The following is a 57671-nucleotide window of genomic DNA, read 5'->3' as shown; positions in this document are numbered from 1 at the left end:
ACAGAGGGTTCACACCTAAGTTATACCTTGAAGCACGTGCTATCGCTGGTGATGAATCTTTTAAAGACCCCACACAAGATAAGTATGTATTTGGTGATTATCGTGAAATTGTTGATTCGAATGAAGAGCTACGTAGAATGTACCAAAAAATTTTAGCATCATTACAAGATAAAGTACCTCAAGGGTGGTTTGATGCTTTAAAGGACAAAGTAAAAGATCAAGGTCTAGACATTCAAGATGCTATCAACAAGTCAAAACAAGCTCAACAGGAAAGTAAAACGGCTAAAGACTTAGCAGAAGCAACTCAAGATTACATGGAGAAAAATCTTGTAGATATTATAGAAAGTGTTAAACCACCTACTACTGATCTCAAAGCAAATAAAACACTCTGGCGTGATATTAGTAATGGTAAGCCTGGTATTTTAAAAATATGGACAGGTACAGCATGGGAATCAGTTGTTCCAGATACGGCTCCATTACAACAAAGTATTAAAGATGTTAAGAAAGATATTGAAACAGCTAAAACGGAATTAAATCAAAAGGTTCTAAGTGTGGAAGGTAAAGCGCAAGAAATAGCTGGACAAATAGCCGGTGTTCAAAAGCAGGTTAATGACAAAGTTGATCAAACGTGGATTAATAATCAATTAAAAGATAAGGCTGATAAATCCGGTGTTTATACGAAAGATGAAATTAAAGATGGTTTTATAGGAAAACAAATCTATGAAACGGATAAGAATGGTAACGTTAAGAAGTTCCAAGATATTAATACATCTATTAGTCAAACAAATGAAGCTCTTAAACAAAAAGCAGAGAAGTCGGAGATAACGAAAATTAATGATGGTTTGTCCCAGCTTGAAAGTAAAACGAATGAGATTATATCAACGGCAGATGGAACGAAGCAGACAATTTCTAATCTGAAAACTCAAGTTGATAATATTCAAGTTGGTGGGCGAAATCTATTACTAGAAACAGCTACTAAATCACATTCAGTGAAGACTGGAGAAAACAAGCAGCATACCTACTTTGATTTAGCAAAGGATGCAGCTACTTTAATGCAGGATAAGAATCTTGCTATGAGTTTCCTGTTTACAGGCAAAGTTACTGCATGGGGAACAACGAATAAATGGGCTGGTTTCGAAGTAAAGATTACTTTCACAGACAATACATTTTATTATCCGAGTTGTCGCGTAGAAAATCGCCTAACACTAGGTAAACAGTATAACCAGGAAAGATTCACAGCGAGTGCTGTAGTAATGGATAAGCCAATTAAAGAAATTTCAGTTTACGCTTTAGCACGTGATTTCACGGGGGATGTGTTAATTGAAAAGCTTAAATTAGAAATTGGCACAATATCAACTGCGTGGACACCAGCGCCAGAAGACCAAGTATCCACAACTGATTTCACTAAAAAAACAGTAGAAATTGAGACTACTATTAAAGGAATAAATACTTCTGTATCAAATGTACAAAACGAACAAGGAAAGCTTACAGAACGAGTTACTAAATCAGAACAAACTGCAGATGGGTTTAAACAATCCATTGAATCGTTAACAAAAAAAGATAGTGAAATTAATAATAAATTAAATACGGTCGAATCAACTCTGGAGGGCACGAAAAAGACGATTTCGGATATACAATCTGATACAAAGTCACTCAAAAAAACGACAACTGAAATTAGAGAGGAAGCAGGTAAGATTACCGAAAAACTCTCTAATATAGAAAAACGAGAAGTAAGTGTTCGAAACTATGTAATTAACTCAGATTTTTCTAATGAAAAAAATTTATGGAATGGTATTACTAATTCAACAACTTTCAAATTTATTGACGTTAATATATCAGATGCATCAGGTATTAAGAAAGGATTACAAATAACAAGCAATGCAGCTTATATCTACCAAAATTTAAGCCCAGATCAGTTTATAAAGAAAAAGGGGATGGCATCCTGTTATGTTGATGTAAAGGCTGTAACATCCACAACAGAATATCCGCGCCTATATATGAGATTCACGTATGATCAGAATGGGAAAGATCAACATTATTATGCTATTATTCAGCAAAAAGTAGTAACAAACGGTTGGAATCGAATTTCCATTCCTTTCGATACAACGAATTACACAGGTAATTTAAAAGAAGTACGTGTAAATATCGCTACTGGTAATACAACTACTGTAGATGCAACATTTACAGGGATAATGGTTACATTAGGAGACTTACTTGAATCTTGGAATCTTGCTCCTGAGGATGGAGTACCACAAGGAGCCTTTCAATCGAAAACAAACGAGATTGAAAAAAGTGTGGATGGTGTGAAAAGTACTATTACAGCTATCGAGGGTAAGGGCATAGTAGGGACAAATTTAGTTTACAACTCAAGCTTTCTACAAAGAGATACAGGATTACCTGTAGGTTGGGAATTTCCTCATCCTGATGTGACGAGCTTTCAAATGCCATGGGATGACGATAAGCGAGCAGGAGTAATTCGCTTCAATCGTACTAACCTAGTGGAAACAGTCCCTAATAGCATCATAAGTGGGTTCTCAACAAAATTTTCTGTAACATTAAACCAAGAGTACACGTTCAGTGCCTACATGAAAGTTCCTAACGTAGCTACTTTTAAGTTTAAATATGCTTATATCATAGAGTTTTTCAATGAGGCAGGTGTGCGAGTACAATTCCAAGATGTACAGCTTACAAATGCAGAGTTAGCAGACATCACTACCGGTAAGTGGACTCGTATAATCAGAACTATTAAGCCAAAGACAGCAGGTATCGTCACAGGTGGATTCCGTTTAGCTTTATTCCATAATGGGGACATATACTATAGAATGCCTCAGGTGGAATTGGGAGACCGTGTTACAGGGTGGAACTTATCTACCAGTGACTTCTCTACTCAGCATGGACTTAATGATCTGACAGTGAAAACTAACGCGATTAAACAAACCGTGGATAGCAATCAAGCTACAATTACTTCTCTTAGTACAACGCAAGGGAATCACACCACACAAATTCAAAAGAATACGAGTGAGATTACCCAGTTGAACAATCAGATTAGCTCTAAAGTCTCTGATACCCAAATGCAAGATTATGTGGGCGGGCTGGGTAGTACAAACTTATATATGAACTCCGCTTTTGAAGATAGGATAATTACTCCTAGCTCTGGTATTGTTACTTCTAGAACTCCGAGCCTTAGCAAATGGAAAATAGTAGCTGCTGTATCAGGATCAGCTGTTACGCCTACAACAGCAAGGCAACATGATGGGTATAATTCGGCTCAGATTCAAGCAACGGGGCTAACTGTAAATGCTTGGACAGGTATTAGTCAATTATTCCCTGTTACATCTAGCTCAGGAAAACTAGTATTATCTGCATGGGTTTTTACATATAACAAGGACGGTTTAGATCAAGGTGGAGCTTTGGAGATTAAGTTCCTAAATGGTTCAACTACAGTTACAACTAGTAGTGTAGACCTAAAAGATAAGTTGAATAACGGTGCATGGACACTTGTTTCTGTTACTGCTGAGGTTCCTTCAAAAGCTGTTACTCATGTAGAGGCTTATATATGGATACGTAGAAACGGACTTATCTGGGTGTCTCAACCACAATTTCAACAAGGTGCTACACCTTCGGCATTTATGGAAAACCCGAAAGACTATGCTAACTATGATCAACTTGTAGGAGAAATTGCTAAGAAAGTAGCTACCACAGACTTTAACTCTAAGGTATCAACCCTTGAGACAAGCATAAATCAGCAATCCAGCCGAATTGACTTAAAGGCAGAAAAAAAAGAGGTTTACTCAAAAACAGATTCCGATGGACGCTTTGGAAGTAAAACTATTGTAGATTCGCATACTTCTCAGTTATCTGTAATGAGTAATGAGATTAACTTGCGAGTCAAAAAAGGTGATATTGCATCAACAATTAACCAAACAGCTCAATCCGTATTGATTCAAGCTAGTAAGATTAACTTGGACGGAGCTGTAACTGCTAAGTCTATAGAATCTGGTAGACTAGCAGGTGTAACTATCTCAACTAGTACAAACTCTACAGGTTATTTTGTTGAAATGAATCAGCAAAATATTTCTCTTAAATCCAATGTAGGTAACACGGGACCAATCACACGAGGATATTTAGGTTTCATGCCTAACTTACCAGATAATACAGTTCGTACAGCTCTAGTGCTTGGAAACAACTACGATAATGCTAACAGACTAGAGGTTAATGGTTCCTTATTTCTGGAGCAACAAACACCAAAATGGAATAACTACGATTTATCAAATTGTCGTATCGGTATGGCTAGAAGCCGTAACTCAGACGGATCTATAAACATGAAATCGTCTATAAAAATGGGATACATGGGTAGTATTGAAATGCGCTCAGAAGATAGCGACATCGACCTAAACGCTAAAGGGCATATCCGTATGAACACTACTAGGGGCGGTAAAGGCTTAAATGATATTCAACTTGTATCAGGTACTAGCATGTCTTTAGATGCTTACAATGGTAGTTGGTTCCTAAATAGTTCTAGCAGTAAAGGCGCTGACGAATGGAGAATAAGAACGTTATACATTAACGATAAACGCTCTGGAGGTAACACTCAGGCTGACGTAGATTTTAGAATGGGACACCTGGTTACTTTACGTATTCCACAACACCCTGACTATACTAAGTACGGGCTGCAAGTTAAAAAGGGTGACGGTAATAGCTTAAGTAATATCCATGTTGATAAAGTCTACTTAACGCAAAACATGTGGGAATCGACTAGACAGGTTAAAACGGCTATCAAGGGAATCGAAGTAGATCCTTTAGAAATATTAATGCAACTACAGCCTAAGCAGTACTATCGTAAGTCTGAAATGCAAAAACTCTATGAAAAACGTGAGAAGATTGTAGCAGGTGGGTACCAAGAGCCAATGCCTACAATTAAAGACGTTCCTTTAGAGTATGGTTTCATTGCAGAGGAATTACCAGAATGCTTAGCAACTGAAGACAGGAAAACTGTTTCTACGTATCCTTTAATGACTATCGGTATTGCAGGGACTCAGGAAGTTTACAAGAAGCATTTGGCTTTAGAGGAAATTGTGAAAGAGCAAGCTAATCAGTTAGCGAGACAAGAGGACAGAATTGCACGTCTAGAAGAATTGCTACAACAATTAATTGATAAGAAACCAGAGCAGTCATAAGCTGTTCTTTTTTTATTGTCTAAAAAAGGAGAGGAAAAGATGGATCGTATTGATGTGTTATTAAAAACCTTTATTGCCACTTTCGGTGGCTTCTGTGGGTATTTCTTGGGAGGATGGGATGCAACATTGAAAATCCTAGTGACGATGGCAGTTATTGATTATTTAACTGGCATGATTGCAGCAGGGTATAACGGAGAATTAAAAAGTAAAGTTGGTTTCAAAGGCATCGCCAAAAAGGTGGTGCTTTTTCTTTTGGTCGGAGCGGCTGCACAACTAGATTCAGCGCTTGGAAGTAACAGTGCAATTCGTGAAGCGACTATTTTCTTCTTCATGGGTAATGAATTACTTTCACTTTTAGAAAATGCTGGTCGAATGGGCATTCCGTTGCCACAAGCTTTAACAAATGCAGTTGAAATTTTAGGTGGTAAACAAAAACAAGAAGAGAAAAAGGGAGATGTTCTATAATGGAAATTAGAAAAAAATTAGTTGACCCAAGTAAATATTGTATAAAGTGTCCTTATACAATGAATCCGGAATTCATTACAGTTCACAATACTTACAACGATGCTACAGCAGAAAACGAAGTAGCTTATATGATTCGTAATGATAATCAGGTTTCATTTCATATTGCAGTAGATGATAAAGAAGCAGTACAAGGAATCCCTTTAGAGCGTAACGCCTGGCATACTGGCGACGGAAACGGGAACGGTAATCGTAAATCTATCGGCGTTGAAATTTGCTACTCTTTAAGCGGTGGAGATAGATACTATAAAGCGGAAGACAATGCAGCTATCGTTGTAGCTCAACTAATGAAACAGTACAATATTCCAATTAACAAAGTCCGTACACATCAATCATGGAGTGGGAAGTACTGTCCTCATCGTATGTTGGCAGAAGGACGTTGGAATAATTTTATTGAAAGAGTTCAAAATGCATACAATGGAGATGGTAAAGTAACTCCTACACTTATTCCACCGTCAACTAACGGGACAGGTATTGCGTATATTGAGGGGAATGGCATCAACCTTCGTAAAGGTCCAGGCACTGGATACGGGGTTATTCGTCAATTAGGTAAAGGTGAGTCCTACGAAGTATGGGGACAATCAAATGGATGGTTAAACCTTGGTGGCAATCAGTGGATTTATAATGATTCATCATACATTCGTTATACAGGAGAAAGCACACCGACAAGTTCGCAATCAGTCAATAATGGTGTAGGAATAGTTACTATTACAGCAGATGTATTGCGTGTTCGTAGAGGTCCAGGAACTAATTATGGCATTGTAAAAAATGTGTATCAAGGAGAACAGTATCAGTCGTGGGGATATAGAGATGGTTGGTATAATGTGGGTGGAGACCAATGGGTTTCAGGTGAATATGTGAAGTTTGAAGATTAAAGTAAGAGCCGTCATAATGACGGCTTTTTTTATTTTATAGCAATTATTTAACTATTATCTATTGATTCAAATAAACAGGTATGGTATAATTATATATGTAAGGGAGGTGAGAAACATGGATTGGGACTTAACAGAAAAGGTTCTTAAAAATCTAGCTTACATAGTAGGCATGGGGGTAGGAATCATAACAGCAAAGAAAAACCTAAACGATATGAAAGATAGAAAGGAGAAGAAAAAGGAAGAAGAAATAGAAAAACGCCTAGCCCGCAAGACTAGACGCAAATAACACAACGGGGGAAGAAATTCCCCCAACCTTAAAAATATTATAACATAATTACAAAATTACACAAAATCCAATCCATGTAAAAATGAAGTTAGATCGAAACACTTTGGTATTAGTATTATTTTTAATATTAGTGGTTACAGTAACAAACTATAAGAATCCTGAAGTAAGTGACTACCTAGGAATTGCTTCTACAATAATTTTAGCTATAGCGCTTGTTATTAATTTAATTTCTTTATGGAAAAAAGGTAGGGACGAAAAATGAGTATGGACTATAAAATAAGTCGTGAAGAAATAGAAAAGTTAGTTAACCAAGTAGTTTTAACAGCAAATGAAACCGTAAATTTATTAGGTGTCACAACCCAAAGATTACATGTACTTGTAAAACAAGGGCGAATTGTTCCTATTAAAGTAGTTGATAGGGTTTCGTTGTACTTTCGTGAAGATGTAGAAAAACTGGCTGAAGAATTAGGGCAATTAAGAGAAAAATATCGACCATATGAATAATTTGAAAGCCAACTCTTTTATGAGTCGGCTTTTTGGTTGTTATGTAGCTAGAATTTACTTTTAGATAATGCTTTTAATATAGGGTTTATAATTTTACTCAATAAACGAAATGCGTTAAAGATTGAACGAATAACTTTCATAAGATTAACGTCCCCTCATTCTCATACCTTATAAGTCTGAGATTTTCTTTACTTCTTTTTCTTTGGCTTTAAAGTCCTTTTTATATTGTTTAAAGTCATTCCGGTCGACTCTAAACTTCTCACCAGTAGCTACATTTTTTACTAAATACGTTTTAGCTGTAAGTTCTTTTATTAAGAACCAAATTGCGAATAATACAAGGGATATTCCTAATGTGAAAGGAATTAATACTATTGCAGAAACAGTTATTATAAGTTCTGCTTTTGAATCAGCTCTTTTTAAAATTAATCTATCCCCAGCAGCGGCTTCAGATTGTTGTAATTGTTGCATACGTTGTAAGGATGCGACTGTATCATAACTCATGACATAACCTCCCGATAAGTAATAAAATCATTATATCAAACATTTGAGATGTTGGTATTATTTATCAATATTCAGTTCGAATTTATGTTTTCCCTCCACATAAATTTCATAAGTCAATTATTGATAAAGTATTAGTGGATGGTTCACCGCAATATAAAGTGAAAAACTCAAAAATTATTGTCTTCTATATTAAAGCTAGTTGAACATATGTAGAGGTACCGTAAAATAAAAAGCCCTTCTCGAATGAGAGGGCTTTGCTATTTTATAAATCAAATTGAACTTGTTGACCATCAGTAATCGTATCATACGACTTTTGTTGGTATGTTGAACTTGTAATGAATTTGACATTAGTAATATCTTTTGGATCTCCATTAAAGAACAAACCTAGGACACGTTCTTGTTTAACTTTTCCAAAGTATTCAAAGGAAGTGTTTTTTTCTGTAATAAAATTGCGATTTGCTTCTAACTGTTCACCATTATTTAGTACTACCTTATCAAAATTAAGGAAGTTAATATTTTCATCTGAGGTATTTTCCACTGTGTAAATAACTTGAATATAATTTAGTTTTCCATCGTTAGTGGGTGTTGTTTGATAGACTTCTTTAGCCTCAGTCAACATTTGTTCTGGAAGGTCAGATAGTTGAAATAGCTTGATGTTTTGAACAGTCATTTTAATTGGAGCTACATCAATAGTTTGATTAATTTCTTTAATTTTCATTAGCTCAATAACTCCGCCTTGAGCATTGTATTTTTGCTTTTCTCCAACTTTAGTTAGTACTGTTTTTTCGTTAGTTTTCGAATTGCTTTCTTTAATACCTTTTTGGTTTGAGGCAGTAGGTGCACTCTTTTCTTCTGTTTTTTCTTCTGAGCCACAAGCCACAAGTGCTAGGGAGAAAAATACAGAGACAAGTAATAATAGATACTTTTTCAAATTAGTTCCTCCTAAAATATATTGCGATATTAAGTATAACAGATGTACGTTGGTTTTATAGGATAAAATTAGATTTACAGGGAAAATATTCTTAAATATAGTTGACTTAAGTCAACCTAAGGTGTATAATAAGAGTATAAAGAACAGGAGGTGAACAAAGTGGATTGGTTAATAATCTTAGGAACGCTAACAGCAATCGCAACATTCTTTTCCCAAGTATCAACAGTTGTTAAAAACAGCGTAGATACATACTACAAAATCAAAGAGGAAAAAGAAAAGAGTCGCTCCCGCCAAGAAGTCGACTCCGAATAACACCACAGGGGAGAGCAATCTCCCTTGTAACTAAGATTATAACACATTCCATATAATATGATGAAAAAGTTTATTTGGACGAATATTCCCGTAATTTTGATTTTAGGATTTATCTTAGCAATACTGGATTATGATAATTTAAACACATGGGGCTATGTCTTAATAGTATTTAGCATAATATCGTTTTTGCTAATGATAGTAAATATAATTACTCTCTATATAAAGGAGAAGAAAAATGTATAACTTTGAATCTAAGGAAGAACTAATAAAATTCGTAAATGATGAAATTGTGAATACTTCAGAGGCATTGGAGATTTTAGAGTGTTCGAGGCAGAATTTAAATAAGTTGGTGAAGTCGGGGACGTTAGTGCCGATTAAAGAGATGGTTCGAGATAGGTTGTTTTTTAAAAATGATATCCTAAATAGGAAAGAGCGGATGAAAAAGTGAAGAGGTTATAGTTTTTATGAAAATAAAAAGTAAAAGGTACTATAATTCGTAAAAACTGCTTATGTTTTATAGTACCTTTTAATGAGTAAACAAAAATTAATAATGAACAAGTTTGATTCTATTGTATATAAGAAGAACTATTCAATAGAATTTAGTATTCATCTAATATGAATTATATAAAAGTAAAGAAGTGACATTGTATATGAAATGGATTAATATGTTTAATATAAGAGAATACTTAATATACAAGTTTTTTTATTTTGAAAGGAGTGATTCTAATGATGCAATTAAAACTATTTGAACTATTGGATAACGAAGAAACCCTAAACAAATTATTGGGAATTTTTGGGCGTGAATCTGTTGTTTCTTTTTCAGATAAAATCATTGGAATCAATTATGACTATGGCGTAAATAGTTATATTGGTGTGTTACAGAAGGTAAGGGGATTAAATTTAAGACAATTGATTGTTACATCATCTTCATTTATAAATATGATTGATTTTTGTGTGAAGGAAGATTTATTTATAAATAATATTAAATTTATTTATCCCGTTCCAAAAGAAAATATTGAGTATGTAGACGATTATCTTGAAAAAATTAATGCAGCATCTGGATCAGAGAAGAGAGCATTAAAAGTAAAGTTGTTTAAAGAAATCGATTGGATTACCTTTGATGAATGTATAGATGTAAAGTCTATTTCAATTCAGATGCAAGGGGTTGATTCTCCTATATATATAGATGTTGAGTTGTATAATAATGGTGTTTTATTGATAAATGATGAACATGTTATTGAAAATGTAAAAGATTTACTAAATAATATTTTTTAATAAGGATAATAATTATGATAAAATCATTGGTTGAGTGGAGAAAAAGATCGTTAAAATTTCTAACTATATTTAGCCCCCTAATAACAATATTTTGTGTATATATATTTGGAATAGATTTTGCAGGGTATATTTCTAAGTTGTCACCAACTCTTTCTACTGAATTGCAAAATAAACCAACATTAAGCTTTACGATGAACTCTGCTATTGTTGTTATTATAATAAGTGCTGTTATTGAATGGCTAAAATATCCTGGCGAATTTGTTATAAAAATAAAAAATAATAGTAGAAAAGAAGATAGTTACTTTGATATTAGGAGTGACCATAGACCTATAAATGTTCATATGGATTGTGAATTTAAATTTAAAAATAAGCTATTACATTGGCTTGTTAACATTCTCGGTGGACTAACTCTACAATGTAATTTTCCGCATTGGATTGATTATAGGGTTGAGAATCAGAAGGATTTGAAAACTAATGTGCTAGTAGAAGAAAAAGAAGAGTTCCGTATAGACATCGGAGAGGCGCTACAGAAAAACATTATTGATTCATCTTTATATGTGAAAATATCTATAATGTCTAATGCGTTTGATGTGAATAAGGGATATATCGTACCAAGTATTCAATTAAAATCAGATTCAAAGTGTAAAAGATTTTTTCTTTATATAATAATGTTATTGTTTTTTGATATTAACATTACTAATTATAAAATTGAATCTAGAAATGATATATATTAGGAGGGGATAATAGTGATGAGTTTTTCAATATTTAGATTCCACAATTATGTGAGTTTAGATGGATTTATTGAAACGCTAAGAGGGAATCGCGAAGTTATAAGAAATGTTAGGGGATGGGAGACGGATGCATTAAGGTCCGAAGTGAGAGAAGTAAATGGGTTCAACTTGTTTGAACACGAAACTATTCAAATTGAAAATGACCCTATCCAATACATATTTTTTGAAGCTTATACAGAAAGAAAGAAGAACCAGGAATATTGGTATAATCCTAATGGTAGTTTGAAGGAAGATAGAGAGGAACGGATAAATTCATATCAATCCTATGTTCTAATATTTCAACTAAATGAAAGTATATATGGAATTGTTTTTTCAGGTATTAATAGGGCTAAAGCAATAGTAAAAGATACTTTTACAAATGAGACATGGGGAAATGTTGAGCCAGTTGAAATTGAAGTTACAGAGGATCTGTTGTATTGGATATTTAAACGTTATATTGATACTCCAAGAGAATCATTGTCAACAAATGATCAAGTATTTGTAACAGCGTTAGAAAGTTATATGGGTAAAACTAGAGATAATGTAAATGCGATGAGGGGAGAAGGGAGTAGAATATCCACAATTCTCGGTACATTAGCATTTTTATTCAATAACGAAAACTTAAAAGCCATTCGTCCAGCAATTCAGTATGGTAACGAAAGAGTTTTATTAGAAATAGGATTAACAGGAACCTTTAAAACATGGTCTAAATCATATCGCGGACAACACTTTAGAGCTTTAACTGGCCAAAGAAAAGAAAATGCAATTGCAATATTTATTTTTTCTAAAATAATTCCCTTATTGATTGCGTGCTATGAAGAAAACAAAAGACATAATCAATGGTCACCACAATTAAAGGTTGATTTCGTACGAAGGTTAGGTACCATGATTAGGGATGAGGTAGACAGTGTATTAGAAAATATTGAACTTGAAAATGCGAACCCGCAAATTGTAGAAGAAATCTTAGATGAAGAAGAGTTTGAATTAGAAATTGATGATGATGATGATGAAATATAATATTTTATTGTAATTATATTTAATTAGTCTAATAATCTTATGTATTCGGAAAAGTGATGGATCGATATGAGACATCGCTTTTTTGAATATATTTTAATCTAAAATAATCATAAATTATATGGAGAATATGCTAAGGTTTGAAGTTATACTTCACCCACAACCCCACCCACAATTCACCCACAAAAGTAAAAAAAGTGATGAATCACTATGAAACATCACTTTTATAAAACCTTGATAAATCAACGTTTTCGGCACGATTTAAAACTTGATGAATCCAGAGGATATATTTAGAACGCAAGTTCACCAATGGGAACGCGATCAATATATGTCTCTATACTAAGAGGATTAAACCCTTGATACAACTCGTATCAAGGGTTTTTTAATTCCCAATTATTACACTTTTATGTGGTTATAAAATGAAAAACAGCCACATAAAAGCCACGAATTAATAACAAGTAGTGATATCATAGAAAAACATTATCAGATAAACGTAAGTTTTATATAATTTGTGAAATAAAAAAGCCTTGATACTACGGTATCAGGGCTTTTTTAGTGAAGTTATTGGATATATTAACTACTAGATAATGGATTGTTTTTGGTTATTTTAAATCATGTTACTAAGAAAATCTTTTCAAAAGAATTGATTTTATCTTTTTTTAAATCACTTGTGCTATAACTTAATAATTCTTTACTGCCTGTACAACGCGACCAATGATTTTTACATCTTCAGCTGAAAGGTCGTAAGTTTTTGGTTCGTGGATAGGGTCATTACTCAATGGTATTAAAGTAATGATGCTTCCAGATTTTGAAATCTTTTTCACGGTAGCATCATAACCATTGACTTTTACAACAGCAATTTGTCCGTTTTCAACATAAGGAGTTTCCTCTACTAAAACATAAGAACCATCAGGGAATTCGAGATTCATGCTAGTGCCTTTTACAGTAAGATAAAAATACTTTTTACGCTTGTTTAAAAATGTACTTAGCATGGGTAAATAGCCTTCGATATTTTCTTCAGCGAGTATTGGTGTACCGGCTGCTACAGAACCAATGATAGGAATGTAAATAATGTTTGATTGATCGTTTTGGATGGTTTCATAAATAGAAACTTCTTCTTTAACAGTATTGCCCTCTTGTGTTGCGAGTCTTTCTAAATCATCAGTAGTGATTCCTAATCCCTTACAAACTTTTATGACATTATCAACAGATGCTTTACCAATCCCTCTTGATAACATGGATTGCAGTGTTGTGGGGGGGAGACCTATTTTTTCGGCGAAGGCTCTTTTACTATAGCCAGCTTCTTTTATTAGGCGTGTTACAACCTCTGCTTTTTTCATTACTTTCACCATCTTTCGTATTAAAATGTATACGATATTGCGTATTCCTGTATATATCATAACCTAACTAAATTTGTTAGTAAATAGAACAATATACGAAATTGAGTATTTAATTGCGTTTTTTTGTTGACTAAATACGAAATTGAGTTTATATTTAAATGGAAATGAACGCAATATCGTACAAAAACAGGTGGTGAGTCAATGTATCCGAATTTGCGTGCAGAGATGGCGAGAAAAAGAATTATGATTACACAAATTTCTTCGCATCTGAAACTTCGCCACGCAACAGTGAGCGACAAAATAAATGGTAAATTTCGTTTTTATTATGATGAAGCTTTTGAAATTAAGAAAACTTTTTTTCCAGAACATAGTTTGGAATATCTTTTTGAATTTGAAGAAAACGAAGCGAATTGAAATTGGAGGAGATTTACTTAAAATGTAATGCTATAACCGAATTATTGAATGATAATTTAATAAGAGGGTTCATATCAAAGTATTTAATTTAAATTACGATAATTAGTTAATCTGTAAAAAGAAAGTAACGAATTATGTGTAGTGCTAAATTATCTCAATGCAATAAAGATAGTTCAAAATTAGTAGTGAGGAGGAGATGAGGATGGGGCAATTAACTGACTCATCAGTACATAGTTCATTAGTATTTGAAGTTAATGGAAAAGTAGTAACGGATAGTTTGGTAATTGCGAAGATATTCAAAAAAAATCACTTCGACGTTTTGAAGGAAGTTCGAAAACAAATTGTATATGTAGGTGAAGAGTTTGGGGGAGAAAATTTTCACGAGTCCACTTATGTTAATTCAAAGAACAGGCGAACCTCTAAATATGATTTAACAGAAGAAGCATTCACGTTACTTGTTATGGGATATAACAGTAGAGAAGCGGTTGGAATGAAAATTAAATTTATGAAAGAGTTCAAACGAATGAAGCAGTATATACAAAATCAACAAAATGTGCCAAAGGATCCAATGGGGGTTTTAAAGTTAACATTTGCTGCGTTAGAAGGACATACTCAGGAGATACAAGAAATAAAGTCTGAGGTGAAGGGGTTGCGAGAAAATACTCCGCTTTATGCTATCGAGTGTGAAGAGATAACAAGGGCTGTAAAAAGGTTAGGTATTATGTTATTGGGAGGTAAAAATTCAAATTCTTATCAGGATATCGGTCTTAGAAGGAAGTTATATAGAGATATTTATAGTCAGTTACATCGGGAATTTGGTGTGAATAGTTATAAAGCTATTAAACGTTATCATTTGGATAGAGCAATACAAATTATTAATGAAGAATATTCAATTCCAACTGTTTTAAATGAAGAAATTACAGTTAAAAACTCACAAATAAATATGGCAGACATTCAGTAGGAGGAAAGAACATGCAAAGAAAGATTTTAGTAATTACTAGTAGTTTAGCAGGGTTACCAACTGTCAGTGAATTTAAAACAAAAGAAGATGCAAAAGAGCAGGTTAGAAAGCTTATTCAAAAAGGAATGAGTCAAAATGTGATTCGTATAACACAAGAAATTCCTATGAATATCGAAATTCAAGTGGATGTTGAATTTGAGGAATAAGAGAGGTTTAGAAGAAAATAGATATGGATAGCATGATTGTTTTGAATGAATGCATAAGAAAAGAATCCGTTGCAGCGGATTCTATAAGAAAAAATATCTCTAGATAAGTATAACATTGAATACCGTTTTTGAGAATTTATGAGGTGGCTAGTATGGGGATTATTCGAGTGAAAAAAGATAGTAATTATTCCGTTATAAATAATACTGGTTTAAAAGATGAAAGGTTGTCATGGAAAGCGAAAGGGATCTTAGCCTATGCGCTTACATTACCAGACGATTGGACTTTTCATATTAGCGAATTAGCTCGACATGCTAAGGATGGAGAAGATTCGCTCCGTACAGGTTTTAAGGAATTAAAAGAATTAGGTTATGTAAAACGTTATCCTGTTCGTGACGGGAATACGAAAAAAATTACAAAGTGGGATACGGAAATTTACGAAACGCCACAAAGGAACATGCCACAAGTGGAAAACCAAGATGTGGTAAAGCCATATGTGGAAAATCAGAAACTACTAAATACTAATAGACTAACTACTAATAAACGAAATACAAATATACAAAATACTAATCATTATGATGATATGGATAAATTAGAATCTCGTGTATTCATCAATGAGAGGGTTAAAGTAAGTTGTAACTTTATTAAGGGGATGGGCATTCCGTTAAGTGAAATTGCAATTGCAGAGTTGGGGGGTTTTTGTAATTTGTTTAGTGATGAGTTAATTCAGCATGCAATTAATAAAGCTGTTGATGAGAATGCACCAAGATGGAACTACATTAAGGCTATATTGAGGAATTGGAAGGAGCAAGAAGTTAAAACATTAGTTGATGTGGCCATACTAGATAGGTGTTTCGAAATGAGTAAGAAAAAGAAATATAAAGGGACAGGTAGGAAGTATTCAAATAGAAAAGAGATTGTACCCAATTGGTTATATAAAGATGATGAATCAACAAATCTAGAAGAGGAAAGAAAAACTGTACAGTCTATTGATGAAGAGCGTGAGAGATTACAAGAAGTGTTAAATAAATATAAGTCATAAGGAAAACCGTTAGATGATTTTGTTATTTTAAAATATATTATCTTAATAAAAAAATAATGCATTTATATTCTTCAAAGATTCCCGATGCATAGTGAACAGTATTATAAAAATAGTAGTGAATGCTTGGATCAATTATGAACGATTTGTAATTTCAGTTTATTTCTTAAATTTCTATGGGGACTGTTAGAAGTCTTTTCAATAGGATTCAAGAATTAATTAAAAATATCGAAATTCTAAAGATAATGAACTGATCAATAGGGGATAAAAAATGTTAGGGAAGGGTTGTGTTTATAAAATGAAAGATGATTTACAAGTAATAAAGATTGAAAAAGCTAATAAGCATATTCATTCTATTAAATTAGTATTAAGAGACTTTGTAAAAGGAATGGAAGTGGGTGAATCAGTAAGTGTTCGAGTGGCTCAAAGATTATAAGAAGTTAGAAGAAGAAATTGCTTATTTAGAATACAACTTAGACAAATCAAAAGCCGAATTGAAGCGTTGGATTAGCGGTGATTTGCAAAATGTACGATTAACCGCTGAATCGGAAGGGGCTAAGGTAGAAGGACGGATTGAGGCAATTGAATATGAATTAGCTTATAAGATGAATGAAGAGTATGATTTAAGGCTTTTGATTAATAAGTTTACAGGACTGGATCATCAAATACTTAAAATGAAATATGTTGATGGGATGACTTTAGAACAAATTGCGTTTGAATTACATTATAGTACAGGCTATATACGCCGAAAACACGCTGAAATAAGGAAGATTGTCAAGTTTTTAGATGGATTTTAGTGTTACCTTTTTGTAGGATACATGCAGTGTACAGAAAGTATTGAAAAAGTGATTTATAGTAGTAATATAAGATTTCGACGAAAGGGCAACTATTTTTATGGTTGCTCTTTTTGTTGTGAAAGAAGGTGAGTAACATGAAGTGATTTGATGGATTAATGGGTCTTTAGCTTCTAGTTATATTTAGTAAAGTAGTAGTTTTACAGGCGAAAATAATAGAAAAATAAGGAGATGTTTAATGATGAGTTTATTAGCTGCTTCAGTCAAAACAAAGAATCTGCCACAACAGGTGTTACGTTGGCAATCAATGGTAGAAAGCGAATGTTCTGCACAAGGTGTACCGGAGTTAGTTCCTTATGTGCTTGGAATTATTATGGTGGAAAGTGGAGGGAATTCTGAAACGACACCTGATATTATGCAGTCTAGTGAATCACAAGGGTGGGCAATGAATACAATTAAAAACCCAAAAGATTCAATTTATTACGGAGTGAAGCATTTAAAGGGTGCTTTTGATGATGCGAAGAAAAATGGCATTACAGATTTAAGTGCCATTGTTCAATCGTATAATTTTGGACGAGCTTACCTTCGCTGGTTAGCTTCTAACAATAAACAGCATTCATTACCGGTAGCAGATTTGTATTCTAAAACGGTTGTTGCGCCGTCACTTGGAAATACGACCGGTGCTATGGTGAAATATAGTAACCCTATCGCTGTTGCTTACAATGGTGGTTATCGATATAAAAACGGAGGGAATTTCTTCTACTCTGAAATTGTTAAACAATATGTAGATTTTGATGGAGGAACTGGTGGTGGTGACAATAAGCCGTTACAACCAAAAGGACTGGGAATTGCAACGTCTAAATACCCAGAAGGATGGGGCATCAATTTATATAGTGGTCCTGGAAAAGATGCTTGGTTTACAGGTCATGTCATTAATACAAAAATGCCATATTTAATTATAGATGCTGCTTGGTATGGCGGGAATGAAAATATGCTTTGCTTAGGTTGGGAAGCCTGGGCAAAAGAAGAACACTTTGAAGTGCAGTGGTTCCATGCTTACTCAAAATATCCAGCAGGTTATGGCATTAACACATATGATGGTCCAAATGGAAATTATAAAGGAAATGTGGATGGATCTTATCCATATGGTGTTTTTGCGAGAAAAGATGGTTACATTGATATTGGACAAAACACATGGGTAAAAGAAGAACATTTTAATGTAAGGTAATAACAAAGTTTTTTTATTATTTGATTTTAAATTATAAATTTTAATATATAGAAAAAATATAAAAGGGTGCTTTTTTAAGTGCCTTTTTATATTACGTATGAATAGAAAGGAAGATTATTATGGCAAAATTTATTTATCCAACAGATACAACGAGAGTAACAAGTGGATTTCGGGGGAGCAGACCAGATCATCATGGGATAGATCTTGCTGAATCGGGCTATCATCCAATTTATGCAGCAGCTAGCGGACGAGTTAGTCGTTCTTATATTTCATCCAGTTATGGTGAATGTATTATGATTGTGCACACTATTGATGGGGTTACATGGGAAACAGTATATGCCCATATGCGTAGCGGTTCTCGAACAGTAAAAGAAGGTGATTATGTTACACAAGGACAAACTATTGGGGTTATGGGGAACACAGGGGATTCTAGTGGTCAACACTTGCATTTCGAATTGCATAAAGGGTCTTGGAACATCAATAAGAGTAATGCTGTGAATCCATTAGACTACTTAGGAAAAGGAGACGGTGGTGGTACAACTGATCCTTCTAATAAACCGCTACAACCAAAAGGACTGGGAATTGCAACGTCTAAATACCCAGAAGGATGGGGCATCAATTTATATAGTGGTCCTGGAAAAGATGCTTGGTTCACAGGTCATGTCATTAATACAAAAATGCCATATTTAATTATAGATGCTGCTTGGTATGGCGGGAATGAAAATATGCTTTGCTTAGGTTGGGAAGCCTGGGCAAAAGAAGAACACTTTGAAGTGCAGTGGTTCCATGCTTACTCAAAATATCCAGCAGGTTATGGCATTAACACATATGATGGTCCAAATGGAAATTATAAAGGAAATGTGGATGGATCTTATCCATATGGTGTTTTTGCGAGAAAAGATGGCTACATTGATATTGGACAAAACACATGGGTAAAAGAAGAGCATTTTCATGTAAGATAATATCTTTAAATCAGCATGTATTAAGTAGGATGAAAAAACTTGTTATCATACCTCTTGAGGTGAGAGTAATATCTGTAAAATGCTGTGCAGAATATAGAGTGGAATTTTTGAAAGAGCAACTGATGTAAAAGTTGCTCTTTTTCTTTTTTTGAATGTGAGGACCATAACCCATTATATAGAATATGGCCTGTCTGAGCATTTAGTTTCTAGATGTACTTAATAATTCAGTGGAATTTTAAATGATAAAAAATAAAAAAGGAGATAATCAGTAATGGAAATTAGAAAAAAATTAGTGGATCCAAGTAAATATGGTATAAAGTGTCCCAATACAATGACACCAGAATTCATCACAGTACATAATACGTACAATGATGCATCAGCAGAAAATGAGATATCGTATATGATTGGGAATAATAATTCAGTGTCGTTTCATGTTGCAGTAGATGACAAAGAAGCAGTACAAGGTATTCCGTTTGATCGTAATGCTTGGCATGCAGGTGATGGTAACGGAAATGGTAATCGTAAATCTATCGGAGTGGAAATTTGCTATTCTCTAAGCGGTGGGGATAGATATTACAAGGCGGAGGATAATGCAGCAATTGTTATCGCTCAGTTAATGAAACAATTCAATATACCGATTAGTAATGTACGTACACATAAATCGTGGAGTGGAAAGCATTGCCCACATCGAATGCTCGATGAAGGAAGAGTGGATCAATTCATTGAGAAGATAAACAAAGCATTTAATGAAGATAATAATAAACCACTACAACCAAAAGGACTGGGGATTGCAACGTCTAAATACCCAGAAGGATGGGGCATCAATTTATATAGTGGTCCTGGAAAAGATGCTTGGTTCACAGGTCATGTCATTAATACAAAAATGCCATATTTAATTATAGATGCTGCTTGGTATGGTGGGAATGAAAATATGTTATGTCTAGGTTGGGAAGCGTGGGCGAAAGAAGAGCACTTTGAAGTAGAGTGGTTCCATGCTTACTCAAAATATCCCGCAGGTTATGGCATTAACACATATGATGGTCCAAATGGAAATTATAAAGGAAATGTGGATGGATCTTATCCATATGGGATTTTTGCAAGAAAAGATGGTTATATCGATATTGGGCAAAACACATGGGTAAAAGAAGAACATTTTAATGTGAGATAAGGATATGAGAGTAGGATCACTCGTATGATTCTCTTTAATTTTTGAAAAGGAGATGAGAACGATGGAAGAACAAATCTTCAATTCAATGATTCAACAAGGAGCATTCGCAGCTTTATTTGTATGGATGCTGTTTACTACGCAAAAAAAGAATGAACAGCGCGAAGAACAATATCAAAAAGTTATTGAAAAAAATCAACAGGTCATTGAAGAACAAGCAAAAGCATTTAGTTCGTTGTCGAAGGATTTATCAGATGTTAAGCGAAAAATCTTGGGGAACGATGATGAGAAATAAAATATGGTATTAAAGTATTTGTCACGTATGCAGGTTCTCAAATAGGAATTCGATTAATATATAATAATGAGAAAAAGCCCTAATACCGATAAGTATTGGGGCTTTTTCTCATTAGCTATAGTGAATAAGGTGTGGTGGATTCTTCAAGAGGAAAGAGTGAATGAAGTTTAATGTAAATGAAATGAAACCTTGAATGCTGCTCAGTTATAACGCAGTCTTATTCAGAATTTCGTTAGTTCATTTTCTAAATTTAGGGAATAAATATAGTTTAGTACCTTGCAATAAATAATACTAAGTGGTATATTATGGATAAAACGGGTACCGTGTATTGAACAGTACTAAGATAGGAAAGGAGGATGGCACTTGAACGTTCAGTTTAAAAAAGGTGTGCTTGAACTTTGTGTATTAGCACTTGTAAAACGTAAAGATAGTTACGGTTATGAACTTGTTCAGCAAATTTCTAATAAATTTTTAATATCGGAAGGGTCAGTATACCCTTTATTACGTCGTTTGACGAAGGAAGGGTATTTTCAAACGTATTTAAAGGAATCTACGGAAGGGCCACCTCGTAAATATTATCAATTAACAGAGCAAGGGGAGACGCAATTTCATTTGTTAGTAACAGAATGGCGTGATTTTGCGAAAGGGGTACAAGAAATTATTGAAGGGGTGGAATGGGATGAGTAAAGAAGGGTTTCTTAAAGAATTATCAAGTTATCTTAGAAAGTTACCAGAGGAAGAGAGGCAAGATATTTTATTGGATTATGAAGAGCACTTTCAGTTTGGACTAGAAGAAGGGAAAACTGAATCGGAAATAATACAGGGCCTTGGTTCTCCGAAAGTAATCGCGAAAGAATTACTTGCGATGTATCGCTTTGATGAAATGAAAAAAAATCCATCGACTTCAAATGTGACAAGAGCTGTTATGGCAGCGATTGGACTTAGTTTGTTTAATTTTATTATTGTGTTAGGCCCGTTAGTCGCAATTATTGCTTTTATATTTTCTTTTTGGATCGGTGGTATTGCTAGTGTAGTAACACCATTTTTCGTTATTGGAAAAGTATTTATGGGTACTTTTATATGGTTGGATCTTTTCGTTAGTATAACGTTTGTTGGAGTAGGTTTATTGTTATGTATTATCGCTTTTTATAGTACAAAGTGGTTTAAGAGATTGTGTGTACGATATGTAATATGGAACTTCAAAATGATAAAAGGAGAGTAAATGATGAAAAAACTATTTTTAATCGCTATCGCTTGTATCATTATTGGAGTAATAGGAATTTCCCAAACATATGAAAAAGCAGTACAGACTGCTGAAAAAGGCGATAAAGAAAATGTAATTAAAAACGAAACATTAAAAAATATAGAAGTTAAGTTAGATGCCGGGGATATTATTGTCCAAAAATCTCCTGACTCTTCTTTTTATGTAAAGCAATCGGGAGATGTACGTAAACAAGAGATTCGTATCGCAGAAGATGGTGACACATTAAAAGTTATTGGGGAAAGAGAAAAAGGTGCTTCATTTGATTTTTCTTTTTACGATTTTAGGTTTCAAACGTCTAAATTGACTCTCCTTGTGCCCGAACGCTCTTACCAAGATGTAAAAGTAAATTCATCTGCTGGACAAATCGAAATGAGTGATGTGAAAAGTGATAGCGTAAGTGTTAGAACACTTGCTGGAGAAGTAGAGTTGAAACAAGTAACGGCTAAGAATGTGGAGGGATCGACAAAAGCTGGTGAGGTGAACTTTAAGAAGGTATTAGGGAAAGTGACCGCAAAAACAACAAGTGGGGAAATAAATATTCAAGATCATGATTCTAAGTATAATCTAGAAGCAAGTTCAACTGCGGGAGATATAGATATTACTTTATCGGAAAAACCACAAGATGCGGTAATTACTGGGCAAAGTGCTGCGGGAGATGTAACAATTTTTAATGAAGAAAATAAAAATGTAACAATTGGAAATGGTAGTAAAAAGATTAGCGGTAAAACGGCTGCTGGAGATGTGACAATTGAAACTCGTTAATAAGAAATAGAATGCATGGAAATCTATCAAAATACAAAAAGAAGATAATTACCGTATGTAAATAAGGTAATTATCTTCTTTTTATTATTTTTAATGTAAATCACGATATACGCCAATTACTTTCCCGATAACTGACACTTGTTTTAAAATGATAGGTTCTAACGAAGAATTTTCTGGTTGTAGACGGAAATGGTCTTTTTCTTTATAGAAACGTTTAACAGTTGCTTCGTTATCTTCTGTTAAAGCGACTACAATTTCACCATTATATGCAGACTGTTGTTGGCGAACAACAACTAAATCTCCATCGAAAATACCAGCTTCAATCATACTATCTCCAGAAATACGTAACATGAACACTTGGTCTGCTCCAGCAACAATACTAGCTGGAAGTGGGAAATGTTCCTCTACGCTTTCGACCGCCGTAATTGGTAAACCAGCAGTAACTTTTCCGACAATTGGAACTTGAATAACAGATTGTGTTTCCGTATCCATTCGGTCTTCGCCTAAAATTTCAATGGCACGTGGTTTTGTTGGATCGCGTCGAATGTATCCTTTTTCTTCTAATCGTGATAAATGTCCGTGCACTGTAGAACTAGAAGCGAGGCCGACTGCTTGACCAATTTCACGTACGGAAGGTGGATATCCTTTTTCTTGTACTTTTAGCTTAATAAAGTCGAGAATGTCTTGCTGGCGTTTCGTTAACTTTTCCATGTTTTCTAACACCTCGTTTTCTTTCATTTTTCTTATTAATAAGTATAACATGTGAAAAAACATTCTACAAACATAAGTTCGAACAAATGGCGGATTTATGTTACACTATAGGGAAATAATAGGGAGAAAGAGGGGGTTCAAAATGAATGCAATTATTTATGCACGTGTGAGTACAACGAAAGAAGCGCAAGAAACATCATTGTTACGTCAAAAAGATGAATTATTGCATTTAGCTGAGCGCTATCAAATGAATGTTACTAAGGTGATTGAAGAGCAGGCTAGTGGATATACAATTGAACGTGACGGTATATTAGAGGTGTTGGATACAATTCGAGACGAACAAATTGATGTGTTACTTATACAAGATGAAACGCGCCTTGGTAGAGGAAATGCGAAGATCGCATTAATGCATTGCTTACATAAAGAAGGCATAAAAGTATATACGCATACACATAATGGTGAATTACAATTATCGGATTCTGATTCGATGGTATTAGATATTATTGGTATTGTTGAAGAATATCAAAGAAAGATTCATAACTTGAAAATTAAACGAGGCATGCAACGTGCAGTAGAAAAAGGTTATCGTCCAGAAAATAATTTAAAAAATCGTCATTTAAGTGTAGGAAGAGAGAAAAAAGAAGTGCCAATTGAGGAAATTGTACGTTTGCGAAAAAGTGAACTCACGTTTGAAGAAATCGCAGCAACATTACGTGGATTTGGTCATAATGTTTCAAAGGCGACTGTACATCGTAGATATGTAGAGTATACGAAGCAATTGCTTGATAAAGAAGAGTAACTATTGTATGATAATAATCAGTTTTGATTAGAAGGGGGATTCGAGATGATTAATCACGAACTCGTTGAACGCATTAACTTCTTAGCGAAAAAAGCAAAAGCTGAAGGTTTAACTGAAGAAGAGCAACGTGAGCGTCAATCGCTACGTGAACAATATTTAAAAGGATTTCGTCAAAATATGTTAAACGAACTTAAAGGTATTAAAGTTGTTAACGAAGAAGGTACAGATGTTACACCGACGAAATTAAAAGCTTTAAAAAAGCAAGATAATGCAAAATTAAATTAAAAGATGGGCGAAGCCCATCTTTTTTATTTGTAAAAATCGTTATTTAATAACTTTCCAGTTGTTATTAACAGTTGCTTCTATCGTTTTATGTTCCAATATATAATTAGCGATAAGTTCAGACATATCTGTGGGTATATCTTTTACTACCGGTTTGTTTTGAAACATAAAAAAATTTCCCCCGCCACTTGCACGATAATTATTCATTACAACGTCATATTCTTCATTCATATTAAGAGGAGCACTGTTATGCTGTAAAGATTCTACTCTTTCACCAATTGGTTTTGAAATGTTTAATACGTATGAAATCCCTTCCCACATATCATAATTATAATGTTGTGGCTTTGGTTCTATGTAGATAGGACTTACGGTGATTGATCCATCTGTTTTTAATGTGAAATAAGAAGCAGAGAGTTCAAGAGCATCTTTTATATCTGCTCCAGTTATTCTAATTACTTTTAATGTGTTTGGATAAATATAATTAGAAACGATATCACGCATTGTTACATGTTCAGGGAAACCTGGAGATGTATTATGGAACAAACTTGTACAAGAAATTGATACATTAGCTATATTCATCTGTATTTTATTTATGAATTCGATAAAAGGATGATCATGCAAACGAGTTTGCATAGCATCTGAAATTTGCATGTCCCCCTGAATGATTCCAATAGGTTGATCAAGCCACTTTTGTGTTTTCTCTTCGTAATCGGCTACCAATGAAAGTACATCTTGGTCCGCCTCAACTCCTTGTACAGATAATAATTCAGAAGAACTCTCTTTTTTCACCCATTTATGTTTTGTTTTTTCGAATGTTATTTTTACTTTTCCAACTGAGTGTCCATTGCATCCAGTCTGTAAAATTGTTACACCGTTAGCCATCGTATGAGAAATTTCTCGGTGTTGATGACCTGTTAGTAAAAGATCTATACCTTCAATTTCATGGCACATTGCATATCCTTGGTTTTCTCCTGTTAACACTTCAGTCGGTACCCCGGTTTGTAAATCTCGTTCAACTCCCCCGTGATACGCTACGACTAGTAAATCTGGTTTCTCATGTTTGCGAATGTAAGAAACCCATTCTTTTGTAGTCTTTAATGCATCTTCAAATAGTAAATCTTTAATGTGATGGGGTTGTTCCCAATTGGGAATGTAATGCGTTGTCACCCCTAAAATAGCAATTTTTATATTTGATTCAATATGTTTTATTACATATGGTTTCCCGAAATAAGGTTTTTTACTGTTTTTATCTAAAATGTTTGCTGATAGGTACGGGAAGTTCGCAGTAGTCACAGCATTATTTAATATATCCATCCCGTAATTAAATTCATGATTGCCGATAATTGCAGCGTCATACTGTAAGTAATTCGCTAATAAGGACATTGGGTTTTTTTTGTTTTTTTCGTATGTAACATAATGATAAGTAAATGGTGTGCCTTGAATAAAGTCGCCATTATCAATTAAAAGAACGTTTGTATTTTGGGAACGTTCTTTTTTTATAAGAGTAGAAATTTTAGCTAAACCAAGTTCTGCTGGGGAGTTATCTTGGTAGTGAATAGGATAAACAGTGCCATGTATATCGCTTGTTAATAAGATGTTTAAAGTTACAGTTTGATTTTGTTCCAATATGACTCACCTTTTCTATTGTTATCTTCCAATTCATCATATCAAATATGTGAAGAGAATTTTAATGTGAGTGTATAGAATGTGTAAAGATTCTGTAAATAATCAATTATTTGTAAAAATATGTGATATATTTCTTCATGTTTATGAAAGGTTATTTTATAACAATGAAAAATGGAGGCATTAACATGTTGAAAAAAGTTTTTGCAATGGGCACAACAGTTGTACTAGCAGCGGGATTATTAAGTGGCTGCGGGACGGAAGAGTCAAGTGCAAGTAAAAATGAAGATACGAAAAAAGGGTATGTACCGAAGACTTTAAATGTTCAATTTGTTCCTTCTCAAAATGCGGATACGTTAGAGGCGAAGGCAAAACCGCTTGAGAAGCTATTAAGTGATAAGTTGAATATTCCAGTAAAAGTTAGTATTTCAACGAACTACAATACAATTGTAGAAGCGATGGCATCTAAACAAGTAGATGTAGGATTTTTACCGCCAACAGCGTACGTATTAGCACATGAAAAGAAGGCTGCAAATGTAATTTTACAAGCACAACGTTTTGGAGTAGATGATGAAACGGGAGCCCCTACAAAGGATTTAGTAGACTTTTATAAATCTGAGTTTGTTGTTAAAAAAGACTCTAATATAAATAGTGTAAAAGATTTAAAAGGTAAAAAGATTGGTTATCAAGATGTAACATCATCAGCAGGGTATGTATGGCCTGCAGCTGTTCTATTAAAAGAGGGAATTGATCCGTTAAAAGATGTGAAACCTGTTACATTAAAAGGTCACGATCAGTCGCTTATTGCTCTTTTAAATGGTGACGTAGATGCGGCTGTTGTATTCCAAGATGCTCGTAATATTGTAAAAAAAGATTATCCGAATATATTTGATCAAACGAAAATAGTGAAATTTACTGAGAAAATTCCGAACGATACAATTTCTGTACGATCTGATTTAGATGCAGAGTGGAGCAAGAAATTACAAGATGCTTTCATTGAAATTGGAAAGAATGAGGAAGGTCACAAAATCATTAAAGAAGTATATTCACATGAAGGATATGTTAAATCTGATGATAGTAAATTTGATATCGTTCGTGAATATGGGAAGAAAGTAAAAACGCAATAATACATATGGAAATGGCAGCTAGCTGAAAGGGGATGTTTTCAGTTAGTTTGCCGTTTTGAATACATAGAAAGTAGGTAAGATGTGTGATAGAGTTTCGAAATGTTTCCAAAATGTATCCGAATGGCACAAAGGGATTGAATAATATAAATTTAAAGATTCAAAAAGGTGAGTTTATTGTAATGGTCGGATTATCTGGAGCTGGAAAATCTACACTTCTCAGGTCCATAAATCGTCTTCATGAGATTACCGAAGGCGAAATCATGATTGAAGGTGAGTCTATTACTGCTGCAAAAGGAACAGATTTACGACGTATGCGTCGGGATATTGGTATGATCTTTCAAAGTTTTAATCTTGTAAAGCGATCAACAGTATTAAAAAATGTATTAGCTGGTCGTGTTGGATATCATTCCACATTGCGTACAACGTTAGGTTTGTTTCCGAAAGAGGATGTGGAGCTCGCATTTCAAGCGTTAAAAAGAGTGAATATTTTAGAAAAAGCATATGCACGTGCTGATGAATTATCAGGAGGACAACAACAACGTGTATCGATTGCTAGAGCATTGGCGCAAGAAGCGAAAATCATATTGGCAGATGAACCTGTTGCGTCGTTAGATCCACTTACGACAAAGCAAGTATTAGATGACTTAAAGAAAATTAATGAAGATTTTGGAATTACAACAATTGTAAACTTACATTCTATTGATTTAGCTAGGCAATATGCGACGCGTATTATTGGATTACATGCAGGCGAAATTGTTTTTGATGGTTTAGTAGAAGAGGCAACTGATGAAAAGTTTGCTGAAATTTATGGGGACGTAGCTCAGAAAAGCGAATTATTAGAGGTGGCAGTAAAATGAATGACGTGACGATATATTCAAATGAAATACCGAAGCCGCCGAGTAAATTGAAACATATGTTAACGTTTATTTTAGTTATTTTAATGCTGTGGAGTAGTAGTGTACAGGTAGATGCATCATTTTCAAAACTGGTAGATGGTTTTCCAAATATGGTAGATCTATTGAAAGAAATGGTGCCACCTGATTGGAGTTATTTTCAAGTTATTACAACAGTGATGTTAGATACAATACGTATGGCGATTATTGGGACGACTTTAGGGTCGATTTTAGCTATTCCACTGGCACTGTTTGCGGCAAGTAATGTGTTTACTAGTACATTTTTATACAGTCCAGCTCGATTGATTTTAAATTTTATTCGAACGATACCAGATTTATTATTAGCGGCAATTTTCGTAGCTATTTTTGGAATAGGACCACTTCCAGGTATTTTGGCTCTTACTTTTTTCTCAATTGGGCTTGTGGCAAAATTATTGTACGAGTCAATTGAATCAATTGATCCAGGTCCATTAGAAGCGATGACAGCAGTAGGAGCAAATAAAGTGCAATGGATTGTTTATGGGGTAATTCCGCAAGTGAAAGCACATTTTGTCTCCTATGTTCTGTATACATTTGAGGTGAACGTACGTGCAGCAGCTGTCTTAGGTTTAGTAGGAGCGGGTGGTATTGGATTATATTATGATCGTACACTTGGATTTTTACAATATCAACAAACTGCATCTATAATTATTTATACCCTTATTGTTGTTTTGTTAATTGACTACATTAGTACATTGTTGCGGGAGAAACTATAATGAATAGAACGACGATGATTGTGCCAAAACCGAAGAAACCGAGTATATATCGCTGGATTATTTTAATAGCACTTACAGTTGTATATGTATGGGCCTTTTCAGGAGTGCCATTAGAGGGGATAAAGGACACAGCAGGTGAAATCACGAAAGCAATTATGACAGGGATATTGAATCCAGACTGGTCGTATGTATCTTTGCCAGATGGTGAAGATTTATTACATGGATTAATTGATACGTTGGCAATTGCGATATTAGGTACATTTATTTCTGCATTTTTATCTGTTCCGTTTGCCTTTTGGGCGGCAACGAATATGAGTAGTGGAAAATTAACTTCAGGATCTGGGAAATTTGTACTTAGTTTTGTTCGTACGTTTCCTGAATTAGTTATGGCTCTTTTATTTATAAAAGCTGTTGGTCCAGGCTCTTTTGCAGGAGTATTGGCCTTAGGATTACATTCTATTGGAATGTTAGGAAAACTATATTCAGAAGGAATTGAAAACATAGATAATGGACCGACGGAAGCGTTACTAGCAACAGGAGCAAACCGTTTTCAAATACTTTGGTATGCAGTATTGCCACAAGTATTACCAGATTTTTTATCGTATACGTTATACAGGTTCGAAATTAATGTACGATCTGCTGCCATTTTAGGTGTTATTGGAGCAGGTGGTATTGGTACGCCTCTAATTTTTGCGCTGAGTTCACGCAATTGGTCTCGTGTTGGGATTATTTTATTAGGTATCATTTTAATGGTAATTATAATTGATTGGATTTCAAGTTCGATTCGGAAAAGGATTGTTTAACTTATTTGAAAAGCATCGAAGTTAGATGCTTTTTTATGTTTTTAAAAACGTAAGTATAGAAGAAATTTGTATAAATATACAGATAATTCCCTTTCTTTTTAAAATAAAAATAATGAAAAAGTATGTCATATTGAATACCCATACATTCCCGGAATCATTGATTTTTTTATAAAAAATCAAAAAAACATCAACATATTTGTCGATACATGTTGTATAATCTTGCGTGGGAAGCTATCATATAAATGTATAAAACGTTTACTAATATAAGCGAAGGGAAGAATAGCATGTCACATTCAATCGAACAACTTTCTATCAACACGATTCGCACATTATCCATCGATGCGATTGAAAAAGCAAACTCTGGTCACCCAGGAATGCCAATGGGTGCAGCACCAATGGCTTATACATTATGGACTCAATTTATGAAACACAATCCAAATAACCCAACGTGGTTTAACCGTGATCGTTTCGTATTATCTGCAGGTCATGGTTCAATGTTATTATACAGCCTACTTCACCTATCTGGTTATGATGTAACAATGGATGACTTAAAGAACTTCCGTCAATGGGGAAGCAAAACTCCAGGACATCCTGAGTATGGTCATACAGCTGGTGTAGATGCAACGACTGGTCCACTTGGACAAGGTATTGCAACTGCTGTAGGTATGGCAATGGCAGAAAGACATTTAGCTGCTAAATATAACCGTGATGTGTATAATGTAGTAGATCATTATACATACGCTATTTGTGGTGATGGAGATTTAATGGAAGGCGTTTCTGCTGAAGCATCTTCATTAGCTGCTCATTTACAATTAGGTCGTCTTGTTGTGCTTTACGATTCAAACGATATTTCATTAGATGGCGATTTAAATCGTTCATTCTCTGAAAGTGTAGAAGATCGTTACAAAGCATACGGATGGCAAGTAATCCGTGTTGAGGATGGAAACGATATTGAAGCAATCGCGAAAGCAATTGAAGAAGCGAAAGCTGACGAAAAACGCCCAACGCTAATTGAAGTAAGAACGACAATTGGTTTCGGTTCTCCAAACAAATCAGGAAAATCAGCTTCACATGGTTCTCCACTTGGTGTAGAAGAAACAAAATTAACGAAAGAAGCATATGCTTGGACTGCTGAGCAAGACTTCCATGTAGCAGAAGAAGTATATGACAACTTCCGTAAAACAGTACAAGATGTTGGCGAAACTGCGCAAGCTGAGTGGAACACGATGCTAGGTGAATATGCGCAAGCATACCCAGAATTAGCAAACGAATTCCAAGCAGCAATGAACGGTCAACTTCCAGAAGGTTGGGAGCAAAACTTACCAACTTATGAATTAGGATCAAAAGTAGCAACTCGTAATTCTTCTGGTGCTGTAATTAATGCAATTGCAGAGTCTGTACCATCATTCTTCGGTGGATCTGCTGACCTTGCTGGTTCTAACAAGACATACATGAATAACGAAAAAGACTTTACAAGAGATGATTACAGCGGTAAAAACATTTGGTACGGTGTACGTGAGTTCGCAATGGGTGCAGCAATGAACGGTATTGCACTACATGGCGGTTTAAAAACTTACGGTGGTACGTTCTTCGTATTCTCTGATTACTTACGCCCAGCAATTCGCCTTGCAGCATTAATGCAATTGCCAGTAACGTATGTATTCACACATGACAGTATCGCTGTTGGTGAAGATGGTCCAACGCATGAACCAATCGAGCAATTAGCAGCGCTTCGTGCAATGCCAAATGTTTCTGTTATCCGTCCTGCTGATGGTAACGAATCTGTTGCAGCTTGGAGACTAGCTTTAGAATCTACAAACAAACCAACTGCTTTAGTATTAACTCGTCAAGACCTTCCAACATTAGAAGGTGCAAAAGAAGATACGTATGAAAAAGTAGCAAAAGGTGCATATGTAGTTTCGGCAAGCAAGAAAGAAACGGCTGATGTAATCTTACTTGCAACTGGATCTGAAGTAAGCCTAGCTGTTGAAGCTCAAAAAGCATTAGCAGTAGACGGCGTTGACGCAGCTGTTGTCAGCATGCCATCTATGGATCGCTTCGAAGCTCAAACTGCAGAGTACAAAGAATCTGTATTACCAAAAGCAGTAACAAAACGTTTCGCAATTGAAATGGGTGCTACATTCGGATGGCACCGTTACGTAGGTCTTGAAGGAGATGTGTTAGGTATCGATACATTCGGTGCTTCTGCTCCTGGTGAGAAGATTATGGAAGAGTATGGATTTACTGTAGAGAACGTTGTTCGTAAAGTAAAAGAAATGCTTTAATGATTTCAGAAAAATCTCTCCGGCATGGAGAGGTTTTTCTATGTAAATGAGTTTTTTCGACAGAAAAAGTTTTTTATCTCTCCGCAGTCAGACAATCATTGCAAACTTTCTTATATATAATGAAGAGAAAAGGTTGTCCAGATTGGGAGTGGAAAAATGAAAACGTATGAATTGTATTTAATTCAAGAGGATATTGCGAAAGCTTATTTTGGTCGTGAATATTTGTTTTTTGATTTATTTGCTCGATTTTCAGAATCTGGGTCCCTTTCGGAGAAAAAAGTGTTATATAAGCAAATGATGTATATAACGATGCCATTGCAAGTAATGAAAATTCATCATAAATTAGAACAAGCTTTGCGCGTTCTTGGTAAATATGATAGAACACATCATACACATACACTTTATACGGGAGCGGAGTACGGCGAAATAATGGTGAAACCGCACTATATTCGTATGAATACCTCTGGAAATGTCTCTATGGAAACGACATTCTTTGAGGTGTTAAGAAAGTGTGAATTAACATTTTTAGCAATGGATTATGAAAATACAAAGTACGGATGGCTGAATCCTCTAAAACAAGTACGAACATATGTGTAAAAAATGTCGAATTGTATCTTGTCTTATTGAAAAGGTTTTAGTACACTGTAAGGTAGACAACATGAAGGAGGAAAATATATGCCAATTTGGTTAGGTATTCTAGTGGGCGTAGTAGCACTAGTAGCAGGCGTGGCGTTAGGATTTTTCATTGCCCGCAAATACATGATGAATTACTTACAAAAAAATCCACCAATTAACGAACAAATGTTAAAAATGATGATGATGCAAATGGGACAAAAACCTTCCCAAAAGAAAATCAATCAAATGATGAGCGCGATGAACAAGCAACAAATGAAATAAGCGCTAAAAGACACTCGCTAAGAGTGTCTTTCTTTTTGTTAGTTATAGTTTTAAAACTTTTAAAAATTCTGTATTTTTGGTAAACTGAAAACATCGCTCATTTTAAGGGAGGAGGAAAAAAATGAAAGTATTTATGAATTTAGCGTGGTTTTTTAAACAAGAAAAACGAGCGTACATAACTGGAATTATTTTATTGTTTGGCGTTGCACTTCTAGAACTTGTAGCACCAAAAGTAATTGGAATCGTTGTAGATGAAATTAATGATGGAACATTGACGACCGATAAGTTACTAAAATGGGTTGTATTATTAGTAATTGTAGGTATTACGATGTACATATTACGTTACATATGGCGTATTATGATTTTCGGGTCTTCATTAAAATTAGCTCGCCAATTACGAAAAAATTTATATGAACATTTTACAAAGATGAGTCCATCTTTCTATCAGTCAAATCGAACAGGTGATTTAATGGCACATGCGACCAATGATATTCAAGCGATCCAGCAAACTGCTGGAGCGGGTGTTTTGACGCTTGTTGACTCATTAGCTGTCGGAGGATGTGTACTCGTAGCGATGGGTTTTACAATTAGTTGGAAGTTAACATTATTAAGTTTAATTCCAATGCCGATTGTAGCCATTTCGACAAATTATTATGGAACGTTATTACATAAAAGGTTTCATAAAGCACAGCAATCGTTTTCGGAAATCAATGATAAAGTGCAAGAGAGTATGAGTGGGATGAAGGTAATCCGGTCTCTTGGACAAGAGAAAGAAGATTTGCAGGCGTTTCGAAAAAAATCAGAAGATGTTGTACATAAAAATGTGTTAGTTGCACGTATTGATTCGTTATTTGATCCGACAATCTCTCTTATCGTTGGATTTTCTTTTTTAATCGCAGTATGTTATGGATCGGTATTAGTTGTAAGAGGTGAATTAACAGTAGGTGATCTCGTTACATTTACGACGTATTTAGGTACCCTCGTTTGGCCAATGTTAGCGTTTGGGTGGTTGTTCAATATTATGGAGCGTGGGCGTGCATCATATGACCGTGTAGAAAAAATTCTTTCACAAAAATCAGATGTAGTAAATAGCGAAAATGCTGTACATACAATAGCGAGCGGTAATGTTTCGTTTGCCGTTGATTCATTTTCGTATAAGAAAAATGAATTGTTACATTTAACCGATATTCACTTTGATTTGAAGAAGGGTGAAACACTAGGAGTTGTAGGACGTACAGGCGCAGGGAAAACGACTTTATTAAAATGTTTAATCCGTGAGTATGATCATTTTAATGGTGAATTAAAAATTGGGAAGCGAGATATTCGAGATATAACACTTCATGGTGTCCGTTCTGCCATTTCATACGTGCCGCAAGATCATTTTTTATTTTCAGCAAGTATTGGTGAGAATATTGCCTTTGGAAAGGCGGATGCTACATATAATGAAATTACCGAAGCTGCAGAGATTGCTTGTATTCATAATGACATCCTCCAATTTTCAGAAGGATATGAAACAGTAGTAGGGGAAAGAGGTGTTTCGTTATCTGGTGGTCAAAAACAGCGAATCTCTATTGCTCGTGCTTTATTAACAAATGCTGAAATTTTAATTTTGGATGATTGTTTATCAGCAGTAGATGCAAAAACAGAAGAGACGATTTTAAGTGCCTTAAAGAGGGAAAGAGCAGGGAAAACGACGATTATTACTGCACACCGATTAAGTGCAATTCAGCATGCCAATCTTATTCTTGTTGTTGATGAAGGTAGAATTGTACAAAGAGGTACACATGAGGAATTAATGAAGGAAAACGGCTGGTATAAGGAAATGTATGAAAGCCAGCAATTAGAAGCTTTAGTCGAGAAAGGAGGCGTATGATGGTAGAGAAGAAGCGAAGTGATTTAAGTAGATTGCTTTCCTATATGAAGCCATATAAAGGGTTGCTATCTTTAGCATTTATCTTTTTAGTTGGTGCGACAGTAACGGAAATGATGGGTCCTTTTTTAATTAAACAATTCCTCGATGAACACCTAGTACCGCGGGATTTTGAACGATCAGCGCTCGTTACTTTATTTGTAATTTACATAGTTGCTCATTTATTAAAAGTATTATTTACGTATTTAAATCTATTGTACTTTCAGAACATTGCTTTTAAGATTGTTCAAGATATGCGAGTTGAAGTATATGAACATGTTCAAAAGCTGTCATTAAGTTTCTTTGATCGTACGCCAATTGGTACGCTCGTATCTCGTATAACGAATGATACGGAAGCGATTAAAGATTTTTATGTCAGTGTATTATCAACATTTGTGAAAAATGTAGTCTTTTTAGTAGGCATTTTAGTAGCGATGTTTTTATTAGATGTAAAATTAGCGCTATTTTCTCTCGTATTAATTCCGATAATGTTTGCGATTATGGTATTATATCGCCGGAAAAGTGCAGCTTTTTATTTAGAAGTACGTAATCAACTAAGCGTGTTAAATGCAAAGTTGAACGAGTCCATACAAGGAATGAATATTGTTCAAGTTTTCAGACAAGAAAAACGTATGAGAAAAGAGTTTGAAGAAGTGAATAATAAACATTATAGTGCAGGGCGACGTACTTTGAAGTTAGACGCATTACTTTTACGACCAGCTACGGATTTAGTGCATATTGTAGCTATTGCGTTAGTACTAGGTTTATTTGGGATTGATGCTTTAAAGAGCCCTGTTGAAGTAGGAGTTTTATATGCTTTTGTTAACTATATACATCGTTTCTTCCAACCTGTAAATGAGATGATGATGAAATTGTCCTTTTTCCAACAGGCACTTGTTTCGTCATCACGTGTATTTCATTTAATGGACGAGAAAGATTTAGCACCGGTTCAAAAAGGCAATGAGAATCCTCAAGTCGTGGATGGAGATATTGAATTTAAAAATGTTACTTTTTCATATGATGGAAAGCGTGACGTTTTAAAAAATGTATCATTTCACGTGAAACAAGGGCAAACGGTTGCTTTTGTTGGGCATACTGGTAGCGGAAAAAGTACGATTATGAATTTGTTAATGCGATTTTATAATATTAAGTCAGGAAATATTGTAATAGACGGTGTAGATTTAGAAAAATTTGAAGAACGAGAAATTAGAAAGAAAATAGGACTCGTATTGCAAGATGCATTTTTATTTGCTGGTAATGTAAAGCAAAATATTCGTATGTATAATGAAGAAATTACGGATGAAGAAGTAAAAGAAGCTGCTCGATTTGTGCAAGCGAATACGTTTATTGAAAAGTTACCAAAACAGTATGAAACAGAAGTAGTAGAAAGAGGTGCAGCATTTTCAAGCGGTCAACGACAATTAATTGCTTTTGCTAGAACGATAGCAACGAATCCGAAAGTATTAGTATTAGATGAAGCAACAGCTAATATCGATACAGAAACAGAAGAGGCTATTCAAACAGCGTTGCAACAAATGCGAAAAGGTAGAACGACGATAGCCATTGCGCATAGGTTATCTACAATTCAAGATGCAGATCAAATTTTTGTGATGCATGATGGGGAGATAGTAGAAAGAGGAACACATCAAGAATTACTAAGTGAGCAAGGTTTGTATTATAATATGTACTTGCTACAAAATAAAGTGAGTTTGCAAAAGGCCTTGTAACACAAGGTCTTTTTTATTTTGTATACAAAATATGTTTACTCTTTGTTTCTATAGCATAAATGTCGTGTCCTCTTATGAAACTTGTACATATTGTATGTATACGAAGTAAAAAAATTGATAGGAGATTTTATATGTAAAACAGATCAAGTTCAAATGTTACGTTTATTGATGTGTCTCATTGGGAAGGGAATATTGATTGGAATGCAGTGAAGGCATCTGGAATTCCAGCAGCGTATGCAAAAGCGACAGAAGGTGTAAACTACATTGATCCTACTTTTACTAAAAATGTACAAGCAGCCCGAAGTGCGAATGTATTAATTGGTGCATACCATTTTGCACGTCCAGAACAAAATGATGCAATTTCAGAGGCGAAATATTTTGTGAGTATATTACAAAGTAACCAGACAGACTTAATGCCAGTTCTGGATTTAGAATCACCAACAGATCCGAGCAACAGTAATTTAACTGGTAACGCTATATCGAATTGGGCAAGAAGCTTCATAAATTATGTGAAACAGGCTACTGGAAAAGATGTAATGTTATATACAGGAGTTTGGTATATTAATGAGTTCAGAATTAGCGGATTAAGTGATATACCGCTTTGGATTGCTAAATACTCGAGTACACCGCCTGCTGATGCTGGTGGATGGACAGCGTGGCAGTACACAGATTCTGGACAAATTTCAGGCGTAGGAAATTGTGATGTATCAGCTGCAGTTTCATTAGAAGCTTTAAAAGGGAATGGAGCAAGTGGTGGAGGTAATGTTTCCCCGCCTAATAATGCAACTCCAGTGTACGGGGTTGCTATAATTAATGGAGATAATGTGAATTTGAGAAGTGGACCATCTTTACAGTCTAGTGTAATTCGCCAATTGAATCGTGGCGAAACATATGAAGTTTGGGGAGAACAAGATGGATGGCTTTGTTTAGGGACAAATCAGTGGGTATATAATGATCCGAGTTATATTCAGTATAAACATTATGTGGCGACTATTACTGGTGATAATGTAAATTTGCGTGATGCTCCATCATTAAATGGAAATGTTATAAGACAGTTACATCAGGGTGAATCGTATCGAGTATGGAGTAAGCAAGATGGATGGCTTTGCTTAGGGACAAATCAATGGATATACTACGATCCGAGTTATATTCAGTATGGTGTACAATAGAGTGAAAATAAAAGGTGCCCCGTCAGAGGTGCCTTTTATTAAAAATATACAACTTTTACAAAGTCTATATCGAAACCATAGTATACTATAGTAGATATATTTATAAAAAATAATCGAAAATGAAATAAAGGAGTAAAAGTATGAATTATGTGCTAATAGGTGCGATTTTAATATTATTAGCTGTAGCATTTGTGCTGTTTTATAAAAATAAACAGTTAGAATCAGAGAGTCAGCAAGTAGAATTTGAAAAGAAACAAGCGATTGAAACGTATAAAAATGAAATTGCAGCTACAGTGATAGAGCATAAAGAACAACAAAATAATTTAAAAAATATGGAACAGAAAAAATACAATGATTTACAAGTAAGTGCAAATAGAGAAATTGAAAATATGCGTATGATGAAAAATCAATTAGCTATGCAGCATAGTAAAGAACGTAGTGAAATGCAAAATAAACATAATAACGAAATACATATGTTTCAAAAATTAATTGCAAATTTACGAGAATATACTAAAAACGGTGCTGAAATGAATACGTACGAAACATTACATTATATGAAGCGAGGATTCATAGAGCAAGGTATCATATTAGATGCTGAAATTCAAGTCATGCCGAATGTTTTTATTAAAAATAATAGTGAAATAAACGATAATAGAATCCATCATCTCATCTTGTGCAAAACTGGTATTTATCTACTGGAGACGAAAGAATGGAACGAGAAATTAATTCATGGTTTAACGAAAGAAAATGCTGGTATATATTCATTTATGATTGATGAAATGGGTAAGTATCAACAAGAAGTTGATAAAGAAGAGACATTTGAATATATAGTAGGTAAAGATTCGTCAACTATACAAGTGAAAAATGAAGGGAATCCAGTATATAAGGCGAAGAAACTATCTAAAATTTTATACAATTGTTTGAATGAAATGCAGGCTAATAGTATAAAAGAAAAGGTAAAACCAGTTGTATATTTTTATAATAAAAATGGAAAAGCAATAGTAGACCTTTCTAGTGAGGAAACACCTAGATTAAAAGATCGGGAGCAAATTGTAACGTTCTTCAGAAATGAAATCTTAACAGGGACAGTAGTATATACAGAGCAAGAATTAGAACAGATTCGAGAAATGATTAGCCGGATGAACTATATAGTGAGTTAAAAGGGGAGATCTTTCTGAACGATATGCTGCGTAGTATTTTGTATGGCTATTTTTGTTTGTATATAGTAATGTACATTGTATTTATATTCTTCATTGATATGGTCCATATACCCTTAAGGGTAAGGAGCATTTTTGTAGTATTCATACCATTTGTTTTATTAGTCATGATTCAAAGGGTTATTTTATATGTTTCTAAAAATCGTAATGAAGAAAAGAAGCAAATGTTGGGGGTTTTAATAGTAGCACTCATACCATTAATAGTGTGCACTGTACAATTAAGTGTAAATGAATATACATCAAAGTTTAATCAGAATAGATGGTTAAATCATGCAGATAAGCGGGTACATATGGTAGATGATCTATTACAAAAATATAAATTAATAGGGAAATCAAATGAAGAAATTACACAATTGTTAGGAGCCCCAACGGAAACGAGAAGTGGGGAAGAAGGAGTTATCACTTTGTATTATCTTGGGACTGAACGTGGCTTTATTCCAATAGATAGCGAACAGCTTGTTTTACAATTTAATAGAGATGGTAAAGTTATGGAATATACGGTGTATAAAGATTAAAGAAACGTGGAGGGAAGCTATATGTTATAGCTTCTTTTTTATTTTTCAATATGTCACGGAAGGGGGAGAAGGTTTTTGAGTGGAATAAGGAATGAAAGCGGAGGTGATGCATATATATAGATGCATTGGGTGATTATTCGCCCGATTGCTGAGGGTTAATAATCAATAAGTACGGACAAAAAACCCACTGATGAAAGTTTCACTTTATCATATTGTATAAATGAAAAGGAGGTAAGACGGTGAAAGCAATCCCGACTGATGTCCTGAGTAAAGAATTGATGGAAAGAGAAGGAGTTATATCTATTACAGTAAAGGAATTTGAAAAGATAGAAGTAGCTGGAGTAGTAGTCGCTGGTCCAGCGGTTATTTTGATTAATCAAGATTAAGTACATATCATTGAAATAAAAAGCATCCGTTTAGGATGCTTTTTATTTGTATGTAAGGATAAATATGATGGATAATTGTGTTACTGGAGGGAAAGTCTGTGGCAATTATTATAACAATGTTAGTAATGGGTATTTTATTAGGATTTGTTGGAGCTGGAGGAGCTGGGTTTATTATCGCGATACTCACTTTAGTATTCCATATTCCTATTCATGTTGCTCTTGCAACATCTTTAACCGCAATGGCGTTTACGACATTATCAGGTGTTGTCAGTCATTACCGTGAAGGCAATGTAGCACTTATTATAGGCGGGATTGTTGGGGGATTTGGCGCAATTGGCTCTTATATTGGTTCTAAATTTGGTTCACTTATACCAGCTCATCTTCTTCATTGGTTTACAGCTGGGATGTTATTTTTATCGGCAATTTTTATGTTTATTAAATTAATTATGTTCCAAAACAAAGAACAGTCGTCTTTATATAAACATAAAGAGTTTCCCGTTAACTACTTGTTGAAATGTATATGCCTTGGATTAGTTACTGGAATGATGGCTGGTTCATTTGGGATTGGTTCTGCACCGTTTATTCAACTTGGATTAATGGTTCTATTGGGACTAACGATTCAGCAATCTGTAGGGACAACGATGCTTGTTATATTACCGATTGCAATTGGAGGCGGGCTAGGATATAGTTCGGAAGGATATTTAGATTATATATTGTTATTGCAAGTATTAATTGGGACCATGTTAGGGGCATATATTGGCGCGAAGTTTACAAATTATGCACCGCGAATGCTTTTGAGGTTTTCGATGATTATGACACCGGTTTTAGCTGGATGTATGCTATTGATGGAATAAAGTGAAATTATAATAAGTAGGGGGGACTGCTTACAAATAGCGGGATAAAATTAATATAGCAAACTATTAATATATTTTACGAATGAATTATGTAGGTAATTCATATTTCCCATATAAAAGGATTTGTTTTAATATTATGAGTGTAAAGTTCGAGTATTCGAAGTACTACTTGAATTATATCCCTATCCCTTTTCTAAAAATGCGAACAAGTTTTGCCCTATTCTATTCAATAGTTAATTGCATAGAAATATATTGTTCGATGACCATTATGGAACGTACATAATGGGAAAATCCCGATCCTTAAAGAGGATGCCCCTAATCTTCATGTGAAATATGATCGGATAAGAAAGCTGACCAATTGATGGTCAGCTTTCTTTTTGTTCAAAAACTATTTCTTCTTTAATTTCTGTTTGTAATAATAAAGCTTTTCCGAAACGACGTTTACATTCTGCACGCACTTTTTCAATGGCTAGTAGCTGAGTAGTGGCGGGAACGGTGACAATAGCTTGGCGAGGCTTTCGATTTTTTTCACAAAAGACACATTCCACAACATAATTAGAAATCATATTTTCATCCTTCCAGTTTTAATTTCTAAAAAGGGATTGTCTATGAAGTTGATGTAATTTTTCGTCATTGTTTTATTATTTTCCTCTTTTTTTCAAGGGGAAAATAAAAAAGAGGGCGAATTTTAGTAGGGGAGGGATGTTTATGGAGAGATGGATAGGTAGTGCAGCGGTATGTGTAAATGAAAGAAATGAAGTTTTAATGGTACTGCAGGGAAAAGAGGGAGAAGAAAAAAGGTGGTCTGTCCCAAGTGGAGGACTTGAAAAGGGAGAGACACTAGAAGAATGTTGTATTAGGGAAGTTTGGGAAGAAACAGGTTACAATGTGGAAGTTGTAAATAAAATATATGAAAAAGAGGGTATTACATACGGTGTTCCAGTGTATGTCCATTATTATTTTGTTAAACAAATAGGCGGTAATATGAAAATCCAAGATCCTGATGAGTTAATACATGAAATTGCTTGGAAAGGGATACATGAAGTTGAACAATTGTGTTTAGCTTTTCCAGAGGATTATGAATTGCTGTGCCAATATATAGATAAAGAAGCAAGTATGTAAATACTTGCTTCTTTAATGTATCCAAGACAAGAAAAGCGGAACGATAACTAAACTAGCGCCTGCTGTTAAAAGCATAGATAAACTTGCAATCGTTCCTTCCACAGGACCGATTTCGAATGCTTTTGATGTACCGGTTCCATTTGCGCTTGTTCCTAACATAATACCTTTTGCGATTGCTGTTTTAATACGGCAAATACGTATGAGAGAAGGACCGAGCAATGCTCCTGTTAAGGCAGTTAAAACGACAAATACAGCAGTTAATTGTGACATGCCACCAATCATTTCTGAAATAGCCATTGCGATTGGTGTTGTTACGATATGTGGAGCTAAACTATGTTCTAGTGATGAATCAATTTGAAAATAATTTGCTAGTAGTGCTGAAGTAATGACTGATAAAAACGAACCGACAATGACATTAAGTAAGATAGCCATTCCATGTTTCTTTAATAAATCAAAGTATTTATAGATTGGCCATGCAAAAGCAACTGTTGCGGGTTTTAATAATTCAGTTAACCAGTGACCACCAGATTCATATGTTTCATAAGGTGTATTTAATCCGAGCAATAAAGCAATTAAAATAATGGGACAGACGAGAAGAGGAGAAAGTAGACTCCAATTCCAACGTTGATACATTTTTTTTGATATCCAATATGTGAATAGTGTTAATAGTAAACAAAGAAATCCGATCATTGCGTTGATCCTTTCCGCTTTAGTAGCAATTCTGTTAAAAGTCCTGTAACTAAGGTAACGCAAAGAGTGCTAATCATAATAATTAAAATGAGATCGATTCCATATTGTGTTAGTGTATCTCTGTAACGTATGACAGCGACTGCAGAAGGGATGAAAAATAAAATAAGTTCTTTTAATAAAAAATCTGCTCCGTCCTGTATCCATTCTTTTTTAACTAGGTTAAATTTTAATGAAATTAATAATAAAAAAATACCGATTATACTTCCTGGAACTGGGAGGTGTGCCTGTTTTGCAATCCATTCACCTGTCCAAGCGAAAGAAAATAGTAATAAAATTTGTCCGCTTAACTTCCACCATTTCATACAGTAACCACCTCTTTCTTTTTTTACATAAAAATTGTAAAAAAGAATTAACAATTTCTACTATACGTTCATTCGAAATATTTGTCTAATATATAAATTATATGGTATTAATATATTAGACGTATTAATCGAAAGTGAAAAGGGTGTCCAAAAATGGAATTACGGCATTTGCAATATTTTGTTGTTGTGGCAGAAGAGTTACACTTTGGACGGGCAGCTGCTCGTTTACAAATGACACAACCACCACTTAGTCAACAAATACAGCAATTAGAAAAAGAAATGGGAGTTACATTATTTTCAAGAACGAAAAGAAAGGTTGAACTAACAGAAGCAGGAGAAATGTTTTTAAAAGAAGTAAAAAAAGCGTTTGAACAAATTGAAAAAGCAGTAGAAGTTGCACAAAGTGCACAAAGGGGAGAAGTAGGATCACTTTCAATTGGTTTTGTAGGTGCGGCGATATATGATATTTTACCATCAATTGTTAGGGAATATAGAAAGAAATTTCCGAGAGTGTCTGTTGCATTACATGAATTGTCAACACCAGATCAAGTTCATGCACTTCATGATAACCGTATCGATATTGGCTTTTTACGTCCACCAATTCCAACACAATTATTAGAATTAGAGCCAATTCAAAGGTTATCTTGCACCTTATGTTTACCAAAGGCACATCCACTTGCAGAGAAAGATGAAATACATATAGAAGATTTACGAGATGAGCCGTTTGTATTTATTACGAGACCAGTATGGCCAGCTTTGTATGATACAATTTTATCTCTTTGCAGAGAAGTTGGATTTAGTCCACGCATTGTACAAGAAGCAACAGAGTATCAAACAGTTATGGGGCTTGTAGCAGCAGGGATTGGAATTACAGTAATACCCGTATCGGCAAATAAGTTATATAAAACAGAAGTTGTATATAAAGAGTTATATGATTCTAATTTTGTGGCAGAAATGTCAGTGGCTTACAAAAAAATGAATAGTAATCCAGAGCTGCTAGAGTTTTTAAAAATTGCAAGAGAGAAGAAAAGAATAGAAGTAGAAGATGAATAATAGTAGTAACAGAAAATAGATTTAATTCAAATCCATAAAAGTACACCTTATTAAACAATAAAGCGGAAATGCAACTTAAGTTGCATTTCCGCTTTATTGTTCTTTTTTTAGCTCGATACTAAATAGATAAACGTGTTCATTTTCTTTTAAGAGTAGATCAATACCTGTTTCTTCATCAATGGTAGGAACGCTTACAGTTTCTTTACTGGTTTGAATTACAGCAGCTAAAGTTGTTTTTTGATTGTATTTTAAATTTTTTATAGATTGAATTGTAGTAGTTGCAGAGCTATTTACGCTTCGTGGTTCTTCTTCATGAACAAGCGTTGAACCACCTTCAATATTCATATACCACTGCCTTTTTTCTTGTATATCTTTATCGAATTGGAAATGTGGTGGTAAAAAAGAAAGCTTTACTTTCTTTTTTGAAAAATGTGAGGTAGCTATATTAGCAATTTCTTTTGTTTTTTTACCATTGTTATAATAATCAATTGTAGCATTTATTTCATCTTTATCATTTTTAAGCGTAACGTTATAAAACATGCTATTTCTTTCTTGAAAAGGAGTCATTTGTAAAATAGAAGCTTGCTCTTTTGTTAATTTGTATGGCTCAACAATGGCAATTTCATTGTTTTTTAGTTGGCTACAACTTGTGAGTAATAATAAAGACAAGATTGATAGTAATTTTATACGCATGCAATCTCCTCCTTTTTACAATTATATTCTAAATGTGATTTTTTTATCATTTCGTTTTCTAGGACTAAAGACTTAGAAGAAATTCCGATTGTAGTGCGATGTTTAAAATGTCATATTTTTATACACTAGTAGTATAGAATGTGTATGTAATAAGGTAGGGGAAGAATGTTATGTCTTTATGTCGGTTAGCGAGAAAAAATATTAGAACATTTGCTACCAAAAGGATGAAGCAATTTATGTGGATTGCTATGAGTACTATGATTTTGTTTTTTATGATATCGTTACAATTTAATGAAGGAGCTATTTTGAAAGTAGGGGATGCATTTGTATTTCAAATGTATTTTTACACACTTTTTATTGTATTAATTTTCATATGTATTTTTACTACATATAAAATGATGTACTCTCTTTTGCATGTGAGGAGGGAGGAGTTTACATCTTATGTAGCAGAAAATATGAAAAGAAAAGAGGTACTATGTGTATTATGTCAGGAGCAATTATTCATTTATGGAGCAGCATTTGTTTCCGGATTAATTAATGGGATGCTATTTTTGAAATTATTCACGGTTATCTTTATGAAAATCGCAGGGATACAAGGAATAAATAGTGCGCCAATTACAATATATGCAGTTGTAATTATTAGTATAATTATTATGACTGTCGTTTTAATATCGATGATGCAATGTTATCGATTTGTTCGAAGTTTAAAGGGTGAAAATTCGTTGCGGTTTAAAGAAAGGGCATGAGAAATCATGCTTTTTTCTATTTTACACATAAAAATAATCATGTTACAGTGAAAAGACCTGACAAAGAATGGGAAGGAAAGGTTGTATAGAATGACAAATGAACAATCAATTGTAAAAGTCGATCGGTTAACGAAGCGAATCGGATCAAAGACACTTGTACAAAATATTAGTTTTAAAGTGAAAAAAGGCGAGGTTGTCGGTTTACTCGGACCAAACGGTGCTGGAAAAACGACTTTAATGAGAATGATGGTTGGTATGATCCGTATGACAGAAGGTGAAGTATGGATTGATGGTCAATCTGTGAAACAGCAATTCGAAAAAACCGCTGCGAAAATTGGAGCGGTAATTGAGACACCTGAATTTTATCCTTTTTTGAGTGGCTATGAAAATTTAACATATTTCGGACGAATGAATGGTAATGTGACTGAAGAACGTATCGATGAAGTAGTGAAATTGTTAGGGATGGGACAAGTAATTGATCGCAAAGTAAAAGCGTATTCACTCGGCATGAGACAACGTTTAGGAATCGCTCAGGCGCTTATTCACAATCCAGACGTGTTGATACTAGATGAACCGACAAATGGATTAGACCCTAGTGGAATACATGAAATGAGAATGTACATAAAAAAAATTGCACATGAACAAGGAAAAGCTGTACTTGTATCAAGTCACTTACTTTCAGAAGTTGAATTAATGTGTGACAGAGTTATCATTATTCAGCACGGGGAATATGTGGCTACGCAAAATATTCAGCATAGCCAAAGCGAAGAGATGGAGACGATCCGTATACGTGTAGATGATGCGAATAAAGCAGCGGAAATATTAGGGCATGATGTTTTAGTAAAAGATAATGAATTACTTATTAATGTAAAAGATGAAGAAATCCCAAATGTTATTCGTACATTGCTTGAGAAAAATATTCAAGTGTATCGTGTATATGAAGAAAGAAAAACGTTAGAAGAGCAATTTTTAGAATTAACAGGGGGAAAAGATATTGTTTAATTTAGTATATAATGAACTGTATAAAATATTTAAGCGGAAGCGAACGATTATTCCATTTGCAGTTATTGCAGTATTAATAATCGGATTAGGATGGGTTACGGTAAAGTATTTTGAACCGGAAACAAAAGGATGGAAAGTAGATTATACAGAACGTACTGTAGAAATTGAGAAAAAGCTTGGCATGAAAAAAGAAGCTATTTTAGCAGAAAAATCAGGGGATGAGCTTGTAAAAGAATACCAGCTTAAGATGAAGCATTTAGATACGGATACAGCACCGGCAAGCAGTTCTCCACTTTCTTTCATGAGAGATACAGGTTTTATCGTATTTCCAATTTTGCTCCCATTTATCCTCGTGTATGCAAGTACAATTTTTGCGAATGAATATAGCTGGGGAACATATAAATTTTTAACAATCCGTCCGGCGAGTCGATTTAAAATTTTAACAGCAAAGTTTTTAGCAATCGTTATATTTGCAGCTTTATTGTTTATATTTAATATGATTTTCTCCGCTTTATGTGGACTTGTTATTTATAAATTCCAACAGCCTGCATGGAGTGAGTTTATTTTCCAAGATGGAAATATAATAAAACAAAATATTTTTGTGGAAGCAAGTAAATATTATGTTTTATCATGGTTACCAACGGTTGTGTATGCATCGTTTGCATTTATGATTTCTGTGTTAACGAGATCTAGTGGAGGTGCAATTGGTATTTCACTATTCCTTGCTTTATCAGGCAATATTGCGTTATTAGCAGCCACTAGATATAACTGGGCGAAATATTTATTGCCAGCAAACACAGATTTATATAGTATTTCAAAGAATGGAAGTTTTATTGATGGAGTAACATTCCCGTTTGCATCATGTATGTTACTACTTTATTTGTTCGTATTTTTATGTATTTCATATACTGTGTTTTTAAAACGTGATTTAACTTAATAAGAAAAGCCGTTCAGGGTGTGAAGTGACCCCCGAAAGTTAGACAGGTCGTTTCATTAGGCAGCCTCTAGGGTATGAGCCCGGTATTGTACTGGGCTCATACCCTTTAATTTTGCCTTAATTCTTTTATGATTATAGTATTCTATATACTTTGCTAACTCTTGTTTGAAATGTGTTATACTTTCAAATTCTTTTCGATACAGAAATTCCGATTTCATGATACCGAAGAAATTTTCAATAACGGCATTGTCATAACAGTTTCCTTTGCGAGACATACTTTGAGTTATGCCACAATTCTTAAGAGAATGACGGTATTGTTTCATTTGATAGTGCCAACCTTGATCAGAGTGAATGAGGAGTTTATCCGGATCGGTTACACAATAAAGGGCTTGGTCCAACATCGTTGAAACAAGGGAATAGGTCGGTCTTGAACCAATTGTATACGTGATAATTTCACCATTAAATAAATCCAACATTGGTGATAGGTATAACTTCTCCCCAAATAACTTAAACTCCGTAATATCTGTAACCCACTTTTCATTTGGTTTTTCAGCTTGGAAGTTGCGATTTAAAATATTTGGTGCAATTTTCCCAACTGTCCCTTTGTAAGAGCGATATTTTTTCATACGAACCAGACATTTTAACCCTAATTCTTTCATAAGACGATACACTTTTTTATGATTTACTTTGTGTCCACGATTCATAAGTTCATCACGAATACGACGATAACCATAACACCCATCGTGTTCATTATAAATAGCTTGAATCAGTTCTTTTACCTCCGCATTTGGATCAGGACGATTAAAATGTTTCATCCAGTAATAGTACGTACTACGTGGAATGTTTGCGAGTTGAAGTAACTCCTTGATAGGAAATTCATGCCTTAACTCGTAGATTACTTGCGCTTTGTCTTGTTTGGTGATTTTTCTTTGTTTTGAACTAAGGCATTCAACTTTTTTAAATATGAATTTTCCATACGTAAACGCTCATTTTCCGCTTGTAAGGCTTCGATTGATCCTTCATCTACTGGTTTTATTTTTTTATCTTTCATGGTTGGACGCCCCTTTTTCTTTGATTGTAGGGCATCCAATCCTCCTGTTTCATAAGCTATTTTCCATTTCCGAAGTGTTTCATAAGACGGTATATTGAAAAGTGCCGCTGTTTCTCTGATAGATGTCCCGTGTTCATTCATATAATAAAGTACATCTAGTTTATACTGGGCTGGGTAGAATGTATAGCACTTTTCAAAGGCCTTTTCACCTGAAGACTCATATCGTCTAATCCACTCACGAAGTACGCTAGGGTTAACTCCTATAGATTTAGCAATTGTTTTTCCACTTTCTGTACCATCTAAATATCGTTTCACCGCTTGGATTTTTTCTTTTGAAGAAAATTTAGCCATAAAAAATGCACCTCCAATTGTTAGACTGTGTCTAACAATTGGGGTGCACTTCATAAAAGGGATACGGCTTTCTTTATAGGGAGATAAGGGATCAAAGAAATGATGAAGTCTTATCTCTTTTATATGAGTAAAGGGTCTAGAGTGAATGTTGTCCTTTTCATTATTTATTTAACCCCATTGCGACTTGTTTACCATTTACGAAAACCTCTACTACCGCTACTACAACTTCCATTACTTTTTTCATCTCTCCTTATTTTTTGTTTCATTTCTTACTCTCAGTATAAGGAAATACAGTAATTACAACTATCGAATTGGATGACAAGAGACTTACATTGTTGTAAGGGTAATTGTTTAGTTTGTAATAAAGTGAAACTTTAATCAATGGGGCTTTTCTTCATCCCCCACTGATTATTAGCCCTCACCAATAGGGCTTTTACGGGCAGCCCTACCCCCACCTAACTTCTTTGCTTCCGCTGAATTTTGAGGTGGGGGGCTTACTGCCCGTTAATGCGGGGGAAATTTAATTCAAGGTTAAGATTCGGAATTTTCCGTTGTTTTGAACTATAATTAGAAAGAGGGGGGATAATATGAAAAGAATTCTTGTTATTAGTGATATTCATGGAGAAATAGAAAAGTTCGAACAGTTGTTGAAAGAAGCTCAATATAATGCGAAAAAGGATCAATTAATCTTACTGGGAGATTATGTAGATCGTGGTCCAAATGCGCGTGCTGTAATTGAAAAGGTAAAAGAATTGAAAGAAGAGGGAGCACTCATTTTAAAAGGAAATCATGAAGATATGATGATTAAGGCGTTAACGACAAATGAGGAACGTTCATGGAACCATTGGGTAAAAAGAAATGGTGGAGATAAGACATTATATAGTTATGGATTTGTAGAAGAAGATATTGCGGTTAATGAGAAAGACTTCCAAAAACCGATTTTACAATCTTCTGTATTAGAGGAACATATAAAGTTTATTCAAGAATTAGATCATTACATTGAAACAGAAGAGTATATATTTGTACATGCTGGGGTTGAGCCGATGAAACGAGTTTCTGAATCTGAACCATATACGTTAATGTGGATCCGTAATGAATTTCATAATGGATATAGCGGTGAAAAGGTTGTTGTATTTGGGCATACGGAAACAAAGACGCTTCATAGTAGTGAGGATTGCGGAGTGTATTTTGGTAGTAATCGTATTATTGGAATTGATGGCGGGGCTGTGTATGGTGGTCAGCTAAATTGTTTGGAGTTGCCAAGTAAAAAGGTATATGTAATAAAAAATTGAAAGAGATAAGAGGAATCTTATTTCTTTCAATTTTTTATTAAGGTAAATTTAAGACAAAGTTTTTATAATAAAAATTCAAAATTTGAGAAGGAAATAGTTGAAAATGAAATTACGTAATATAACTACATTCTTTTGTTATGAAGAGAAGAAATGTAATAATAAATAGAATTGAACTATTTGATGGAAGGTGAGAGCATGCGCTTACTTGTAATAGAAGATACTACTTCGTTATTAGAATCTATCGTACAAATTTTGCATGATGAATTTGAAGTAGATACGGCAATAAATGGAGAAGATGGATTGTTTTTAGCGCTTCAAAATATATATGATGCAATTTTGTTGGATGTGATGATGCCAGGGATGGACGGATTTGAAGTGATTCAAAAAATACGTGATGAAAAGATTGAAACACCAGTCCTGTTTTTGACAGCGAGAGATTCTTTAGAAGATCGGGTGAAGGGATTGGACTTTGGTGGAGATGACTATATCGTTAAGCCATTTCAGGCCCCTGAATTAAAAGCGAGAATTCGCGCTTTACTACGCAGAAGTGGTAGTTTAACAACGCAGCAAACAATTCGCTATAAAGGGATTGAATTGTTCGGAAAAGATAAAGACGTTCAAGTAGATGGACAAGGTATTAAGTTGACATTGAAACAATATGAGCTACTAGAGTATCTCATTCAAAATAGCGGGAAGATTTTAATGCGTGAACAAATTTTTGATCGTGTTTGGGGATTTGATTCAGATACGACAGTAGCGATTGTAGAAGTGTATGTGCATCATTTACGTAAAAAATTAGAGCCATTCGGTTATCAGAAAGATATTCAAACCGTTCGAGGTATTGGATATATATTAAAAGAACAATGAGAAAAGGAAGTATGTTTCAAAAGACACGCATTCGTTTGACTATAGTGAATTCATTAGTATTTATCCTATTAATAGGTATATTAGGCAGTATTATTTATTCATACACATATAAGCGTATTTATAATGAAGTGGATCAATCTATAAAAATGATGGCCCAGTATAGAGAGAAATTAGATGTTAAAATACCACCAAGAAAACGCATGGAGAATATCCAGATTGGAGATCCGCGAGTAACTAGAATAACTTGGAATGGGAAAATAGTGAAAATAGAGGGCGATAACCGTAAATACCGTTCTATTTTTGAAGAGAATTTGGAAAAGTTTTCTCCAAAAAAATTAGGGGAGTTACAAGATATTGAAGTACAAGGACGATATTTTAGAGCATTTTCGCTTCAAAAAGATGGAGAAATAGTTCAAATCGTGCGAGATATAACAGCGGAAGAAAGAATGTTAAATACTTTATTTTTAATCCTCGTTATAGGTTGTAGCATAGGAAGCCTCTGTGCGATAGGTATCGGCTTTTTCCTAGCTGGCAGAGCACTTGTACCTATTCAAAATTCATGGGAGAAACAGCAGCAATTCGTTTCTGATGCATCACATGAACTAAGGACACCGCTTGCAGTTATTCAATCAAAAACGGATGTGTTATTCCAATCACCATCCGCTACGATAGAAGAAAAAGCGATAGATATTTCTACAATTTCAAAAGAATGTAGGCGGTTATCGAAACTCGTTAGTAATTTATTATTGCTAGCACGTTCTGATTCTAATCAAATTGAGATGGATAAGAAAACATTTGAACTTGATAAATTGTTAGAAGAAATAGTAGCTCCATATAAAGAGATTGCTTCTTATCAAGAAAAAGAAATGATACTAAAAGTAGAACGTGGTGTATCTTTTATGGGGGATAGAGAGCGGATTCATCAAATGATGGTCATACTGTTAGATAATGCGATGAAGTATACAAACGAAGGTGGGCATATTCAAATCGATTGTACGCAAACGAGTAGTTCAATTCGTATACAGGTGAAGGATGACGGGATAGGAGTGAAAGAAGAAGATATTCCGAAATTATTTGATCGTTTTTATCAAGGAGATAAAGCAAGAAGTACGTCAGAAGGAGCTGGATTAGGTCTTTCAATCGCAAATTGGATTGTAGAAAAGCATTATGGAAAAATATCAGTAGAGAGCAGGTGGGGAAATGGCACTAGTTTTGAAGTGATTTTCCCTAAAAATCAAAAAATATAAGTAAGAAGACGATCTTGTTTTTACAAGGTCGTCTTTTTTTAAGGGAAAGTTAAGAAACTATTTATATTATGTATGGCATAAAGAACGTTCGTTACATGAAGAAGAGACTAGGTGTATGTGAGTGGATTTTATCAATCATAATGTTATCTCAAGCAGAGATGAGATGTATGTATAGTATTAAAAAAATTATGGGAATGCTGAAAAAGAAAGTGTAAGAGGGAGGAATTAATTTTGAAAAAGAAAATGATGATGGTATTCACTATTGGAGTAATGAGTTTAAGCATATTAGGGGGTGCCTCTCCTTCTGAAACACAAAAAGGAAAGACAGATTACACGCAGCGCAGTAAAGAACAATTGAACAATGGTAAGATACATGCAGTGCATACAGAAGAAAAAGCAGAGGAACTAGGTATTGAAACGGAAGGAAAAGAACAAATTACATTAGAAAAAGAAATTCATGAAACAGAAGTAGGAAGGGAAGCAGAGCAGTTAGGTATTTCGATTGAAGGAAAAGATGTTGGGACGCTGTCAGAAGAAATCTATGAAACAAAAGTAAAGCAAGAAGCGTTAAAGCTAGGTATATCTATAGAGAATACATCAATTGTAGATTTAATTACTCAAATTAATACGATTAAAATTAAAGATGAAGCAGATAAATTAGGCATTTCTACAGATGGAAAAGAAATCGAAGACATCGCGGAAGAAATCTACGGAACGAAAGTAAGAGAAGAAGCAGGAAAGTTAGACATTTCTCAAAAAGGAAAAGAAATTGAAGAGTTAGCACAAGAAGTGTACGAACAAAAAGTACAGGAAGAAGCAAAAAAATATCATATTGATTTGTACGGTAAAGATATATATCAAATATTAAAAGAAATTAATGAACAAAAGGTGCTACAAATGGCAGATGAGCTTAATATGGATAAAATGAATATGAATATTCAAGAGTTAGCGGAAAAGATAAAAAAAAATCAGCCTGAAAAAGGAAAAGAACTAAATTTTGTACCGATGATTAGAACGGATGCTGACGCATTTTATTCTTATTTAACGAATTAATAAGGGCGTGAAAGTGATAAGAAAATTGAAGTGGTATATATGTACAGCTTTACTAGGTGCAGCAATATGGAGTGTATATACAAATGGAATTCCAAAGTATGTAGAGAAGTTTACATTCTCAAATATACAAAGAGGAAAAGAAACGGAGTTTTGTAATAACGATGAAAAAGTCATCTTATCAAATGTTCCATTAATTCAGCAGTTACCAGAATTGGATAGAGGCTGTGAAGTGACAAGTTTAGCGATGATGTTACAATATGCTGGTGTTTCAGTGGATAAGATGACATTAGCAAATGAAATAAAAAAAGTTGATTTTATAGACGATGGTGTGCGCGGGAATCCGAATGAAGGATTTGTAGGTAATATTTATACATTTTCTGAATCAGGATATGGTGTATATCATGGGCCACTTTTTCAGTTAGCGGAAAAATATTTACCTAATAAAGCTGTAGACTTAACTGGGAAGAATATAGAAGAGATTTATAAGAGTGTAAAAGCAGGACAACCGGTAGTCATGATCACAAATGCAACATTTGCACCATTAGATGAAGATGAATTTACTACATGGAAAACAAATAGTGGAGATGTTTCTATTACGTATAATGAACATTGTATTGTACTTATTGGGTATGATCAGGAATCTGTATATATTCGAGATCCACTTGAGGATAGCTTAGATGTAAAAGTGCCGAGAGAAATCTTTGAACAGGCATGGGTGCAAATGGGGAGTCAGGCAATTAGTTATGTAAAGAACTCCAAATAAATTAGGAGGAAGAGTTTTAGTAAGATGACTATAAGGCGAAGGATAGAGATTGAAGATTATAAGAGAAATTTTTTAGAGTAGAAGCTGTTGAGAAATAAGAGAACTTTAGTATATATAATGCTAAAGTTCTCTTATTTTTATGATTAAAATCCTTATTAAGGAGTGAATATGTAAAAATGCATAATTGACGAAAAATTTACATGTTATCATTATATATTGTTTTATACATGTTAATTGTATAAAATGACACAAGTATCCACATTACATAAAGGAGGCTTATTATGCAAAAAATATTTAACGGGGTTAAATGTATGAGTATCAATAAAAAATTAATCATTTCATTTTTTATTATTTTAACTATACCAGGAATTATTATCGGTGGTGTTTCATATCAAACTGCCAAAACAAATTTTGAACATCAAATGACAGCTAAAGCAAAGGAGAATATTTCGATTTTAAATACTGTTATTTCTCAAAATATAGAAGAGAAATTTGTTGATGCGACGTACTTTGCAGACATCTTAACAGAGGATACATATCCAAATGGACAGGAAGAAATAGTAAGAACGAAGTTAGCACAATATATAAAGCTTCATCCAGAAGTAGAAGGTATTTATATTGGAACGCAGACGGGAAAGTTTATAAGAGAACCATTTATCCAAATGGCTGATGGGTATAATCCAACAGATAGATCTTGGTATAAAGAAGCACATGAAAATAAAGGGAAAGTAATTGTTACTGCACCATATCAATCAGCATCTACAAAAAATATGGTAGTGACCATTGCGAAAGAAGTAAAAGATGGTAAAGGTGTTATAGGAATTAATTTAAACTTAGATAACATCTTAAAAATTTCCAAAATGATTAACATTGGTGAAAAAGGTTATGCAGTTATTTTAGATCAAAATAAGCAAATTGTTAGTCATCCATCTAGAAAACCAGGTGCGAAAGTTACTGATCCTTGGGTTAAACCAATTTATGAAGATAAACAAGGAAATGTGTCTTATACAGAACAAGATGATAAAAAGAATTTAATCTTTGCAACAAATGAAAAAACAGGCTGGAAAGTAGTTGGAGTTATGTTCGATGAAGAAATTAACCAAGCTGCCAGTCCAGTGTTTTATAAGACTTTAATTGTTATTGCTATCGCTATTGCATTTGGTAGTGTATTAATTTATTTCATTACAAGGTCTATTACAGGGCCATTACGAAAAATAGCTGAATCAGCATATAAAATTAGTAAGGGAGATTTAACAGAGAAAATTACAATCCATTCTAAGGATGACATAGGGAAATTAGGGACTTCATTTAATGAAATGTCTACGTCTTTACAAGATGTTATTACCCAAATTAGCTTTTCAGCAGAACATGTCGCGGCATCGGCTGAGGAGTTAACAGCGAGCGTACAGCAAGCAAATGATGCGACAGATCAAATTACAATTGCAATGGAACAAGTATCAGGTGGGGCTGAATCACAAAGTCAAGGTGTTGAAGAAGGTGCGGCTACATTACAACAAGTAAATACAGCAATTCAAGATGTAACCGGAAGCGCAGAGTCAATTTCTATTTCCTCATTACATGCGAGAGAAAGAGCTGAAGAGGGAGAAGATTTAGTTGAACAAACTGCAAAACAAATGCAGTCTATTTCTAGGTCGGTATCCGAGTCAGATGCTATTATTAAACTTCTTGATGAGAAATCAAAGCAAGTAGGAGCTATTTCTGAAGCAATTCAAAACATAGCTACTCAAACGAACTTATTAGCTTTAAATGCGGCTATTGAAGCAGCAAGAGCAGGTGAACAGGGTCGAGGATTTGCTATTGTAGCAGATGAGGTTAGAAAATTAGCAGAGCAATCAGGAGAGTCATCTGGAGAGATTGCAAATTTAATTGCAGAAATTAAGGAGGATATTGAACATACTGTTAAGGCAATGGATAATGTGAATGGAGAAGTTCAACAAGGGCTTGATGTTGTAACAAAAACGAAAGTAAGTTTTACGGAAATTTTAAGTTCTACTACACATATTGTTTCTCAAGTTAATCAAATGGTAGAAACAACGAAGAGAATTGCTGGAGATGCAAATGAAGTGACAAATGCTATTGATGAAATTGCAGCGGCTGCAGAAGAAAATACAGCTAGTATGCAAAGTGTTGCAGCTTCAACAGAAGAACAGGTTAATTCAATGGAGGAAATTAGTTCAGCTTCGCAAAACTTAGCTGGGATGGCCGAAGAACTACAAGCGATGACTAGTAAATTTAAAGTATAATAACAGCAGATAAGTAAGGTGAAAATAATATCACCTTACTTATTTTTCTATTCAGCAATTAGGGGAGTCATTAACGGGATGAAAAAAAGAAAAAGACTATGGAATTTGTGGAAAACGATTACATTGTTAGTTTGTACAGTTGTAATTTTTTCTTTACTTGTGACAGATATATTAATTAGTCATAATGTAGAACGGGCGACGGAGGATAGCCAAGCAGAGAAAGCAAAAACAATTGCACACATTGTGGCGAATGATTCAATTGTAATCAATGGCTTGGTTGGGAAAGCGGATACTCCTGCAATCCAAACGTATACAAATAGGATATTAAAAAACACAGGTGTTCAATTTATTGTAGTTATGGACATGGATGGAATAAGAAAATCTCATCCAGATCCTCAAAAAATAGATCATCATTTCATTGGTGGGGATGAAGGGCCTGCATTGAAAGGAAAAGAACATGTATCGTTAGCAGAAGGAACTTTAGGTATTTCCATGCGAGTATTTGTACCAATATTTTCTGAAACAGGTGAACAACTTGGAGCAGTGGCTGTTGGTATTTCAGCAGATAATGTAAAAGAGAGAGTTAAGGAAAGTAGACATATCATTTATATTGGTGTCGGAGTTGGGGTATTAGTCGGAATTATAGGAGCAATATTACTAGCTAGACATATAAAGAAAAGTTTATTCGGTCTTGAGCCGCACAGGATAGCAAAAATTCTTGAAGAAAGAAATACGATGCTACAATCTGTAAAGGAAGGTATTATTGCTGTAGATAAAGAGGCTAGAGTAACGTTAATTAATAATGAAGCGAAACGTCTATTTAAAAAAAGCGGACTTGAAGAAGATTTTATCGGTAAAGATGTTGAGTTGTATATGCCAAATTCACGTATAAAAGAAGTATTGAAAACGGGAGAAGTACAATTAAACGAAGAACAAAATATTTACGGAATTACGATTGTGACGAATCGAGTTCCTTTATATGTAAAAGGAGAAATAGTTGGTGCAATTGCAACATTTCGTGATAAAACAGAGATTAGAAAACTAGCAGAGGAACTAACTGGTATTAGACTATATGCAGAAGCATTACGGGCACAATCTCATGAGTTTATGAATAAGATGCATGTCGTATTAGGGCTTACACATATGAAACAGTATGAAGAATTACAGAAGTATATAAGCGGCATGGTATCAGAGCATCAATATGAAATTGGTGGAGTTATGAAAAGAATAAAAAGTCCAGTATTTGCTGGTTTTTTACTAGGTAAGCTCAGCTATGCTAGAGAGAAAAATATAAAATTAATTATAAGTGAAGATTCTTATATGCCGGAAATAGATGATGAAAGTATTACTCATGAACTTATTACGATTGTCGGAAATTTAATTGATAATGCATTAGAGGCAGTTACGAATTGTGAAAACAAGCAAGTTGAAGTTAAGATACAACATGGGGATATACTAACTATTACAGTACAAGATACGGGAAAAGGTATACAAGAAAAAGAAATAGAGGAATTATTTACGAAAGGTTATTCCACAAAGGGAGATAACCGCGGTTATGGTTTGTATCTTGTAAAAGAAAGTATACAGCGAATAAATGGGGAAATTCATATGCATTCATTAGTAGGAAAGGG

At 34.3% G+C, this 57671-nt stretch carries 61 protein-coding genes and 2 pseudogenes (2 of these 63 cut by a window edge); 53 read left to right on the top strand and 10 right to left on the bottom strand.

The window, feature by feature from the left end; all coding sequences use genetic code 11:
• The 5 genes from F3I02_RS29760 to F3I02_RS29740 form a co-directional block, all read left to right on the top strand.
• Nucleotides 1-5177, top strand: partial view of a phage tail spike protein gene (locus F3I02_RS29760; RefSeq protein WP_196477686.1) — the 3' portion only. The gene continues 961 nt to the left of window position 1, outside the view; 5177 of the gene's 6138 nt are visible here — the last part of the coding sequence; the start codon falls outside the window, past its left edge; its stop codon occupies nt 5175-5177.
• A gap of 39 nt (nt 5178-5216) precedes the next feature.
• The gene (locus F3I02_RS29755; protein ID WP_000373884.1) at nt 5217-5642 is read left to right on the top strand and encodes a phage holin family protein; all 426 of its coding nucleotides are present in this window, start codon (nt 5217-5219) and stop codon (nt 5640-5642) included.
• On the top strand, nt 5642-6574 hold the full coding sequence (locus F3I02_RS29750) for an N-acetylmuramoyl-L-alanine amidase (RefSeq protein ID WP_196477685.1): 933 nt from the start codon (nt 5642-5644) through the stop codon (nt 6572-6574). The genes F3I02_RS29755 and F3I02_RS29750 overlap by 1 nt, the downstream gene beginning before the upstream one ends.
• A 115-nt stretch (nt 6575-6689) precedes the next feature.
• Nucleotides 6690-6860, top strand: a complete 171-nt coding sequence (locus F3I02_RS29745) for a hypothetical protein (RefSeq protein WP_061186062.1) — start codon at nt 6690-6692, stop codon at nt 6858-6860.
• Nucleotides 6861-7124: 264 nt separating this feature from the next.
• Entirely contained in the window at nt 7125-7364 is a 240-nt protein-coding gene (locus F3I02_RS29740) for a MerR family transcriptional regulator (protein WP_033690498.1), read from the top strand.
• Between the two features lie 168 nt (nt 7365-7532).
• On the opposite strand, the gene F3I02_RS29735 is transcribed toward F3I02_RS29740, so the two are convergent.
• Nucleotides 7533-7865, bottom strand: a complete 333-nt coding sequence (locus F3I02_RS29735) for a hypothetical protein (RefSeq protein ID WP_049106735.1) — start codon at nt 7863-7865, stop codon at nt 7533-7535.
• 113 nt (nt 7866-7978) lie between these two features.
• Here F3I02_RS29735 and F3I02_RS34235 point away from each other — a divergent pair.
• Nucleotides 7979-8068: pseudogene (locus F3I02_RS34235) on the top strand (N-acetylmuramoyl-L-alanine amidase); the annotation flags it as partial.
• A 59-nt stretch (nt 8069-8127) separates the two neighbouring features.
• On the opposite strand, the gene F3I02_RS29730 reads toward F3I02_RS34235, so the two are convergent.
• Nucleotides 8128-8796, bottom strand: a complete 669-nt coding sequence (locus F3I02_RS29730; RefSeq protein WP_078400394.1) for a hypothetical protein — start codon at nt 8794-8796, stop codon at nt 8128-8130.
• Nucleotides 8797-8955: 159 nt separating this feature from the next.
• Here F3I02_RS29730 and F3I02_RS29725 point away from each other — a divergent pair, with 159 nt between their 5' ends.
• The 5 genes from F3I02_RS29725 to F3I02_RS29705 all read left to right on the top strand — a co-directional run bounded on the left by F3I02_RS29725 (nt 8956) and on the right by F3I02_RS29705 (nt 12170).
• Nucleotides 8956-9108: a hypothetical protein gene (locus tag F3I02_RS29725; protein ID WP_167514902.1), complete on the top strand. Its 153-nt coding sequence runs from the start codon at nt 8956-8958 to the stop codon at nt 9106-9108.
• Nucleotides 9109-9343: 235 nt separating this feature from the next.
• On the top strand, nt 9344-9556 hold the full coding sequence (locus tag F3I02_RS29720; RefSeq protein WP_196477684.1) for a DNA-binding protein: 213 nt from the start codon (nt 9344-9346) through the stop codon (nt 9554-9556).
• Nucleotides 9557-9834: 278 nt separating this feature from the next.
• Entirely contained in the window at nt 9835-10383 is a 549-nt protein-coding gene (locus tag F3I02_RS29715) for a hypothetical protein (protein WP_196477683.1), read from the top strand.
• A 14-nt stretch (nt 10384-10397) separates the two neighbouring features.
• On the top strand, nt 10398-11117 hold the full coding sequence (locus F3I02_RS29710; protein WP_061689931.1) for a hypothetical protein: 720 nt from the start codon (nt 10398-10400) through the stop codon (nt 11115-11117).
• A gap of 15 nt (nt 11118-11132) precedes the next feature.
• Nucleotides 11133-12170 carry a hypothetical protein gene (locus tag F3I02_RS29705; RefSeq protein ID WP_230876775.1) on the top strand — a complete coding sequence of 346 codons (1038 nt, stop codon included), beginning with the start codon at nt 11133-11135 and terminating at the stop codon, nt 12168-12170.
• Between the two features lie 677 nt (nt 12171-12847).
• Here F3I02_RS29705 and F3I02_RS29700 read toward each other — a convergent pair.
• Entirely contained in the window at nt 12848-13507 is a 660-nt protein-coding gene (locus tag F3I02_RS29700) for a LexA family protein (RefSeq protein WP_000708857.1), read from the bottom strand.
• Between the two features lie 201 nt (nt 13508-13708).
• Between F3I02_RS29700 and F3I02_RS29695 the strand changes: the two genes are divergently transcribed.
• From F3I02_RS29695 to F3I02_RS29635, 13 genes are all read left to right on the top strand, one after another.
• A complete protein-coding gene (locus F3I02_RS29695; RefSeq protein ID WP_000283431.1) occupies nt 13709-13921 on the top strand; it encodes a hypothetical protein in 213 nt (70 codons plus the stop codon).
• Between the two features lie 202 nt (nt 13922-14123).
• Entirely contained in the window at nt 14124-14882 is a 759-nt protein-coding gene (locus tag F3I02_RS29690) for a phage regulatory protein (RefSeq protein WP_000531300.1), read from the top strand.
• A gap of 11 nt (nt 14883-14893) precedes the next feature.
• A complete protein-coding gene (locus F3I02_RS29685; protein ID WP_001189064.1) occupies nt 14894-15088 on the top strand; it encodes a hypothetical protein in 195 nt (64 codons plus the stop codon).
• A 152-nt stretch (nt 15089-15240) separates the two neighbouring features.
• The gene (locus F3I02_RS29680; protein ID WP_196478687.1) at nt 15241-16128 is read left to right on the top strand and encodes a DnaD domain protein; all 888 of its coding nucleotides are present in this window, start codon (nt 15241-15243) and stop codon (nt 16126-16128) included.
• Between the two features lie 268 nt (nt 16129-16396).
• Complete coding sequence (locus F3I02_RS29675) at nt 16397-16561, top strand: hypothetical protein (RefSeq protein ID WP_000900734.1); 165 nt, start codon at nt 16397-16399, stop codon at nt 16559-16561.
• Nucleotides 16536-16922 (top strand): DUF1492 domain-containing protein, encoded by a 387-nt coding sequence (locus F3I02_RS29670; protein WP_000464427.1) that lies wholly within the window; start codon nt 16536-16538, stop codon nt 16920-16922. Before F3I02_RS29675 ends, F3I02_RS29670 begins: the two co-directional genes overlap by 26 nt.
• Before the next feature lie 238 nt (nt 16923-17160).
• Nucleotides 17161-18147: a lysozyme family protein gene (locus F3I02_RS29665; protein ID WP_033692154.1), complete on the top strand. Its 987-nt coding sequence runs from the start codon at nt 17161-17163 to the stop codon at nt 18145-18147.
• 119 nt (nt 18148-18266) lie between these two features.
• A complete protein-coding gene (locus tag F3I02_RS29660; RefSeq protein WP_196478686.1) occupies nt 18267-19109 on the top strand; it encodes a M23 family metallopeptidase in 843 nt (280 codons plus the stop codon).
• Nucleotides 19110-19380: 271 nt separating this feature from the next.
• Nucleotides 19381-20277 carry a peptidoglycan recognition protein family protein gene (locus tag F3I02_RS29655; RefSeq protein WP_000405766.1) on the top strand — a complete coding sequence of 299 codons (897 nt, stop codon included), beginning with the start codon at nt 19381-19383 and terminating at the stop codon, nt 20275-20277.
• Nucleotides 20278-20338: 61 nt separating this feature from the next.
• Nucleotides 20339-20569, top strand: a complete 231-nt coding sequence (locus F3I02_RS29650) for a BhlA/UviB family holin-like peptide (protein ID WP_000392444.1) — start codon at nt 20339-20341, stop codon at nt 20567-20569.
• A 363-nt stretch (nt 20570-20932) separates the two neighbouring features.
• A complete protein-coding gene (locus F3I02_RS29645) occupies nt 20933-21256 on the top strand; it encodes a PadR family transcriptional regulator (RefSeq protein ID WP_001102628.1) in 324 nt (107 codons plus the stop codon).
• The gene (locus tag F3I02_RS29640; protein WP_000031383.1) at nt 21249-21791 is read left to right on the top strand and encodes a DUF1700 domain-containing protein; all 543 of its coding nucleotides are present in this window, start codon (nt 21249-21251) and stop codon (nt 21789-21791) included. The genes F3I02_RS29645 and F3I02_RS29640 overlap by 8 nt, the downstream gene beginning before the upstream one ends.
• On the top strand, nt 21792-22595 hold the full coding sequence (locus F3I02_RS29635; protein WP_000976239.1) for a DUF4097 family beta strand repeat-containing protein: 804 nt from the start codon (nt 21792-21794) through the stop codon (nt 22593-22595).
• Between the two features lie 90 nt (nt 22596-22685).
• On the opposite strand, the gene lexA is transcribed toward F3I02_RS29635, so the two are convergent.
• Nucleotides 22686-23306: a transcriptional repressor LexA gene (gene lexA, locus F3I02_RS29630; RefSeq protein ID WP_000413738.1), complete on the bottom strand. Its 621-nt coding sequence runs from the start codon at nt 23304-23306 to the stop codon at nt 22686-22688.
• Between the two features lie 142 nt (nt 23307-23448).
• On the opposite strand from lexA, the gene F3I02_RS29625 reads away from it, so the two are divergent.
• Together F3I02_RS29625 and F3I02_RS29620 are read left to right on the top strand one after the other, a co-directional pair.
• The gene (locus F3I02_RS29625) at nt 23449-24105 is read left to right on the top strand and encodes a YneB family resolvase-like protein (RefSeq protein ID WP_000991471.1); all 657 of its coding nucleotides are present in this window, start codon (nt 23449-23451) and stop codon (nt 24103-24105) included.
• A 45-nt stretch (nt 24106-24150) separates the two neighbouring features.
• The gene (locus F3I02_RS29620; protein WP_000607015.1) at nt 24151-24390 is read left to right on the top strand and encodes a DUF896 domain-containing protein; all 240 of its coding nucleotides are present in this window, start codon (nt 24151-24153) and stop codon (nt 24388-24390) included.
• A gap of 39 nt (nt 24391-24429) precedes the next feature.
• Here F3I02_RS29620 and F3I02_RS29615 read toward each other — a convergent pair whose 3' ends face one another.
• Nucleotides 24430-26013: a bifunctional metallophosphatase/5'-nucleotidase gene (locus tag F3I02_RS29615; protein ID WP_061884495.1), complete on the bottom strand. Its 1584-nt coding sequence runs from the start codon at nt 26011-26013 to the stop codon at nt 24430-24432.
• A gap of 185 nt (nt 26014-26198) precedes the next feature.
• On the opposite strand from F3I02_RS29615, the gene F3I02_RS29610 reads away from it, so the two are divergent.
• The 14 genes from F3I02_RS29610 (at nt 26199) to F3I02_RS29545 (ending at nt 40547) form a co-directional block, all read left to right on the top strand.
• A complete protein-coding gene (locus F3I02_RS29610; protein ID WP_000915039.1) occupies nt 26199-27137 on the top strand; it encodes a phosphate/phosphite/phosphonate ABC transporter substrate-binding protein in 939 nt (312 codons plus the stop codon).
• A gap of 83 nt (nt 27138-27220) precedes the next feature.
• On the top strand, nt 27221-27994 hold the full coding sequence (gene phnC / locus F3I02_RS29605; protein ID WP_061884494.1) for a phosphonate ABC transporter ATP-binding protein: 774 nt from the start codon (nt 27221-27223) through the stop codon (nt 27992-27994).
• Nucleotides 27991-28785 carry a phosphonate ABC transporter, permease protein PhnE gene (gene phnE / locus F3I02_RS29600; RefSeq protein ID WP_196478685.1) on the top strand — a complete coding sequence of 265 codons (795 nt, stop codon included), beginning with the start codon at nt 27991-27993 and terminating at the stop codon, nt 28783-28785. The genes phnC and phnE (F3I02_RS29600) overlap by 4 nt, the downstream gene beginning before the upstream one ends.
• The gene (gene phnE, locus F3I02_RS29595) at nt 28785-29588 is read left to right on the top strand and encodes a phosphonate ABC transporter, permease protein PhnE (RefSeq protein ID WP_046946491.1); all 804 of its coding nucleotides are present in this window, start codon (nt 28785-28787) and stop codon (nt 29586-29588) included. Before phnE (F3I02_RS29600) ends, phnE (F3I02_RS29595) begins: the two co-directional genes overlap by 1 nt.
• 284 nt (nt 29589-29872) lie before the next feature.
• Nucleotides 29873-31873: a transketolase gene (gene tkt / locus F3I02_RS29590; protein WP_196478684.1), complete on the top strand. Its 2001-nt coding sequence runs from the start codon at nt 29873-29875 to the stop codon at nt 31871-31873.
• 156 nt (nt 31874-32029) lie between these two features.
• Nucleotides 32030-32470 carry a sporulation inhibitor of replication protein SirA gene (sirA, locus tag F3I02_RS29585; RefSeq protein WP_000860645.1) on the top strand — a complete coding sequence of 147 codons (441 nt, stop codon included), beginning with the start codon at nt 32030-32032 and terminating at the stop codon, nt 32468-32470.
• 78 nt (nt 32471-32548) lie between these two features.
• Nucleotides 32549-32770: a YneF family protein gene (locus tag F3I02_RS29580; protein WP_001123317.1), complete on the top strand. Its 222-nt coding sequence runs from the start codon at nt 32549-32551 to the stop codon at nt 32768-32770.
• Between the two features lie 121 nt (nt 32771-32891).
• On the top strand, nt 32892-34643 hold the full coding sequence (locus F3I02_RS29575) for an ABC transporter ATP-binding protein (RefSeq protein WP_000862451.1): 1752 nt from the start codon (nt 32892-32894) through the stop codon (nt 34641-34643).
• Complete coding sequence (locus F3I02_RS29570; protein WP_000229522.1) at nt 34643-36406, top strand: ABC transporter ATP-binding protein; 1764 nt, start codon at nt 34643-34645, stop codon at nt 36404-36406. The genes F3I02_RS29575 and F3I02_RS29570 overlap by 1 nt, the downstream gene beginning before the upstream one ends.
• Nucleotides 36407-36576: 170 nt before the next feature.
• The gene (locus tag F3I02_RS29565) at nt 36577-37575 is read left to right on the top strand and encodes a GH25 family lysozyme (RefSeq protein WP_000020118.1); all 999 of its coding nucleotides are present in this window, start codon (nt 36577-36579) and stop codon (nt 37573-37575) included.
• A gap of 140 nt (nt 37576-37715) precedes the next feature.
• Complete coding sequence (locus F3I02_RS29560; RefSeq protein ID WP_001110270.1) at nt 37716-38735, top strand: NERD domain-containing protein; 1020 nt, start codon at nt 37716-37718, stop codon at nt 38733-38735.
• 23 nt (nt 38736-38758) lie between these two features.
• Nucleotides 38759-39307, top strand: coding sequence for a hypothetical protein (locus F3I02_RS29555; protein WP_000946312.1), 549 nt, complete (start codon nt 38759-38761; stop codon nt 39305-39307).
• 239 nt (nt 39308-39546) lie between these two features.
• Entirely contained in the window at nt 39547-39693 is a 147-nt protein-coding gene (locus tag F3I02_RS29550) for a BC1881 family protein (protein WP_000644411.1), read from the top strand.
• 98 nt (nt 39694-39791) lie between these two features.
• Nucleotides 39792-40547 (top strand): sulfite exporter TauE/SafE family protein, encoded by a 756-nt coding sequence (locus F3I02_RS29545; RefSeq protein WP_000974657.1) that lies wholly within the window; start codon nt 39792-39794, stop codon nt 40545-40547.
• A gap of 365 nt (nt 40548-40912) precedes the next feature.
• Here F3I02_RS29545 and F3I02_RS29540 read toward each other — a convergent pair whose 3' ends face one another.
• Nucleotides 40913-41113 carry a DUF3903 domain-containing protein gene (locus F3I02_RS29540; RefSeq protein ID WP_000625227.1) on the bottom strand — a complete coding sequence of 67 codons (201 nt, stop codon included), beginning with the start codon at nt 41111-41113 and terminating at the stop codon, nt 40913-40915.
• A 142-nt stretch (nt 41114-41255) separates the two neighbouring features.
• Between F3I02_RS29540 and F3I02_RS29535 the strand changes: the two genes are divergently transcribed.
• On the top strand, nt 41256-41669 hold the full coding sequence (locus F3I02_RS29535; RefSeq protein WP_000442982.1) for an NUDIX hydrolase: 414 nt from the start codon (nt 41256-41258) through the stop codon (nt 41667-41669).
• Between the two features lie 12 nt (nt 41670-41681).
• Here the strand turns inward: F3I02_RS29535 and F3I02_RS29530 are convergent, their stop codons facing one another.
• Together F3I02_RS29530 and F3I02_RS29525 are read right to left on the bottom strand one after the other, a co-directional pair.
• A complete protein-coding gene (locus tag F3I02_RS29530; protein WP_000578962.1) occupies nt 41682-42359 on the bottom strand; it encodes an LrgB family protein in 678 nt (225 codons plus the stop codon).
• Nucleotides 42356-42721 carry a CidA/LrgA family holin-like protein gene (locus F3I02_RS29525; protein ID WP_000872376.1) on the bottom strand — a complete coding sequence of 122 codons (366 nt, stop codon included), beginning with the start codon at nt 42719-42721 and terminating at the stop codon, nt 42356-42358. Before F3I02_RS29525 ends, F3I02_RS29530 begins: the two co-directional genes overlap by 4 nt.
• A gap of 153 nt (nt 42722-42874) precedes the next feature.
• Here F3I02_RS29525 and alsR point away from each other — a divergent pair, with 153 nt between their 5' ends.
• The gene (alsR, locus tag F3I02_RS29520) at nt 42875-43774 is read left to right on the top strand and encodes an acetoin biosynthesis transcriptional regulator AlsR (RefSeq protein WP_000423234.1); all 900 of its coding nucleotides are present in this window, start codon (nt 42875-42877) and stop codon (nt 43772-43774) included.
• Nucleotides 43775-43867: 93 nt separating this feature from the next.
• Here the strand turns inward: alsR and F3I02_RS29515 are convergent, their stop codons facing one another.
• Nucleotides 43868-44467, bottom strand: coding sequence for a hypothetical protein (locus F3I02_RS29515; RefSeq protein ID WP_001220627.1), 600 nt, complete (start codon nt 44465-44467; stop codon nt 43868-43870).
• A gap of 170 nt (nt 44468-44637) precedes the next feature.
• Between F3I02_RS29515 and F3I02_RS29510 the strand changes: the two genes are divergently transcribed.
• The 3 genes from F3I02_RS29510 to F3I02_RS29500 all read left to right on the top strand — a co-directional run bounded on the left by F3I02_RS29510 (nt 44638) and on the right by F3I02_RS29500 (nt 47152).
• Entirely contained in the window at nt 44638-45213 is a 576-nt protein-coding gene (locus F3I02_RS29510; protein ID WP_196478683.1) for an FtsX-like permease family protein, read from the top strand.
• A gap of 90 nt (nt 45214-45303) precedes the next feature.
• A complete protein-coding gene (locus F3I02_RS29505; protein ID WP_196478682.1) occupies nt 45304-46215 on the top strand; it encodes an ABC transporter ATP-binding protein in 912 nt (303 codons plus the stop codon).
• Entirely contained in the window at nt 46208-47152 is a 945-nt protein-coding gene (locus F3I02_RS29500) for an ABC transporter permease (protein ID WP_000482759.1), read from the top strand. The genes F3I02_RS29505 and F3I02_RS29500 overlap by 8 nt, the downstream gene beginning before the upstream one ends.
• Nucleotides 47153-47208: 56 nt before the next feature.
• Here the strand turns inward: F3I02_RS29500 and F3I02_RS29495 are convergent.
• A protein-coding gene (locus F3I02_RS29495) for an IS3-like element ISBth10 family transposase (RefSeq protein ID WP_085960089.1) occupies nt 47209-48554 on the bottom strand; the annotation gives its coding sequence in 2 pieces (ribosomal slippage) (nt 47209-48113 and nt 48113-48554; 1347 coding nt in all).
• Between the two features lie 587 nt (nt 48555-49141).
• Between F3I02_RS29495 and F3I02_RS29490 the strand changes: the two genes are divergently transcribed.
• The 8 genes and pseudogenes from F3I02_RS29490 to F3I02_RS29460 all read left to right on the top strand — a co-directional run.
• Nucleotides 49142-49846 (top strand): metallophosphoesterase family protein, encoded by a 705-nt coding sequence (locus tag F3I02_RS29490; protein WP_000821985.1) that lies wholly within the window; start codon nt 49142-49144, stop codon nt 49844-49846.
• A 195-nt stretch (nt 49847-50041) separates the two neighbouring features.
• Nucleotides 50042-50713 carry a response regulator transcription factor gene (locus F3I02_RS29485; RefSeq protein ID WP_196478681.1) on the top strand — a complete coding sequence of 224 codons (672 nt, stop codon included), beginning with the start codon at nt 50042-50044 and terminating at the stop codon, nt 50711-50713.
• Nucleotides 50710-51960, top strand: a complete 1251-nt coding sequence (locus F3I02_RS29480) for a sensor histidine kinase (RefSeq protein WP_080545850.1) — start codon at nt 50710-50712, stop codon at nt 51958-51960. Before F3I02_RS29485 ends, F3I02_RS29480 begins: the two co-directional genes overlap by 4 nt.
• A 231-nt stretch (nt 51961-52191) precedes the next feature.
• Entirely contained in the window at nt 52192-53013 is an 822-nt protein-coding gene (locus tag F3I02_RS29475) for a hypothetical protein (RefSeq protein WP_000728557.1), read from the top strand.
• 7 nt (nt 53014-53020) lie between these two features.
• The gene (locus F3I02_RS29470) at nt 53021-53776 is read left to right on the top strand and encodes a C39 family peptidase (RefSeq protein WP_003299938.1); all 756 of its coding nucleotides are present in this window, start codon (nt 53021-53023) and stop codon (nt 53774-53776) included.
• Between the two features lie 281 nt (nt 53777-54057).
• Nucleotides 54058-55101, top strand: a pseudogene (locus F3I02_RS35205) (HAMP domain-containing protein); the annotation flags it as partial.
• Nucleotides 55093-56040: a methyl-accepting chemotaxis protein gene (locus F3I02_RS35200; RefSeq protein ID WP_483862137.1), complete on the top strand. Its 948-nt coding sequence runs from the start codon at nt 55093-55095 to the stop codon at nt 56038-56040. The pseudogene F3I02_RS35205 and the gene F3I02_RS35200, both read left to right, overlap by 9 nt.
• A gap of 78 nt (nt 56041-56118) precedes the next feature.
• Nucleotides 56119-57671: the 5' portion of a sensor histidine kinase gene (locus F3I02_RS29460; RefSeq protein WP_196478680.1), read on the top strand. Its footprint extends 52 nt past the window's final position; the window shows 1553 of its 1605 coding nt (coding positions 1-1553); the start codon lies at nt 56119-56121; the stop codon falls past the right edge of the window.

The sequence above is a fragment of the Bacillus sp. SRB3LM genome, from assembly GCF_015712745.1.
GTDB lineage: Bacteria > Bacillota > Bacilli > Bacillales > Bacillaceae_G > Bacillus_A > Bacillus_A thuringiensis_K.
The sequence above is the reverse complement of the archived record's forward strand: the minus strand, read 5'-3'. Positions and strand labels throughout refer to the sequence as shown.

Excerpts from the sequence above, each read along its gene's own strand:
- F3I02_RS29655 (WP_000405766.1), top strand. The coding sequence starts at position 19,381 with ATGGAAATTAGAAAAAAATTAGTGGATCCAAGTAAATATGGTATAAAG.
- F3I02_RS29620 (WP_000607015.1), top strand. The coding sequence starts at position 24,151 with ATGATTAATCACGAACTCGTTGAACGCATTAACTTCTTAGCGAAAAAA.
- F3I02_RS29695 (WP_000283431.1), top strand. The coding sequence starts at position 13,709 with ATGTATCCGAATTTGCGTGCAGAGATGGCGAGAAAAAGAATTATGATT.
- sirA (WP_000860645.1), top strand. The coding sequence starts at position 32,030 with ATGAAAACGTATGAATTGTATTTAATTCAAGAGGATATTGCGAAAGCT.
- F3I02_RS29580 (WP_001123317.1), top strand. The coding sequence starts at position 32,549 with ATGCCAATTTGGTTAGGTATTCTAGTGGGCGTAGTAGCACTAGTAGCA.
- F3I02_RS29750 (WP_196477685.1), top strand. The coding sequence starts at position 5,642 with ATGGAAATTAGAAAAAAATTAGTTGACCCAAGTAAATATTGTATAAAG.
- F3I02_RS29745 (WP_061186062.1), top strand. The coding sequence starts at position 6,690 with ATGGATTGGGACTTAACAGAAAAGGTTCTTAAAAATCTAGCTTACATA.
- F3I02_RS29675 (WP_000900734.1), top strand. The coding sequence starts at position 16,397 with ATGTTAGGGAAGGGTTGTGTTTATAAAATGAAAGATGATTTACAAGTA.
- F3I02_RS29625 (WP_000991471.1), top strand. The coding sequence starts at position 23,449 with ATGAATGCAATTATTTATGCACGTGTGAGTACAACGAAAGAAGCGCAA.
- F3I02_RS29685 (WP_001189064.1), top strand. The coding sequence starts at position 14,894 with ATGCAAAGAAAGATTTTAGTAATTACTAGTAGTTTAGCAGGGTTACCA.
- F3I02_RS29740 (WP_033690498.1), top strand. The coding sequence starts at position 7,125 with ATGGACTATAAAATAAGTCGTGAAGAAATAGAAAAGTTAGTTAACCAA.
- F3I02_RS29575 (WP_000862451.1), top strand. The coding sequence starts at position 32,892 with ATGAAAGTATTTATGAATTTAGCGTGGTTTTTTAAACAAGAAAAACGA.
- F3I02_RS29650 (WP_000392444.1), top strand. The coding sequence starts at position 20,339 with ATGGAAGAACAAATCTTCAATTCAATGATTCAACAAGGAGCATTCGCA.
- F3I02_RS29710 (WP_061689931.1), top strand. The coding sequence starts at position 10,398 with ATGATAAAATCATTGGTTGAGTGGAGAAAAAGATCGTTAAAATTTCTA.
- alsR (WP_000423234.1), top strand. The coding sequence starts at position 42,875 with ATGGAATTACGGCATTTGCAATATTTTGTTGTTGTGGCAGAAGAGTTA.
- F3I02_RS29485 (WP_196478681.1), top strand. The coding sequence starts at position 50,042 with ATGCGCTTACTTGTAATAGAAGATACTACTTCGTTATTAGAATCTATC.
- F3I02_RS29690 (WP_000531300.1), top strand. The coding sequence starts at position 14,124 with ATGGGGCAATTAACTGACTCATCAGTACATAGTTCATTAGTATTTGAA.
- F3I02_RS29635 (WP_000976239.1), top strand. The coding sequence starts at position 21,792 with ATGATGAAAAAACTATTTTTAATCGCTATCGCTTGTATCATTATTGGA.
- F3I02_RS29525 (WP_000872376.1), bottom strand. The coding sequence starts at position 42,721 with ATGAAATGGTGGAAGTTAAGCGGACAAATTTTATTACTATTTTCTTTC.
- F3I02_RS29570 (WP_000229522.1), top strand. The coding sequence starts at position 34,643 with ATGGTAGAGAAGAAGCGAAGTGATTTAAGTAGATTGCTTTCCTATATG.
- F3I02_RS29715 (WP_196477683.1), top strand. The coding sequence starts at position 9,835 with ATGATGCAATTAAAACTATTTGAACTATTGGATAACGAAGAAACCCTA.
- phnE (WP_046946491.1), top strand. The coding sequence starts at position 28,785 with ATGAATAGAACGACGATGATTGTGCCAAAACCGAAGAAACCGAGTATA.
- F3I02_RS29755 (WP_000373884.1), top strand. The coding sequence starts at position 5,217 with ATGGATCGTATTGATGTGTTATTAAAAACCTTTATTGCCACTTTCGGT.
- phnE (WP_196478685.1), top strand. The coding sequence starts at position 27,991 with ATGAATGACGTGACGATATATTCAAATGAAATACCGAAGCCGCCGAGT.
- F3I02_RS29720 (WP_196477684.1), top strand. The coding sequence starts at position 9,344 with ATGTATAACTTTGAATCTAAGGAAGAACTAATAAAATTCGTAAATGAT.
- F3I02_RS29540 (WP_000625227.1), bottom strand. The coding sequence starts at position 41,113 with ATGATTTCTAATTATGTTGTGGAATGTGTCTTTTGTGAAAAAAATCGA.
- F3I02_RS29680 (WP_196478687.1), top strand. The coding sequence starts at position 15,241 with ATGGGGATTATTCGAGTGAAAAAAGATAGTAATTATTCCGTTATAAAT.
- F3I02_RS29555 (WP_000946312.1), top strand. The coding sequence starts at position 38,759 with ATGCTGCGTAGTATTTTGTATGGCTATTTTTGTTTGTATATAGTAATG.
- lexA (WP_000413738.1), bottom strand. The coding sequence starts at position 23,306 with ATGGAAAAGTTAACGAAACGCCAGCAAGACATTCTCGACTTTATTAAG.
- F3I02_RS29660 (WP_196478686.1), top strand. The coding sequence starts at position 18,267 with ATGGCAAAATTTATTTATCCAACAGATACAACGAGAGTAACAAGTGGA.
- F3I02_RS29705 (WP_230876775.1), top strand. The coding sequence starts at position 11,133 with ATGAGTTTTTCAATATTTAGATTCCACAATTATGTGAGTTTAGATGGA.
- F3I02_RS29535 (WP_000442982.1), top strand. The coding sequence starts at position 41,256 with ATGGAGAGATGGATAGGTAGTGCAGCGGTATGTGTAAATGAAAGAAAT.
- F3I02_RS29505 (WP_196478682.1), top strand. The coding sequence starts at position 45,304 with ATGACAAATGAACAATCAATTGTAAAAGTCGATCGGTTAACGAAGCGA.
- F3I02_RS29700 (WP_000708857.1), bottom strand. The coding sequence starts at position 13,507 with ATGAAAAAAGCAGAGGTTGTAACACGCCTAATAAAAGAAGCTGGCTAT.
- F3I02_RS29665 (WP_033692154.1), top strand. The coding sequence starts at position 17,161 with ATGAGTTTATTAGCTGCTTCAGTCAAAACAAAGAATCTGCCACAACAG.
- F3I02_RS29610 (WP_000915039.1), top strand. The coding sequence starts at position 26,199 with ATGTTGAAAAAAGTTTTTGCAATGGGCACAACAGTTGTACTAGCAGCG.
- F3I02_RS35200 (WP_483862137.1), top strand. The coding sequence starts at position 55,093 with ATGTCTACGTCTTTACAAGATGTTATTACCCAAATTAGCTTTTCAGCA.
- F3I02_RS29510 (WP_196478683.1), top strand. The coding sequence starts at position 44,638 with ATGTCTTTATGTCGGTTAGCGAGAAAAAATATTAGAACATTTGCTACC.
- F3I02_RS29530 (WP_000578962.1), bottom strand. The coding sequence starts at position 42,359 with ATGATCGGATTTCTTTGTTTACTATTAACACTATTCACATATTGGATA.
- F3I02_RS29515 (WP_001220627.1), bottom strand. The coding sequence starts at position 44,467 with ATGCGTATAAAATTACTATCAATCTTGTCTTTATTATTACTCACAAGT.
- F3I02_RS29480 (WP_080545850.1), top strand. The coding sequence starts at position 50,710 with ATGAGAAAAGGAAGTATGTTTCAAAAGACACGCATTCGTTTGACTATA.
- F3I02_RS29560 (WP_001110270.1), top strand. The coding sequence starts at position 37,716 with ATGAATTATGTGCTAATAGGTGCGATTTTAATATTATTAGCTGTAGCA.
- F3I02_RS29640 (WP_000031383.1), top strand. The coding sequence starts at position 21,249 with ATGAGTAAAGAAGGGTTTCTTAAAGAATTATCAAGTTATCTTAGAAAG.
- F3I02_RS29735 (WP_049106735.1), bottom strand. The coding sequence starts at position 7,865 with ATGAGTTATGATACAGTCGCATCCTTACAACGTATGCAACAATTACAA.
- tkt (WP_196478684.1), top strand. The coding sequence starts at position 29,873 with ATGTCACATTCAATCGAACAACTTTCTATCAACACGATTCGCACATTA.
- F3I02_RS29490 (WP_000821985.1), top strand. The coding sequence starts at position 49,142 with ATGAAAAGAATTCTTGTTATTAGTGATATTCATGGAGAAATAGAAAAG.